General features: G+C 55.0%; 53 protein-coding genes, 6 tRNA genes and 1 other RNA gene (1 of these 60 running past the window's edge). 56 read left to right on the top strand and 4 right to left on the bottom strand.

Features of this window, described 5'->3' with window-relative positions:
• The 5 genes from ACFFK0_RS05370 to ACFFK0_RS05350 form a co-directional block, all read left to right on the top strand.
• Positions 1-18, top strand: a tRNA-Met gene (locus tag ACFFK0_RS05370) (it extends 56 nt beyond the left edge of the window).
• A 74-nt stretch (positions 19-92) separates the two neighbouring features.
• Positions 93-165, top strand: a tRNA-Val gene (locus ACFFK0_RS05365).
• Positions 166-201: 36 nt separating this feature from the next.
• Positions 202-278 (top strand) — tRNA-Asp (locus tag ACFFK0_RS05360).
• Between the two features lie 19 nt (positions 279-297).
• Positions 298-370 (top strand) — tRNA-Phe (locus ACFFK0_RS05355).
• Positions 371-387: 17 nt separating this feature from the next.
• A tRNA-Tyr gene (locus ACFFK0_RS05350) sits at positions 388-470 on the top strand.
• A 111-nt stretch (positions 471-581) separates the two neighbouring features.
• On the opposite strand, the gene ACFFK0_RS05345 is transcribed toward ACFFK0_RS05350, so the two are convergent.
• Both ACFFK0_RS05345 and ACFFK0_RS05340 read right to left on the bottom strand, forming a co-directional pair.
• Positions 582-896, bottom strand: coding sequence for an MTH1187 family thiamine-binding protein (locus ACFFK0_RS05345; protein WP_377468907.1), 315 nt, complete (start codon positions 894-896; stop codon positions 582-584).
• A 54-nt stretch (positions 897-950) separates the two neighbouring features.
• On the bottom strand, positions 951-2,192 hold the full coding sequence (locus ACFFK0_RS05340) for a nickel-dependent lactate racemase family protein (protein ID WP_377468906.1): 1,242 nt from the start codon (positions 2,190-2,192) through the stop codon (positions 951-953).
• Positions 2,193-2,404: 212 nt separating this feature from the next.
• On the opposite strand from ACFFK0_RS05340, the gene ACFFK0_RS05335 reads away from it, so the two are divergent.
• The 31 genes from ACFFK0_RS05335 (at position 2,405) to ACFFK0_RS05185 (ending at position 33,689) form a co-directional block, all read left to right on the top strand.
• Positions 2,405-3,256: a C40 family peptidase gene (locus ACFFK0_RS05335; RefSeq protein ID WP_377468905.1), complete on the top strand. Its 852-nt coding sequence runs from the start codon at positions 2,405-2,407 to the stop codon at positions 3,254-3,256.
• Positions 3,257-3,354: 98 nt separating this feature from the next.
• Positions 3,355-4,473 carry a PucR family transcriptional regulator gene (locus tag ACFFK0_RS05330; protein WP_377468904.1) on the top strand — a complete coding sequence of 373 codons (1,119 nt, stop codon included), beginning with the start codon at positions 3,355-3,357 and terminating at the stop codon, positions 4,471-4,473.
• 91 nt (positions 4,474-4,564) lie between these two features.
• A complete protein-coding gene (locus ACFFK0_RS05325) occupies positions 4,565-5,689 on the top strand; it encodes an ABC transporter ATP-binding protein (RefSeq protein WP_377468903.1) in 1,125 nt (374 codons plus the stop codon).
• 113 nt (positions 5,690-5,802) lie between these two features.
• A complete protein-coding gene (locus tag ACFFK0_RS05320) occupies positions 5,803-6,195 on the top strand; it encodes a winged helix-turn-helix transcriptional regulator (RefSeq protein ID WP_377468902.1) in 393 nt (130 codons plus the stop codon).
• Between the two features lie 83 nt (positions 6,196-6,278).
• Positions 6,279-7,220 (top strand): HPr(Ser) kinase/phosphatase, encoded by a 942-nt coding sequence (gene hprK, locus ACFFK0_RS05315; protein ID WP_377468901.1) that lies wholly within the window; start codon positions 6,279-6,281, stop codon positions 7,218-7,220.
• 23 nt (positions 7,221-7,243) lie between these two features.
• A complete protein-coding gene (gene lgt / locus ACFFK0_RS05310; protein ID WP_377468900.1) occupies positions 7,244-8,215 on the top strand; it encodes a prolipoprotein diacylglyceryl transferase in 972 nt (323 codons plus the stop codon).
• Positions 8,216-8,230: 15 nt separating this feature from the next.
• Positions 8,231-8,929: a pyrophosphatase PpaX gene (gene ppaX, locus ACFFK0_RS05305; RefSeq protein ID WP_377468899.1), complete on the top strand. Its 699-nt coding sequence runs from the start codon at positions 8,231-8,233 to the stop codon at positions 8,927-8,929.
• On the top strand, positions 8,926-9,429 hold the full coding sequence (locus ACFFK0_RS05300; protein ID WP_377468897.1) for an acyltransferase: 504 nt from the start codon (positions 8,926-8,928) through the stop codon (positions 9,427-9,429). The genes ppaX and ACFFK0_RS05300 overlap by 4 nt, the downstream gene beginning before the upstream one ends.
• Positions 9,430-10,234: 805 nt before the next feature.
• Complete coding sequence (locus ACFFK0_RS05295; protein ID WP_377468896.1) at positions 10,235-11,467, top strand: ATP phosphoribosyltransferase regulatory subunit; 1,233 nt, start codon at positions 10,235-10,237, stop codon at positions 11,465-11,467.
• Between the two features lie 19 nt (positions 11,468-11,486).
• Positions 11,487-12,119, top strand: a complete 633-nt coding sequence (hisG, locus tag ACFFK0_RS05290) for an ATP phosphoribosyltransferase (RefSeq protein ID WP_377468910.1) — start codon at positions 11,487-11,489, stop codon at positions 12,117-12,119.
• A 59-nt stretch (positions 12,120-12,178) separates the two neighbouring features.
• Complete coding sequence (gene hisD, locus ACFFK0_RS05285) at positions 12,179-13,486, top strand: histidinol dehydrogenase (RefSeq protein WP_377468895.1); 1,308 nt, start codon at positions 12,179-12,181, stop codon at positions 13,484-13,486.
• A gap of 619 nt (positions 13,487-14,105) precedes the next feature.
• Positions 14,106-14,711 (top strand): imidazoleglycerol-phosphate dehydratase HisB, encoded by a 606-nt coding sequence (gene hisB, locus ACFFK0_RS05280; RefSeq protein WP_377468909.1) that lies wholly within the window; start codon positions 14,106-14,108, stop codon positions 14,709-14,711.
• Position 14,712: 1 nt separating this feature from the next.
• The gene (gene hisH, locus ACFFK0_RS05275) at positions 14,713-15,348 is read left to right on the top strand and encodes an imidazole glycerol phosphate synthase subunit HisH (protein WP_377468894.1); all 636 of its coding nucleotides are present in this window, start codon (positions 14,713-14,715) and stop codon (positions 15,346-15,348) included.
• A complete protein-coding gene (gene hisA, locus ACFFK0_RS05270) occupies positions 15,345-16,103 on the top strand; it encodes a phosphoribosylformimino-5-aminoimidazole carboxamide ribotide isomerase (protein WP_377468892.1) in 759 nt (252 codons plus the stop codon). The genes hisH and hisA overlap by 4 nt, the downstream gene beginning before the upstream one ends.
• 54 nt (positions 16,104-16,157) lie before the next feature.
• A complete protein-coding gene (hisF, locus tag ACFFK0_RS05265) occupies positions 16,158-16,916 on the top strand; it encodes an imidazole glycerol phosphate synthase subunit HisF (protein ID WP_377468891.1) in 759 nt (252 codons plus the stop codon).
• Positions 16,913-17,641, top strand: coding sequence for a bifunctional phosphoribosyl-AMP cyclohydrolase/phosphoribosyl-ATP diphosphatase HisIE (hisIE, locus tag ACFFK0_RS05260; RefSeq protein WP_377468889.1), 729 nt, complete (start codon positions 16,913-16,915; stop codon positions 17,639-17,641). The genes hisF and hisIE overlap by 4 nt, the downstream gene beginning before the upstream one ends.
• Positions 17,641-18,447 (top strand): histidinol-phosphatase HisJ, encoded by an 807-nt coding sequence (gene hisJ, locus ACFFK0_RS05255; protein WP_377468887.1) that lies wholly within the window; start codon positions 17,641-17,643, stop codon positions 18,445-18,447. Before hisIE ends, hisJ begins: the two co-directional genes overlap by 1 nt.
• A gap of 52 nt (positions 18,448-18,499) precedes the next feature.
• Complete coding sequence (locus ACFFK0_RS05250; RefSeq protein ID WP_377468886.1) at positions 18,500-19,450, top strand: ribose-phosphate diphosphokinase; 951 nt, start codon at positions 18,500-18,502, stop codon at positions 19,448-19,450.
• 1,113 nt (positions 19,451-20,563) lie between these two features.
• A complete protein-coding gene (locus ACFFK0_RS05245; protein WP_377468885.1) occupies positions 20,564-22,303 on the top strand; it encodes a tetratricopeptide repeat protein in 1,740 nt (579 codons plus the stop codon).
• A gap of 61 nt (positions 22,304-22,364) precedes the next feature.
• Positions 22,365-23,330, top strand: coding sequence for a thioredoxin-disulfide reductase (gene trxB / locus ACFFK0_RS05240; RefSeq protein ID WP_377468884.1), 966 nt, complete (start codon positions 22,365-22,367; stop codon positions 23,328-23,330).
• A gap of 317 nt (positions 23,331-23,647) precedes the next feature.
• The gene (locus tag ACFFK0_RS05235; RefSeq protein WP_377468883.1) at positions 23,648-24,376 is read left to right on the top strand and encodes an amino acid ABC transporter ATP-binding protein; all 729 of its coding nucleotides are present in this window, start codon (positions 23,648-23,650) and stop codon (positions 24,374-24,376) included.
• 70 nt (positions 24,377-24,446) lie between these two features.
• Positions 24,447-25,256: a glutamate ABC transporter substrate-binding protein gene (locus tag ACFFK0_RS05230; protein WP_512700670.1), complete on the top strand. Its 810-nt coding sequence runs from the start codon at positions 24,447-24,449 to the stop codon at positions 25,254-25,256.
• Between the two features lie 84 nt (positions 25,257-25,340).
• Positions 25,341-26,000, top strand: a complete 660-nt coding sequence (locus ACFFK0_RS05225) for an amino acid ABC transporter permease (RefSeq protein ID WP_377468880.1) — start codon at positions 25,341-25,343, stop codon at positions 25,998-26,000.
• Between the two features lie 6 nt (positions 26,001-26,006).
• Entirely contained in the window at positions 26,007-26,657 is a 651-nt protein-coding gene (locus ACFFK0_RS05220; RefSeq protein WP_377468879.1) for an amino acid ABC transporter permease, read from the top strand.
• Between the two features lie 120 nt (positions 26,658-26,777).
• Positions 26,778-27,728 carry an ROK family glucokinase gene (locus ACFFK0_RS05215; RefSeq protein WP_377468878.1) on the top strand — a complete coding sequence of 317 codons (951 nt, stop codon included), beginning with the start codon at positions 26,778-26,780 and terminating at the stop codon, positions 27,726-27,728.
• 64 nt (positions 27,729-27,792) lie between these two features.
• Positions 27,793-28,680 (top strand): RNase adapter RapZ, encoded by an 888-nt coding sequence (rapZ, locus tag ACFFK0_RS05210; protein ID WP_377468877.1) that lies wholly within the window; start codon positions 27,793-27,795, stop codon positions 28,678-28,680.
• Between the two features lie 30 nt (positions 28,681-28,710).
• Entirely contained in the window at positions 28,711-29,703 is a 993-nt protein-coding gene (gene mgfK, locus ACFFK0_RS05205) for a gluconeogenesis morphogenetic factor MgfK (protein WP_377468876.1), read from the top strand.
• A 7-nt stretch (positions 29,704-29,710) separates the two neighbouring features.
• Positions 29,711-30,643 carry a DNA-binding protein WhiA gene (gene whiA, locus ACFFK0_RS05200; protein ID WP_377468875.1) on the top strand — a complete coding sequence of 311 codons (933 nt, stop codon included), beginning with the start codon at positions 29,711-29,713 and terminating at the stop codon, positions 30,641-30,643.
• A 72-nt stretch (positions 30,644-30,715) separates the two neighbouring features.
• Entirely contained in the window at positions 30,716-30,985 is a 270-nt protein-coding gene (locus ACFFK0_RS05195) for an HPr family phosphocarrier protein (protein WP_377468873.1), read from the top strand.
• 172 nt (positions 30,986-31,157) lie between these two features.
• Positions 31,158-32,918 carry a copper amine oxidase N-terminal domain-containing protein gene (locus tag ACFFK0_RS05190; protein WP_377468872.1) on the top strand — a complete coding sequence of 587 codons (1,761 nt, stop codon included), beginning with the start codon at positions 31,158-31,160 and terminating at the stop codon, positions 32,916-32,918.
• 264 nt (positions 32,919-33,182) lie between these two features.
• Complete coding sequence (locus ACFFK0_RS05185; protein WP_377468871.1) at positions 33,183-33,689, top strand: ferritin; 507 nt, start codon at positions 33,183-33,185, stop codon at positions 33,687-33,689.
• A 73-nt stretch (positions 33,690-33,762) separates the two neighbouring features.
• Here ACFFK0_RS05185 and clpP read toward each other — a convergent pair whose 3' ends face one another.
• On the bottom strand, positions 33,763-34,344 hold the full coding sequence (gene clpP / locus ACFFK0_RS05180; protein WP_377468869.1) for an ATP-dependent Clp endopeptidase proteolytic subunit ClpP: 582 nt from the start codon (positions 34,342-34,344) through the stop codon (positions 33,763-33,765).
• A 143-nt stretch (positions 34,345-34,487) separates the two neighbouring features.
• Positions 34,488-34,562 (bottom strand) — tRNA-Arg (locus ACFFK0_RS05175).
• A gap of 221 nt (positions 34,563-34,783) precedes the next feature.
• Between ACFFK0_RS05175 and ACFFK0_RS05170 the strand changes: the two genes are divergently transcribed.
• The 20 genes from ACFFK0_RS05170 to ACFFK0_RS05075 all read left to right on the top strand — a co-directional run bounded on the left by ACFFK0_RS05170 (position 34,784) and on the right by ACFFK0_RS05075 (position 57,613).
• On the top strand, positions 34,784-35,824 hold the full coding sequence (locus ACFFK0_RS05170; RefSeq protein WP_377468867.1) for a sugar-binding transcriptional regulator: 1,041 nt from the start codon (positions 34,784-34,786) through the stop codon (positions 35,822-35,824).
• 86 nt (positions 35,825-35,910) lie between these two features.
• On the top strand, positions 35,911-36,915 hold the full coding sequence (gene gap / locus ACFFK0_RS05165; RefSeq protein ID WP_377468866.1) for a type I glyceraldehyde-3-phosphate dehydrogenase: 1,005 nt from the start codon (positions 35,911-35,913) through the stop codon (positions 36,913-36,915).
• A gap of 344 nt (positions 36,916-37,259) precedes the next feature.
• Positions 37,260-38,441 carry a phosphoglycerate kinase gene (locus ACFFK0_RS05160; protein WP_377468864.1) on the top strand — a complete coding sequence of 394 codons (1,182 nt, stop codon included), beginning with the start codon at positions 37,260-37,262 and terminating at the stop codon, positions 38,439-38,441.
• 68 nt (positions 38,442-38,509) lie between these two features.
• Positions 38,510-39,265 carry a triose-phosphate isomerase gene (gene tpiA, locus ACFFK0_RS05155; protein ID WP_377468863.1) on the top strand — a complete coding sequence of 252 codons (756 nt, stop codon included), beginning with the start codon at positions 38,510-38,512 and terminating at the stop codon, positions 39,263-39,265.
• A gap of 1 nt (position 39,266) precedes the next feature.
• The gene (gene gpmI, locus ACFFK0_RS05150) at positions 39,267-40,805 is read left to right on the top strand and encodes a 2,3-bisphosphoglycerate-independent phosphoglycerate mutase (protein WP_377468861.1); all 1,539 of its coding nucleotides are present in this window, start codon (positions 39,267-39,269) and stop codon (positions 40,803-40,805) included.
• Positions 40,806-40,832: 27 nt separating this feature from the next.
• Complete coding sequence (gene eno / locus ACFFK0_RS05145) at positions 40,833-42,125, top strand: phosphopyruvate hydratase (protein ID WP_377468860.1); 1,293 nt, start codon at positions 40,833-40,835, stop codon at positions 42,123-42,125.
• Positions 42,126-43,078: 953 nt separating this feature from the next.
• Positions 43,079-43,786, top strand: coding sequence for a M50 family metallopeptidase (locus tag ACFFK0_RS05140; protein ID WP_377468859.1), 708 nt, complete (start codon positions 43,079-43,081; stop codon positions 43,784-43,786).
• A 91-nt stretch (positions 43,787-43,877) separates the two neighbouring features.
• The gene (secG, locus tag ACFFK0_RS05135) at positions 43,878-44,117 is read left to right on the top strand and encodes a preprotein translocase subunit SecG (RefSeq protein ID WP_377468908.1); all 240 of its coding nucleotides are present in this window, start codon (positions 43,878-43,880) and stop codon (positions 44,115-44,117) included.
• A gap of 78 nt (positions 44,118-44,195) precedes the next feature.
• Positions 44,196-45,011: an alpha/beta hydrolase gene (locus ACFFK0_RS05130; protein WP_377468858.1), complete on the top strand. Its 816-nt coding sequence runs from the start codon at positions 44,196-44,198 to the stop codon at positions 45,009-45,011.
• Positions 45,012-45,016: 5 nt separating this feature from the next.
• A complete protein-coding gene (rnr, locus tag ACFFK0_RS05125; RefSeq protein ID WP_377468856.1) occupies positions 45,017-47,533 on the top strand; it encodes a ribonuclease R in 2,517 nt (838 codons plus the stop codon).
• Positions 47,534-47,621: 88 nt separating this feature from the next.
• On the top strand, positions 47,622-48,365 hold the full coding sequence (locus ACFFK0_RS05120; protein WP_377468855.1) for an SDR family oxidoreductase: 744 nt from the start codon (positions 47,622-47,624) through the stop codon (positions 48,363-48,365).
• A gap of 68 nt (positions 48,366-48,433) precedes the next feature.
• On the top strand, positions 48,434-48,913 hold the full coding sequence (smpB, locus tag ACFFK0_RS05115; protein WP_377468854.1) for an SsrA-binding protein SmpB: 480 nt from the start codon (positions 48,434-48,436) through the stop codon (positions 48,911-48,913).
• A 235-nt stretch (positions 48,914-49,148) separates the two neighbouring features.
• Positions 49,149-49,512: a transfer-messenger RNA gene (ssrA, locus tag ACFFK0_RS05110) on the top strand.
• A gap of 259 nt (positions 49,513-49,771) precedes the next feature.
• Positions 49,772-50,467 carry a FadR/GntR family transcriptional regulator gene (locus ACFFK0_RS05105; RefSeq protein ID WP_377468853.1) on the top strand — a complete coding sequence of 232 codons (696 nt, stop codon included), beginning with the start codon at positions 49,772-49,774 and terminating at the stop codon, positions 50,465-50,467.
• A 143-nt stretch (positions 50,468-50,610) separates the two neighbouring features.
• Positions 50,611-51,951, top strand: a complete 1,341-nt coding sequence (locus ACFFK0_RS05100) for an ABC transporter substrate-binding protein (protein WP_377468852.1) — start codon at positions 50,611-50,613, stop codon at positions 51,949-51,951.
• An 83-nt stretch (positions 51,952-52,034) separates the two neighbouring features.
• A complete protein-coding gene (locus ACFFK0_RS05095) occupies positions 52,035-52,916 on the top strand; it encodes a carbohydrate ABC transporter permease (RefSeq protein ID WP_377468851.1) in 882 nt (293 codons plus the stop codon).
• Positions 52,903-53,745, top strand: coding sequence for a carbohydrate ABC transporter permease (locus tag ACFFK0_RS05090; RefSeq protein WP_377468850.1), 843 nt, complete (start codon positions 52,903-52,905; stop codon positions 53,743-53,745). The genes ACFFK0_RS05095 and ACFFK0_RS05090 overlap by 14 nt, the downstream gene beginning before the upstream one ends.
• Positions 53,746-53,770: 25 nt before the next feature.
• A complete protein-coding gene (locus tag ACFFK0_RS05085; RefSeq protein WP_377468849.1) occupies positions 53,771-54,967 on the top strand; it encodes an enolase C-terminal domain-like protein in 1,197 nt (398 codons plus the stop codon).
• 490 nt (positions 54,968-55,457) lie between these two features.
• On the top strand, positions 55,458-56,126 hold the full coding sequence (locus tag ACFFK0_RS05080; protein WP_377468848.1) for a hypothetical protein: 669 nt from the start codon (positions 55,458-55,460) through the stop codon (positions 56,124-56,126).
• Between the two features lie 206 nt (positions 56,127-56,332).
• Positions 56,333-57,613, top strand: a complete 1,281-nt coding sequence (locus tag ACFFK0_RS05075; RefSeq protein ID WP_377468847.1) for an ArsB/NhaD family transporter — start codon at positions 56,333-56,335, stop codon at positions 57,611-57,613.
• Positions 57,614-57,671: the final 58 nt, after the last annotated feature.

Here is a 57,671-nt window from a genome sequence, read left to right as displayed (position 1 = left end):
CGAGTCCCTCCGCCGCTATATTACCCACAAAGTAACGTGAGCTCGACGCTGTCGATTCCCGATGCATTGAGGTAATACCAACTGTTATACATGGGCGCTTAGCTCAGCTGGGAGAGCATCTGCCTTACAAGCAGAGGGTCGGCGGTTCGATCCCGTCAGCGCCCATATCCATTCTAACGAATGGACAACCTTTTACAACGCGGAGCCGTGGTGTAGAGGCCTAACATGCCTGCCTGTCACGCAGGAGACCGCGGGTTCGAATCCCGTCGGCTCCGCCATTTTTATCCTCATGCATATGGCTCGGTAGCTCAGTCGGTAGAGCAGAGGACTGAAAATCCTCGTGTCGGCGGTTCGATTCCGTCCCGAGCCACTTTTGTTGTTTAGCCTGGAGGCTTAGCGAAGTGGCCAAACGCAGCAGACTGTAAATCTGTTCTCTGACGAGTTCGGTGGTTCGAATCCATCAGCCTCCATCCTATCATATAACCGTGAATAAGACCTGACTCTCTGGCAGAGTGCAGGTCTTTTTAGTACACGCAGTTACTAATCCGATTCGTTAAACATTACGGGCTGACCGCGAAAAGTTACTTCAGCTTGCTGTAAACCGACTGAAGCTTCTGCTCGACCGATGCGCCAGGCTTATCGCGGCGGTCATCGATTTTCACGGAAGTCGACACGCGGCCCGCCCCCATCTCGAACGGAACCTCGTGAACGCGAAGCACAACATTCATCAAATGCTCCAGCGGTCCTTCCACAATCGTGCTCATCGCCGACAAGTGAAACGTAACCGTACCCTTCGCTTGCTCCTCCTCTAGAACGCGATGCATTGCAGCTACATAGCTGCTTAAGCTGGTGCTGCTCGTGCCGATCGGCACGACGGTAAATTCGGCAATGGCCACCTGCAGATCACTCCCATTGTAACATAGCTACTTCTCTTCCCTTATGATGGCACTCTATTTCGGATAGGTCAACCCGCCGTATGGCATGACCCCAATCTTGGCTGAAGGATTCTGCACGAACAGATGCTCCAGCTGCCGGTCCAGATCCGTAACGGGGATAAATCCGGTAAGCTCTACGGAAGCGGCCGGCATGTCGGAATACAAGTATACGCGATAATCCCGAAGCAGCTCTTGAATATGAAGCGTCTTGTGGGCGCCGAGTACAAACCGCTCCTTGAGCTTGGCGGCCATAACATCACGGTCTTGAATCGTCTCAATCCAATATTGAAGGGTCCCGTTACCGAACAGCTCCTGACAGCGGGATGCCGCAACGATAGCGCCGCCGGGCTTCGTAAATGCGGCGGCGTTAATCATCGCCTTGCAGGTTTGATACAGCTGCATATCCTTCGGATACCCTCCTGGAGAGACAACAACGATATCATGATCGCCCCGGGCTTCTACAAGAAATAGACGACGCGCCTGCTCGACCCCGGCGGCATGGGCTTCTTTAACATGGCCGGCTACCGCAGCAAGCGGCTCCCGGCGATGATTGACGATCACATTATATAGAAAATCAATTCCGAGCAGCTCCTGAGCCTCCTCCAAATCACGGTGAACCGGATTATCCGGATCGCCGGGAACGGCTTGAAACCGCTGCGACAAGCTGTGATTACGCTCAATCGTTTCACGGGCGGCGACGCCGGGAACAAGCGCCTTCACGCCCCCCGACATTCCTACTAGTGAATGAGGCTCGATATTCCCTGTGGCGATGCGCAAATCCGCCTCGACGACCAAGCGGTTGATTATGACGGGTGTTCCCCGCGACGTCGATCCGATATGAATGCAATCCTCTTCAAGCGCCGAATGATTGTAAACCCGCACGCTCGAATACACCTCGTCCCCGACCAGCCTGCGAAGCTCCTCCTCCGTCTGTTTGCGGTGCATGCCAAGCGCTACGACGATCTTAAGCTGCTCCGGCCGCAGACCGCCCCGAACCAGCTCTCGAATCAACAACGGCAAAAACAGATAACTTGGGCTGAGCCGGGTACTGTCGCTAATCAGTATGACTGCAGATTTGCGTCCTTGTGCGAGCTCGGCAAGCAGGGGTGTACCGTACGGCCTTGCAAGAGCATTTTCCAATATCGTCAAGGCATCTGGAGCATCGGCAGCAGCACCGGGATAGAGGATCCAGTCGTACGTCTTCGAAGCCGGCAGTCGAAGCTCCACCGTTTCATGTCCGTAAGGAAGTAAGATCATGCCAATCCCCTCCATTGCACTGTATATTCAGTTTATCGTTTGCCAGCCGACCCTTTTTTATCCCCGGCACCCAGTGCTTTCATAAGAAAACCAAGCCGCTAACGCCCGATACAATTAACATATACAACTTAGGCAGCTTCAAGGTTGACCGACGCTTAAGAAACCGGGAAGTCTGCACTCATACAAGACAACGACCAACGGAGGAAACCAACATGATGAAACGCACGCTTCGACGCACTATCGTAATGACAACAGCTCTGACAATCGCTCTTACCGGTGCTGCCGGTACGTCGGCTTTCGCTTCCACTTATGACGATATGGATGCCGTATCGCTGGCCAAGCAGCTGGTAGGGAAGGACTATTCCAAAGGGGATGAAAGTCCGAAAGACGGCTTCGATGCTTCCGGCCTCCTGCAATTCGTATACAGCTCGTTGGATTATTCGATGCCTCGCACGTTAAAGGACCAATTCGCGATGAACAAGCCGACGATCAAGACGGTTTCCTCTCTGCAGCCGGGGGATGCGGTATTCTTCGGCAAAGGAAGCTCGCCAAGCTTCGCAGGGGTGTACATAGGCTCCGGCAAAATGGTTATGGCATCCCAGAGTAAAGACGAAGTGGTAACGCGTAATGTCGCCGACTATAAGAGCCAGTTTATGGGGGCAAAGCGGATCTTGTCCGAGCTGGACCGGAAGCGGGCGGATATTGTCCTCACGGCGATTCAATACATGGGCACGCCTTACGAGTTCGGTGCAAAATACGGACAGACGGCGACCTTCGACTGTTCTACCTTTACGAAGACGGTCTACAGTAAATTCGGCGTTACGCTGCCGCGGGTATCGCGCAATCAAGCACTGGAAGGCAAATATGTGAGCAAGAGCAATTTGGAAACCGGGGATTTGGTCTTCTTCACGACGAAAGCTTCCGGCGATAAAGTGGGCCATGTCGGCATCTACGTCGGGGGCGGCATGATGATTCATACGTACGGCGAAGGCGGAGTCAAATACAGCTCGATCAACAGCGACTGGTGGAGCGATCATTACGTAACGGGCCGCCGCGTGCTGTAATTGCAAAATAAGAGTCTTCTTCGGCAGTTCAGGCTGAAGAAGACTTTTTATTGTGTTAAAATAGAGCTATATCAATAGACACGGATGGGAGACGGGCGATGGATTGGGAGCAGATGAGAGCGCAGCTGGAAGCGATCCTGGAGGCGCCGTTTACGATCGAGGACATGCAGGATGAGGTGTGGCGAAGGCTAGCGGAGGAACAGCTCGAGGAGAGAGGCATTGAGGCCGTAAGAAGCGTAGCTCAAGGCAGCCGCATTGCGTTTGTGTTGTCGGCTGCGGCAGGCAGGATGCAGGTGCTCGTGAGCGCCGGGCGGGAACTGACGACCGCCGAGCGCCGCTTGATTGAGCTGACGATCGAAACGCGCCGTTCGGCCGATAAGAAGCCGGCGCCGGCTGGCGCTTCCGACGAAGAGAAACGGGTCGGCGCGCTGGGCGAGTGGTTGCTGGAGCAGTGTGAGCACGGCGTACAAGAAGCCGATTTGCCTGACGCCTTCGTTTCGCAGATGTCTCTCTATTCTACGAAAATACCGCTTCTGCTCTATGGCGATTACTCGCAAACAAGAAAGGTGCAGTATCGGGAGCTGAAGAAGCTGCTGGAAACCTTTTTCGATGGAGACATCATCTTGATTCCGCTGCAGGACAAAGAATGGCTCATCCTCGGCGCGGAAGCGCTGCTGCTCGGCGCAGCCGAAGAGCGTGAGGACGGTGACGAAGAATCGGTAGAGGAGACGCTTTCGGCGATCGTGTCCGGTTTGCATGCGATGCTGGAAAGCGAATGGGTCGGCGAATGCCACCTTGCCGTCGATCTGCCCATGAAGCCGTCCCAGGCGATGCTCAGCTCCTTGTACCGGCTGCGGGAGACGATGATGCTGGGCCGGCTGTTCCACGTAACGAGCAATATTCATTTGCCATGGAAGCTGCGGCTTGAGAAGCTGCTCCATCTGCTGCCGGACCGGGATAAGGCGAAGTATCTCGGCCAAGTGCTGAAAGGGGCCGATCATCTGCTGGATGCGGAAACTCAGACGACGCTGGAGCAATTTTTCGCACTCGACTGCAACGTCAGCGAAACGGCCAAGAAGCTATATGTACACCGCAATACGCTTCTGTACCGGCTGGACAAGTTCAAACAGGAGACCGGACTGGATGTCCGGAGCTTCAGTGACGCCGTACTTGTGCGTATTGCCCTACTATTGTACAAAGTAACGAAAAGAAAGTGATTTTTTTGTAGAGATTGTGCATAGTCACAACCGGGGTGCTAGGGTAAGATGTAAGTAATTAATCCACACTATCCGGTAGGGGGAATATACAATGGCAGGAGTTCGCTTGAACCACATTGTTAAGAAATACGCTGGTGCAGAAGAAGCTACGGTTAAAGATTTCCACTTGGATATTAAAGATAAAGAGTTTCTCGTTCTTGTAGGCGCTTCCGGTTGCGGTAAGTCGACTACGCTTCGTATGATCGCAGGTCTGGAAGAAATTACGGAAGGCGAGCTTTACATCGGCGACCGCCTTGTGAACGACGTAGCTCCGAAGGACCGCGACATCGCGATGGTATTCCAGTCCTACGCTTTGTACCCGCACATGACGGTATATCAGAACATGGCGTTCGGTCTGAAGCTTCGTAAGTTCAAGAAAGCCGACATCGACGCTCGCGTTCGTGAAGCGGCTCGCATTCTCGACATTACGCACCTGCTCGACCGCAAGCCGAAGGCACTGTCCGGCGGTCAGCGCCAGCGTGTTGCCCTGGGCCGCGCTATCGTCCGCGAACCGCAAGTGTTCCTGATGGACGAACCGCTCTCCAACCTTGACGCGAAGCTGCGCGTACAGATGCGCGCCGAGATCGGCAAGCTGCAGAAGCGCCTGGAAGTTACAACGATCTACGTAACGCACGACCAAACCGAAGCGATGACCATGGGCGACCGTATCGTCGTTATGGATAAAGGCATCATTCAACAAGCGGATACGCCGGAGAACATCTACAACTACCCTGTGAACATGTTCGTAGCGGGCTTCATCGGTTCTCCTTCCATGAACTTCGTCAACGGTAATCTGTCAGAAGAAGGCGGCCAGCTGTGGTTCAAAGCTCCTGGTTTGAACGTTGCCGTACCGCAAGGCAAGGCGCAAGTGCTGCGCGAGAAGGGCTATGTTGGCAAAGAGCTGGTTATGGGCGTTCGTCCGGAAGACTTCCACGAAGAAGCGATCTTCCTCGAGGCTTCGCCGAACACGATCATCAACGCTAACATCGACCTGTCGGAAAACCTTGGCCACGAAATGTACCTGTACATCGCAGGTATCGGCCAGAACACGATTATCGCTCGTGTTGACGGACGTGCCGGACTGAAGGAAGGCATGAACGTGAAGCTGGCGATCGACATGAACAAAGCTCATTTCTTCGATAAGGATACAACCGTGTCCATCCTGGCTAAAGCGTAATTATCACGGTAAAAATAGTAAGGCCAATCGCGAACACGTATCGCGGTTGGCCTTATTTGCGTGTATAATAGAGTTGACATTCAAAGATGCAGCGTACACACGAGGTGAGTTCTTTGGGAAGAATAGACGTTTGCTATATGGCGGCGACGATCCACTTTCTCAGCAAAAGGTGGACGATCTTTGTCATACAGCAATTGCTTGCGGGTCCGCAGCGGTTTTCCGAGATTGAGAACGGGCTGCCGATCAGCGGCAGGCTGCTGTCCGAGCGGCTGAAGGAGCTGGAGGCGGCCGGGATGGTGACACGTCGCATTTTTGCCGAGGTACCGGTTCGGGTAGAGTACGAGCTGACGGAGAAGGGGCTAGCTTTCCGGCCGCTGATCGAAGAGATCAGGAACTGGGCGGAGCAGTGGGGAGAAGCCGCTTTCGATACGGAAAATTGCAAAGACGCGGCGGAGCGATGCGAAGAAGACTCGGCCTGCGGCCGAATGGACGACGCTTGCAATTGACCGGTTGAGCCCGGTTGCTTTCCTGCGCCGTATCCAGTAGGATGGGAGTAATGGGAAGGACGACACAAAAGGAGACCTGCACCGTGGCCAAGAAAGCAAAAGTAGCGGATCTAGTCGAGCAATTCCGGCTCGAGGTCGTAGCCGGGGAAGAAGGGCTGAAGCGCCCGATTACAACAGCGGACTTATACCGTCCCGGTCTGGAATTGGCCGGGTATTTCCATTATCATCCACATGAGCGCGTACAATTGATGGGGAAGACGGAGCTGTCGTTCATGGAGACGCTGTCGTCCGAAGTGCGGAAGGAGCGGCTGAGCCAGCTGTTCCGTTCGCCGGATACGCCAGCCATCTGTGTCACACGCAGCCTGGATGTTTTACCGGAGATGATAGAGGCGGCCAATGAGCGTGGGGTTCCGCTGCTGCGCAGCCAGATGGCGACCACGATTCTGGCGAGCAAGATTACAGGCTTCCTGGAGCGCAGACTGGCTCCGTCTACGACGATTCACGGCGTACTGGTCGATGTGTACGGGATCGGCATGCTCATTACAGGCTCCAGCGGCATCGGTAAGAGCGAGACGGCGCTTGAGCTCGTCAAACGCGGGCATCGGCTGGTTGCGGACGACGCGGTAGAGATCAAGCAGACGGGCGAGCGGACGCTGACCGGTACGGCTCCGGAGCTGATCCGCTACCTGCTGGAAATTCGCGGCGTCGGGATTATTAATGTAATGACCTTGTTCGGCGCCGGGGCGATTCGGACGGAGAAGAAAATTTCCGTCGTTGCCAAGCTGGAGAACTGGCAGCAGGATAAGCAGTACGACCGGCTCGGGCTCGATGAGGAGACGACGCGAATCATCGATACCGACCTGCCGCTAGTGACGATCCCGGTACGTCCGGGCCGAAACCTTGCCGTCATCATTGAAGTTGCGGCGATGAATTTCAGATTGAAGCGTATGGGCTATAACGCCGCGCTGCAGTTCACGAACAAGCTGACGGAGACGCTGGCCGAAGATATGGACGATAGTGACTAAAGGTAAAGGTGGTTCGTAGTTCAATGCTGAATCCGATAGCATTCTCGCTGGGGCCGATTCCGGTACACTGGTACGGCATTATTCTGGGGAGCGGCGCACTGCTCGGGCTGCTGCTGGCAATTCGCGAAGGCAAGCGGTTCGGCATTATTCCCGACTTCTTCATGGATTTGCTGCTGATTGGCGTGCCATCGGCCATTGTCGGGGCGAGGCTGTATTACGTTGCGTTCCAATGGGAGCAGTACAAGGACAACCCTATCGACATCATCAAAGTTTGGGAAGGCGGCATTGCCATCTACGGCGCCTTGATCGGTGCGATTATTGCGGCCGTCATCTTTACGCGGCGAAGGGGCTACAGCTTCTGGCGGATCGCGGACATCTGCGCACCGAGCCTGATCACCGGCCAAATGATCGGCCGCTGGGGGAACTTCGTCAATCAGGAGGCGCACGGCGGTGTCGTTGCGGAGAGCTTCCTGCGGGATACGCTGCACCTGCCTGATTTTATCGTGAACCAGATGCTGATCCAAGGCCAGTATTATCATCCTACATTCTTATATGAATCGGTTTGGAACTTGCTGGGGCTGCTCTTCTTGCTATGGCTGCGGCGCCGCTCTTTTGTCCGGGCCGGTGAAGTGTTTGCGGGGTATTTTGCCTGGTATTCGGTAGGCCGTTTCTTCATCGAAGGGGTGCGGACGGACAGCCTCACGTTTGCGGGACCGGACTGGCTGGCTTGGTTCCTGAGAGAATTGTGGTCTCCGATGAACAGCTTCGGATGGGGCGAGATGGAGGCCGGTACAAACATTCGAGTATCACAGCTGCTGGCTCTGCTGCTCGTCATCGCGGCGATTGCATTCGTCGTCATTCGCAGGCTGCGCGGCGGCGAAGTGGTCAACTACTCCGATCCGATCGTTTGCGGCAAGAGCGGTACGGCGGAAGCGGGAGCTGCGGCGCGTTCGGAGCCGGCGGCGCACGAGGATACTTCGGCTACACAACATTGAGCTAGGAGCGGCGTGATGATTACAACGGTATTGTTTGATTTGGACGGCACGATCGTCGATACGAACGAATTGATCATTCAGTCGTTCCTGCATGCGCTGGAAGGCATCACTCCCGAGCCTTTAACCAGAGAGCATATTATCCCGAATATGGGACGTCCGTTAACAGAGCAAATGGTCATGTTCTCGGGACGGGAAGACGTCGAGGATATCGTGAAGAAATACCGGTCGTTCAACGTGTCGAAGCACGATGAGCTGGTGCGCGAGTTTCCGCACGTGCGGGAAGTGATGGCCGAGCTTCGTTCGCGGGGTCTGCGCATGGGGATTGTCACCAGCAAAATCCGGATGACAACCGAAATGGGCCTGAAGCTGTGCGGCTTATGGGACCTGGTGGAGACGGTCGTGACCGTAGACGACGTGACGAAGCCGAAGCCGGACCCGGAAGGCATTCATAAGGCGCTCGCGGCGCTTGGCGGTGCCAAACCGGAGACGGCGCTGATGGTCGGGGACAGCCACTATGACATCGAGGCGGCACAGCGGGCGGGTGTAGGGGCGGTCGGCGTAAAATGGTCGCTCAAAGGCGAGGCTTACTTGCGCCAGTTTAAGCCGGATTACTTAATAGACGATATGCGTCAGCTGCTGGACATCGTGGAAGGGAAGCCGGCCGGCAAGCTGGGCGGACAAACCGTCGTTCCGGAGGAGAGGATGTCTCCTTGAGGAGGACGCAGCGATATCCGGTCGAGGGACCGAACGCATTATGGCAAATATACCGTACCGTCAGCCCATGGAGGTCGGTACGGAATTTTGTTTTTATCCAGCTTGCGCGGTATTGTCCGGTGCTGCCGGTGAAAAATTGGATATACCGCCGGGTACTCGGGATGCAGGTCGGACGGGAGTCGGCGTTCGCACTCATGGTGATGGTGGACGTCTTTTTCCCGCAGCTGATCCGGGTCGGCGATAACTCCATCATCGGGTACAACACGACGATCCTGGCGCATGAATATTTGGTTAAGGAATATCGCCTGGGCGAGGTGCGGATCGGTTCCAACGTAATGATCGGGGCGAACTGCACGATTTTGCCGGGCGTAACGATCGGGGACGGCGCCATCGTCGGAGCGGGCTCCGTTGTGCATAAGGACGTCGCTCCGGGGACGTTCGTGGCGGGCAACCCGATGCGGGTGATTCGCGGTGCGGACGGGGAGCGGGTTAAGGAGTAGCTGAAGGGCGGCTGCTTGGGTTTGTGGTTGGATGGATGGCAGGGGGCTGCCGTCGTTTGCGGTTCAGTGAGTAGGTGGCAGGGGGATTGCCGTGGCTTGCGGTTGAGTGAGTAGTTGGAAGAGCACTTTCTGGGCTACGGCTGGGTGAGTAGGCGACTGGGCGGCTGCCGTAGCTTGCGGTTGAGCGAGTAAAAGGAAGAACGTTCTACCTGGGCAAGCAGCGAGCAGTCGGTTAGCTTAACGGTTTCAGAAGGACTTATTTGCTTGAAATTTCGAACCTTGCTGGAAATAGCGGTTTGCGAGGGACTTATTTGGCGGGAAGTGGCACTGAACGGTATATGATCACGGTTACATAGAAAAATAGGACCTTCGCAAACCGCTGTTTTCAAAATCACAGGCTGAATGTGGAAAATAGAGCCCTGAGAATCCGCTATTCAGGACCATGATGCAGAGTTGGCGGAAGGTGGATCATAAATTCGACGATTTGGATAGGGCGGCACACTTTGGCAAGGGTGAAGCAGTGGATGGTGAATTCGCATATTTGCCCGGTAGGACGCAGATGGTGAATTGCATACTTCCCCGGCAGGACGCAGATGGCGAATTTTATTCGACATGAGCAGTTTGAAGCTGTACGGATGAGCGAAACGAAGCGGAAGATAAAGCGTAATGTGATTTTCCCGGGCGGTACTGGGAAAATCGTTGACGGTATTTCTGCCCCATGGTAAACTTACGAGTAAATTCTTTACTTTGGTAGTATGGTAGCACATTAGCAGACTAAAGTGTCGAGCATATAGAGGTGATTCGATTGTCGAAGCCAAAAGTGTTTGAGAAGCCGACAGGCGTGAAGGATTATTTGCCGGAGGCGGTCGCCAAGCTGCGGGCGGTGGAGTTCCGGGTGCTGGAGTGTATGGAGCGGTGGGGATACCGGCAAATTATTACGCCGACGCTCGAATATTACGATACGGTCGGGGTAGCCTCCTCGACGGAAGACAAAAAGCTGTTCAAGCTGCTTGACCGCAAAGGGCGGTCCGTCGTACTGCGCTCGGAAATGACCGCGCCGATTGCCCGCGTCGTATCGTCGCTGCTGAAGGATCATCCCTTCCCCGTCAGACTGTCGTATCATTCGAACGTGTTCCGCGCCTTTGAGGAGGAAGCGGGGCGGGATGCGGAATTTTTCCAGACGGGTGTGGAGCTTGTCGGCGATGCGTCGTCGGAGGCCGATGCCGAGGTTGTCGCGCTCGCAGTAGCGAGCTTAAGGGCGGCCGGCGTGAAAAGCTTCAAAATCGCGCTGGGCCACGTGGGTTTCCTGAACGGGCTGTTCCATGAGACGCTGCGCGGCCGGCAGGAGGCGCAGACGGCGCTGAAGGAATGCCTTCTGCATCGCGACTATGTCGGGTATCGGGAGACGATTAAAGGCCTCGATGTCGATGCGGACATTGCGTCCGAGCTCGAAGGCATTCTGCGGCTGCGCGGCGGGCAGGAAATTTGCGAGCAAGCGCTTGGCGTCACGAAGGATGCTACGGCGCAGGCGGCGATCCGCCATCTGTGCGAAGTATGGGACGTGCTGAAGGCGTATGGCGTCAGCGAGCATGTGCTGATCGACTTGACGATGATCGGGGATTTTTCCTACTATACAGGACTTACGTTCGAAGGGTACGCGGCGGATCTCGGGTTCCCGGTGTGCAGCGGCGGCCGTTACGACAATCTGCTGGCGCAATTCGGACGGCCGGCTCCGGCTACAGGCTTCGCTTTGAAGACGAACCGCATACTTGAGGTAGTGAGCCGGGAGCCCGGCGAGCAGCCGCACCGGATGCTGCTGCTGTACGATGCGGCGCATCGGGCCGAAGCGTTCCGCACGGCGGCCGACCTGCGTTCGCGGGACGGGATGCTGGTCGAGACGAGGCTGGTGGCGGGCGGCTCAACCGGGGAAGCCCGGACGTCCGACGGTGCGGGAATTCACGTAGAGGTGCTGGCGGACGGCACGTATCAATTCCAGGGTGTCGTCTACGGCGACGTCATTTCGTTTATCGACGAGTAGGAAGCGGGTGCTAAAGATGATGAAAGAAATGCTGAAGGTGGCAATGCCCAAGGGGCGTATCTATAAGCAGGCGTCGAAGCTGTTCCGCAGTGCGGGGCTGCCGGTGCCGGAGGAGATCGACGAGTCGCGCAGGCTGATTATTCCGGTGCCTGAGCTGAATATGGAGTTTATTATGGCGAAGCCGGTCGACGTTCCAACTTACGTGGAATACGGCGTGGCGGATATCGGGGTTGTCGGCAAGGACGTGCTGATGGAGGAAAACCGCAACGTCTACGAGCTGCTTGACCTCGGCATCGCGCGCTGCCGCATGTCGGTCATCGGGCTGCCGGATTGGGAGCCTGTGCTGTATCCGCGCGTAGCGACGAAATACCCGAATGTGGCTTCGCAGTTTTTCCGCGAGAAGGGGCAGCAGGTGGAAGTGATCAAGCTGAACGGATCGATCGAGCTGGCGCCGTTGATCGGGCTGGCCGACCGGATCGTCGACATGGTCGAAACCGGGCAGACGCTGCGGGAAAACGGTCTTGTCGAGCAAGAGGTGCTGTTCCCGATTACGAGCCGTTTGATTGCAAACCGTGTCAGCTACCGGATGAAAAACGAATCGATCCAAGCGCTGTGCGACCTGCTGCAGGATACGATTGCGCAGAAGGCGTAACGGCGGCGGATGAACGGATAACGCGATGTATGAGCGGAAACGAGGGAGGTTGTTGCGGGATGAAAATCATTCCGGGGGCGGAATTTAAGCTGGAGCGCGAGGTCGAGGTCGGCACGCCGGCCCACCAGGAGGCGGTGCAGCGCATCATCGAGACGGTGCGCAAGGATGGCGACGAAGCACTGCGGCGGTATGCGCTGGAGTTCGATAAGGTGAAGGTCGGCGAGCTGCGCGTCAGTGCGGAGGAGCTGGAGGCGGCGTACGCCCAGGTGGACGACGCGTTCTTGTCCGCGCTGCGCGGAGCGGCAGCGAATATTCGGGCTTTCCACGAGAAGCAGAAGCGCACCTCGTGGTTTGATCTGCAGCCGAGCGGGACGATGCTCGGCCAAGTCGTGCGGCCGCTGCGCCGCGTCGGCCTGTATGTGCCCGGCGGCAAGGCGGCGTACCCGTCCTCGGTGCTCATGAACGCCATCCCGGCGATGGTGGCGGGGGTGCCCGAGGTCGTGATGGTGACGCCGCCGGCGACAGCCGGAGCGGGTGCAAGCGGGGGCGGGATCGACCCGCACATTCTCGTGGCCGCGGCCGAGGCGGGCGTGAAGGAGATTTACCGCGTCGGCGGCGCCCAGGCGGTTGCGGCTCTTGCGTATGGGACGGAATCGATCCGGCCTGTAGATAAGATCGTGGGGCCCGGCAACATCTATGTCGCGCTGGCGAAGCGCGCCGTGTACGGCGTCGTCGACATCGACAGCATCGCCGGGCCGAGCGAAATCGTCGTATTGGCCGATGAAACGGCCAATCCGGTATATGCGGCAGCGGACCTGCTGTCGCAGGCGGAGCATGACGAGCTGGCGTCGGCCATGCTCGTGACGGCCTCGCGCACGCTCGCGGAGCGCGTGCAGGCGGAGGTGCAGCGGCAGCTGGAGACGCTGCCGCGCAAGGGCATCGCCGCGAAGTCAGTCGCGGACTACGGGGCGATCCTGCTCGTCGACTCGCTCGACGAGGCGGTGGCGCTCGTGAACCGGCTCGCGCCGGAGCACCTCGAGCTGCTCGTCGCCGAGCCGCATGCGTTGCTGGGCCGCATTGAGAATGCGGGCGCGATTTTCCTCGGGACGTACAGCTCGGAGCCGGTCGGAGATTATTTCGCAGGACCGAACCACGTGCTGCCGACGAACGGGACGGCACGGTTCTCGTCGCCGCTGAACGTAGACGATTTTGTAAAGAAGTCGAGTGTAATTTCCTATAGCAAGCAGGATTTGCTCGCGAACGGCGAGGCGATTATGACGCTGGCTCGGCATGAAGGCCTGGAGGCGCATGCGCGGGCGATTCAAGTTAGGCTGGAGCAAGAAGGGGGAGACAGAGACAATGGATGATCAGGAGCAGCAAGGCCAAGGGCCGCAGCTCGGCGGAGCGAACGATAACGCCGGCAATAACGGCGGTCAGGGCGGCAACAGCGGACAAGATGGCGAAAGCGGCGGTTCGGCGGCTTACGGCGTCAATAGCTACCGTGGGCAACCCGGCAGTGAGCAAGACGAAACTGCGGCAGAGGCCGATAGAGCGGACGGCGAAGCGGCTGGCGCCGAACGCAGCGGTCCGGAGTGGTGGAAGCTTCGTCCGGATTCGGCGGTTCCGGCTAATGGAGCGGAGCAAATCGTAACGGGCACATGGAGCGACGGCAAGACGGTCGCGGATGCGCAGCTGCTGCAGGCAGCGGCGCAAGCGGCGGCGGGGCGCGAAGAGCTGGCGGGAGGCCCGTCGGCAGCGGCGGACGGCAGGGCGAGCGGGGCTGGAGGCGGCTCGGCGGCAGGAAGCAGCGGCGGTAACGGAAACGGCGCAAACGACGGCAGCGGCAATGGCGGGCTAGGCGGCAGCAACAACGGCGGTAATGGAGCGAATGCCAGCAGCGGCGGCAACGAAGGCGGCAGCAGCGTTACCGGCAGCGCCAACACAGGCAGCCCCAACGCAGGTGCCGGTACACCGCTTGGCGAGTATTTGTCGGCTGCAGTGCCGGGCACCAGAACGGCATCGATCGCCCGGAAGACGAACGAAACCGACATCCGCCTGACATTCGGCGTAGACGGCACCGGCCGCTCGGAGATCGAGACGGACGTGCCGTTCCTGAACCATATGCTCGATTTGTTCACGAAGCATGGCCAATTCGATCTGAAGGTCGAAGCGCGCGGCGATATCGACATCGACGATCACCACACCGTCGAAGATATCGGGATTTGCCTCGGCCAGACGCTGCGCGAGGCGCTCGGCAACAAGAAGGGCATTAAACGGTACGCCAGCGTATTCATCCCGATGGACGAAGCATTGGCGCAGGTTGTGATCGATATCAGCAACCGGCCGCATTTTGAATACCGGGCTCAATATCCTTCCGCGAAGGTCGGATCGTTCGAGGTCGAGCTCTTCCATGAGTTTCTGTGGAAGTTCGCGCTTGAAGCGCGCATTACGCTGCATGTCATCGTGCATTACGGCATGAACACCCATCACATGATCGAAGCGGTGTTCAAGGCGCTCGGCCGCGCTCTCGACGAGGCGACAACGATCGATCCGCGCGTGCAGGGGGTTCCTTCGACGAAAGGGGTGCTGTAAAATGAGCCAAATCGCCATTATCGACTACGGCATGGGCAATCTGCACAGCGTCTCCAAAGCGGTGGAACGGCTCGGCTTCCCTTACGTCATAACATCGGACGCCGAGGAGCTCCTGGCAGCGGACGGAGCGATTCTGCCCGGCGTCGGCGCTTTCGGCGATGCGATGGAGCAGCTCGAAGCGACCGGGCTGAAAGACGCGGTGCTCCAATATGCGGCAAGCGGAAAGCCGCTGCTCGGCATTTGCCTCGGCATGCAGCTGCTGTTCTCCAGCAGTGAGGAACACGGCTATCATCAAGGCCTGAATTTGCTGCCGGGCCACGTCGTTCGCTTCCAAGGCGAATACAAGGTGCCGCATATGGGCTGGAACCGGCTGTCGTTTAAGCAGCCTAGTCCGCTGTTCAGCGATCTTGAAGAAGGGCACGTGTATTTCGTGCATTCGTTCCACGCTAGGCCGGAGCTCGTCTCCGACCTGCTGGCGACGACCGACTATTATCAGCCGGTGACGGCGATTGTCGGCCGCGGCAATGTGTACGGCATGCAGTTCCATCCGGAAAAAAGCGGCGATGTCGGCATCAAGCTGCTCGGCAACTTCCTGAGCTTGACGAAGAACGGCAAAGCGCAGGTGTCGAACGCATGAAATTCCGGCCCTGCATCGATCTCCATCAAGGCAAAGTCAAGCAGATCGTCGGCGAGACGCTGCAGCCGGACGACAGCAAGGTCGTCGAAAATTTCGTCTCGGAGCATACTCCGGCCTACTATGCCGGGATGTACAAGGACGACGGGCTGACAGGCGGCCATGTCATTATGCTGGGCGGCGGCAACGAGGAGGCGGCGGCGGAAGCGCTGCGCGCTTACCCCGGCGGCCTGCAGATCGGCGGAGGCATCAATGCCGGCAACGCTCAGCAGTACATTGACCTCGGGGCTTCGCACGTTATCGTAACTTCCTATATTTTTCAAGACGGGAAGCTGAACTGGGATAACCTCGAGGCGGTTGCCGCCATAGTCGGTCCGCAGCGGCTCGTCATTGATTTGAGCTGTAAGGAGAAGGACGGGAAGTATTACGTCGTCACCAACCAATGGCGCACGTTCAGCGATTTTGAAGTGAACCGCGAAGGCATTGCCAGGCTGGAGCCGTACTGCGCCGAGCTGCTTATTCATGCCGTAGACGTGGAAGGCAAGCGCGAGGGCGTGCAGGAGCGTCTGGCGGCCAGTCTGGCGGAGTGGACGACGATTCCGACGACCTACGCCGGGGGAGCGCGGTCACTCGACGATTTGGCCAAATTCCGCGATATTACCGGGGGCCGTCTCGATATTACGATCGGCTCCGCGCTGGATATTTTCGGAGGGCAGCTGTCTTATCGCGATGTTCTGGCCTACTGCCGCAGCATATAACGGTACGTCTGCAGCGCTGAAGCTGCCACCCCTTGATCAAGGAGGTACACACCTTTGCTAGCCAAAAGAATTATTCCATGCCTCGACGTAAAGGACGGCCGCGTCGTCAAAGGCGTCAACTTCGTCAACCTGCGCGATGCCGGTGATCCGGTCGAGCTGGCTGCGATTTATGACCGCGAAGGCGCCGACGAGCTCGTGTTTCTCGATATATCGGCATCCGTCGAAGGGCGGGCCACCATGGTGGAAGTCGTACGCAAGACAGCGGGAGAAATCACGATCCCGTTCACGGTCGGCGGCGGTATTTCATCAACCGACGATATGAAGAGGCTGCTCCGTGCGGGCGCGGACAAAACCGGCATCAATACGGCCGCCGTCACGAACCCGCAGCTCATTTCCGACGGAGCGCGACGCTTCGGCTCGCAGTGCATCGTCGTTGCGATTGACGCCCGCATGAACCCCGAGTGGGGGGAGTGGGAGGTCGTCACTCACGGCGGCCGCAAGCCGACGGGGCTGAAGGCGCTTGAATGGGCAAAGCGCGTCGAGCAGCTCGGCGCTGGCGAAATCCTGCTGACGAGCATGGATGCGGACGGCACGAAGGACGGCTTCGACCTGCCGCTGACCAAGGCGGTGTCGTCGCTCGTTACGATTCCGGTCATCGCCTCCGGCGGTGCGGGCAAAGTCGCCGACTTCTTCGACGTATTCACGGAAGGCCAGGCTGACGCCGGACTTGCCGCTACGATTTTCCACTACAAAGAAATTGCCATTCCCGAGGTCAAGAACGACCTCCGCAGCAAAGGAGTCGAAGTTCGATGACCGAGATTTACGAAGCGGTATCCGTTCCCGCGGACATCAAGTTCGACGTGCAGGGCCTTGTGCCGGCCGTCGTTCAAGACGTCGTGTCCAAAGAAGTGCTCATGCTCGCCTATATGAACGAAGAGTCGCTGCGGCGTACGATCGCCTCAGGCGAGACGTGGTTCTGGAGCCGCTCCCGCGGAGAGCTGTGGCACAAGGGCGCAACGTCCGGCCACACGCAATCCGTCGTGTCGCTGAAGTATGATTGCGACGGCGACACGCTGCTCGTGCTCGTGGAGCAGAAGGGCCCGGCCTGCCATACGGGCAAGTACTCTTGCTTCTATAACGATATCCCAGTGCAAAATCATGCCGAAGGCGCATCCCCGAACGCGGGGCAATCGACTGCGGCGGCGGATCGCTTTGCGATCCTATCCGAGCTTGAATCGCTGATCGCCGCGCGAGAAGCGGAGCGTCCGGAAGGCTCGTATACGACCTACCTGTTCGAGAAGGGTCTCGACAAAATTCTTAAGAAGTTCGCCGAAGAAGCGGCAGAGGTCGTGATCGGCGCGAAGAACAACGACAACGACGAGCTGCGCTACGAGGCCGGCGACGTGCTGTTCCACCTGCTGGTGCTGCTTCGCGAGCGCAAGGTGCCGCTCGATGCCGTGCTGCGCGAGCTGGAAAGCCGCCATCTGAAGGGCGCATCGTCGGATCAAAAATTTTCCCGCAGGAGTGAGATTCGCTGATGTGGATCGATTACCACACGCATCACGTCCGCTGCGGCCACGCCTCCGGCTCGTTGGAGGAATATGTAAGGCGCGGCATTGAGATCGGGCTGACCCAGCTGGGGCTGTCCGATCACATGCCGCTTCTTCATGTGGACCCGGCGACGTATTATCCCGGCATGGCGATGCCGATGGAAGAGCTGCCGAAATATGTAGAAGAATGCTTATACCTCAAGGATAAGTACAAGAACGAGATCGACATCCGCGTCGGACTCGAGGGCGATTATATTGAGGGGTACGAGCGGCAGATTGAGGATATTATAAAAGCATACCCGTTCGACTACGTGATCGGATCGGTTCATTTTCTCGGGGAATGGGACATCTCGGATTCGCGGCAGCTGGCGGGCTGGGAGGGCAAAAGTCCCGAGGACGTGTACCGCCAGTACTACGAAGCCGTGCAGAAGGCGGCGCGGACGGGCTTCTACGACTATATCGGACATATCGACGTGATCAAGCGGTTCGGCTATAAGCCGGCGGAGCCGATGCTCGAGCTGGAGCGGGAGACGCTGGACGTCGTCAAGGCTTGCAACCTCGCCATTGAGCTGAACGCATCCGGCCTGCGTATGCCGTGCGAAGAGATGTTCCCGAGCCGCCGCATGCTCGAGTACGCGCACAGCATCGGGATTCCGATCACGATCGGCTCCGACGCGCATCAGCCGGAGCGCCTCGGTCAGTACCTGGATCAGGCGCGGGAGCTGCTGAAAGAGATCGGAGTTACGCAAATAGCCACATTTTCAGGCAGAAAACGCTCCCTTTCGGGTTTCTAAATTCGACAGTTTTCATGTATAATAGATTTATATTTGGAACGTGGAGGGTACCATGTACAGCGACAAAGTGAAGATTTTTTCCGGCTCCTCGAACCCGAAGTTAGCGGAGCGTATTGCCGCCGAATTGGGGCAGTCACTAGGGATCATCAAGCTTTCGCGCTTCAAGAGCGGCGAAATTTACTGTCTATATGAAGAAAGCATCCGTAACTGCGATGTGTTCCTGGTTCAGACCTTCTCTCATCCGATCAACGAGCATCTGGTGGAGCTGCTGGTCATGATGGACGCCGCCAAAAGGGCATCCGCCAAAACGATCAACATTGTCCTCCCGTACTATGGTTACTCCCGTCAGGAGCGAAAGGCTGCGCCGCGCGAGCCGATTTCGGCGAAGCTGGTGGCAGACCTTCTGCAAGCCGCAGGCGCGGATCGTGTCGTCACGATTGACCTGCATGCACCGGCAATTCAAGGATTTTTCGACATTCCTGTCGATCATTTGACTGCGCTTGATCTGATCAGCGACTATATTCGACGCAAAGACATCCGCAATCCGGTCGTCGTATCGCCGGACGCGGGACGCGCTTCCGCCGCGGAGAAGATGGCGAACGTGCTCGACGCTCCTTTCGCGATCATGATCAAGAAGCGTCCTGCTCATAACGAAGCTGTGATCACGCACTTGATCGGTGAAGTGGCCGGCTACACGCCGATCATCATTGAGGACCTGATCGACACCGGCACGACGATCGTCAACGTTGTCGAAGGGCTGAAGGAGCGCGGGGCCGAGGACGCCTTCATCTGCGCGACGCACCCGGTATTTTCCGGCCCGGCGATCCAGCGTCTCGATCATCCGAATATTAACGAGGTCGTCATCACCGACTCTATCGCGGTCGAGGAAAGCCACTCGGACAAGTTCAAAATTCTTACGGTAGCACCGCTGCTCTCCAACGCGATTCGCATTATTTTGGAAGGCGGCTCCATCAGTTCGCTGTTCAAATACGGCGGGGTTTAATACCCCGTCTTTTTTATGCGTGAAGATATGGCTGCGTTACCTTCTTCACAGACACCCTGCCATTTACTGTATAGAAGAGCTCCCCCGAGAGGAATCGAATAAGGATTTAGTTGATAGCATTCCGACTAACATTAATGTAAAAAGTGCAGCCATTCCTGCTAGTCAAGCTATCGTCGTGCTAATAAGACTGTATTTTCGCAGTAATCGTTCCGAGGTATTCAAGACAGTACACGATTTCCTGTACATTTGCAGGCTTTCCTTCTACAAGTGCTTCAATGTTTCGTGTTGGGTCGCAAAGCCGACCGTATTTTGGTAGATGGGCCGGTTATAGGAGTAAATCATCCTTTCGCCGCAAGCGACTGAAGCGTACGGACGCGGTCCGGTGGGAGATGCCCAGGTGCGGCACAACATCGATTGGCCGTAACGGCCGAACCAGCATGCAGGCAAGCCTCCGGTCTGAATGATATTGAAGGAACCTCGTGTGAGCTTCTTCTTTTAATGGCATACGTTCAAATGCAGAACGCCCCGAGCCTTTCCTGCAGAAAGGATTCGGGACGTTCTTCGTCGCATGCAGCTATTGTTGTGGTACAGCCGGAAGGAATGCTCAATACCGTCAGAGCACCAGAAACATCTGCCAAAGCGACATACTCCTATCGGTGAAATTGTAGCTGCATCGCGAGGCGAATATGGAGCAAACCTGCTGCTAGGTGTACAATGGAACTAAAATGGAGGTGCTTGACGATGAGATCGCTGGCTATAGTAACGGCGCTAGGTTTTGCAGTATTGTTGGTCCTATCTTTCATCCAGGACGGTAGCTTTAAGTCTACTCAAATTATGGGTAACCCCCATGCGCCCGAAAAGGCCATCAACTTGAGTCCTCCTGCTCGAATAGAAGTTGGAGGCCAGGAAGTCATCATTTTGAAGGTTATCGACCAATCAACTTATACACAGTAGGCCGCGTCCCGGCCGAAAGCAGGAGCTTGTCTGTATTTTTCAGGTATAATCAACTGCTCCGCCGACTTGCTTATTGGGAAATAGCCTCGAATGTGATATAATTTGCGTAGCTTCATATTTTTTGTAATAATTCTAAACAACAACAGGAGGTGCCGAGCAATGGAGAAGAAGAAGCGCCTATCCGCACCCGGGACAATGAGCAAGCCGAAAGTTATCGACATCCAGATGGATGCGGCGTTCTTTTTCGAACGGGCGGTGCAATCTCTCGACCGGTACCATTACGATAAGGCACTGAAATATTTCCGCCGGGCGGCCGAGTACGAGCCGAACAATCCGGTGAATCACTGCAATTTGGCGGGCGTTCTGTCCGAGACGGGCAAGTATGAGGAGTCGAATCGCTTGCTGCAGCACGTGCTCGAATCGATCGATCCGGCCATGACGGAATGTCATTTTTACATGGCTAATAATTACGCCAACATGGAAAACTACGAGCAGGCCGAGAAAGCGCTCCTTCTTTATTTGGAGCAGGACGAATACGGGCAGTTCCTGAACGAGGCGGAGGAGATGATGGAGTTCCTCTCGATCGAGCTTGGGCGTCCCGTGCAGCCGAATTCGATCAAGTCGCGCGAAGGCTTCTACGAGCACGATAAAGCGCGGGCGCTGCTCGAAGAGGGCAAATTCGCCGAAGCGGTGCGCCAGCTGGAGAAGCTTCTGAAGAAGCATGAGGATTTGACGGCTGCGCGCAATAACCTGGCCCTGGCGTATTACTACATGGGACAGTTCGAGAAGTCGATGGCGACGATTCACGACGTGCTGGAGCGCGATCCCGGCAATCTGCACGCGCTGTGCAATCTGGCGATTTTCCATCAGCACTTCGGAAACAAGAAGGAGCTCGGCGAGCTGCTCGACGTTCTGCGCAAGACATATCCGTATCACGCCGACCACGTATTCAAGCTGGCGACGACGATGGGAATCTTGGCGGAACACGAGAAGGCGTATCATCTGTTCAAGCGGCTGCTGAAATCCGGCGAAGCGGGACTCGAGCCGTGCCTGTATCACTATGCTGCGGTGGCGGCGACGAATATCGGGCGCTATATCGAGGCGGAGAAGCTGTGGCGGCAGGCGCAGAAGGCCGACCCGGAATCGAATATTCCGGCGTTCTATCTCGGGCAGCTGGAGCTGCTGAGACGCGGCGAGCCGAAGCCGAGCTTCAGCTACCATTACCATCTGCCGTTCGAAGAGCAGTTCAAGGTGCTGGAGAAGACGCAGCAGGGCATTCCGGAGCATCTGAAGAAGGATCCGCTTGTGCGCTCGTCGTTCTTCTGGGCGCTGCGCCACGGGGATGCCGATACGAAGCTGCAGGTCATTCAGGCGTTCGGGCTGATTGCCGATAATGAGGTGCAAGAAGCGCTGCGCGATTTTATCCAGGATCCGGCGGAAGACGATTACCTGAAGAAGGTGGCGATCTTCGTGCTGCGCGCCATCGGCGTCGGCGAGCCGCTCAAGGTCGTGCTCGACGGCCAGACTTTGGTGCTGGAGGCGTCGCCGTACTCGCCGAAGCTGCCGCGTTGGGAAGCCAAGTGGCAGTCGGTTATGGATAAAGCGGTTCAGACGATGAACAAGCGCTACGACATGATCCAGCAGCACGATCTCGAGACGCTGTGGGTCGAATTCCTGACCCGCGTCTACCCGACGGTCCCGAAGATCACGAAGGTAGAAGGCTGGGCGGCGGCTCTGGAATATTTAATTGCCAAGATGCACCGCAAGGCCATTTCGTATTACGAGGTGGCGGCACGTTATAACGTCGGGGTGGCGACGGTCAGCAAGAACGTCAAATGGATCGACGAAGCGTGCGGATTGCGGGAGAAAATGGATGCGATTTTCCCTAAGCTGCCATAGCCGGGGATTGTATGCCGGTCAGGCTGCTCTCAGGGTGTCGATAGAGAGAGGAGAGGTGTGTATGTCTACTACGTACAAATCTGTTGTAATCGGAACAGGCCCGTCCGGCCTGACAGCCGCGATTTATTTGGCACGCGCCAATCTGAACCCGCTTGTTATTGAAGGTCCGGAGCCTGGCGGCCAATTGACCACGACGACGGATGTCGAGAACTTCCCGGGCTTTCCCGAAGGGATCATGGGTCCCGAGCTGATGGAAAATATGCGCAAGCAAGCGGAGCGCTTCGGCGCGCAGTTCAAGACCGGCTGGGTCAACAAGGTCGATCTGTCGAACCGCCCGTTTAAGCTGACGGTGGAAGGCCATGGCGAGATTGTCGCGGAGACGCTGATCATCTCGACTGGCGCTTCGGCGAAGTATCTCGGGATTCCGAACGAGAAGGAAGCGCTCGGGCGCGGCGTCAGCGCATGCGCGACTTGCGACGGCTTCTTCTTCCGCGGCAAGAAAATCATCGTCGTCGGCGGGGGCGACTCCGCGATGGAAGAAGCGAACTTCCTGACCCGTTTCGGCTCGGAAGTGCGCCTGGTGCATCGCCGCAACGAGCTTCGCGCTTCGAAGATCATGCAGGACCGCGCGCGAGAGAATCCGAAGATCAAGTGGAGCCTGAACCATACGCCGCTGGAAGTTGTGCTGAACGCCGAAGGCAGCGTTGCCGGCCTCAAAGTGAAGAACAACGAGACAGGGGCGGAAGAAGTATTCGAGACGGACGGCATCTTCGTGGCGATCGGCCACAAGCCGAACACCGAGTTCCTCGGCGGGCAAATTACGACCGACGATGTCGGCTACATCGTAGTGAAGCCGGGCACGACGCAGACGAACGTTCCGGGCGTATTCGCTTGCGGCGATGTGCAGGATAAGCACTACCGCCAAGCGATCACGGCTGCGGGCAGCGGCTGCATGGCGGCGCTCGACGCGGAGAAGTTCCTCGAGGGCAACTCGGTGCACGACTGGAGCGAGACGCTGAGCAAGTAAGCTTCCGGTGAGGGCTGAATTAGGGAAATATGTAGGGCTGGGTCAGGGCTTCATGCCTTGGCTCGGCCTTTTTGTGTTGTTCGGCGGAAACGGAATGGAGCGGCTGCGGCGGCTTTGTAATTCGGTCGGGGCCGGGGACGACTATAACCATGCTGAAAACTACCGGGGCCCCGCCAGCGGCCGCCCTCTTAACCCCGCATGAATGCTCGTCCCCAACACCGCTGCAGCAAGCAACGAACCCCGACAACCGTTATAAACGCACTCTCCCCCTCATATACATGCTTAATATATTTGACCCCCGCGGAGGAGGTGCGCTCTTGATTGAATTTCGCGGAGTAACTAAGCACTTCGGTCAGACACAGGTGTTGAAGGACATCAACCTGACCATTCGCAAGGGCGAAGTCGTCGTCATTATCGGACCGTCCGGCTCCGGCAAAAGCACGCTGCTCCGCTGTATCAACCGCCTGGAGGAAGTGACGGACGGGGAGCTCACGGTGAACGGCGCTTCCGTTACGGCGAAGCGGACCGACATCAACAAGCTGCGCAAGGAGATCGGGATGGTGTTCCAGCATTTCAACCTGTACCCGCATATGAGAGTACTCGACAACATCACCTTGGCCCCCATGAAAGTATTGAAAATGCCGCCGGCCGAAGCGCAGCAGCTCGCCCGCTCTTATCTGGCGAAGGTCGGGATCCCGGAAAAGGCGGACGCCTACCCGTCGCAGCTGTCGGGCGGTCAGCAGCAGCGGGTCGCGATTGCCCGCGGATTGGCGATGAAACCGGCCGTCATGCTGTTTGACGAGCCGACCTCGGCGCTCGATCCGGAAATGATCGGCGAGGTGCTGGACGTGATGAAGACGCTGGCCCGGGAGGGCATGACGATGGTCGTCGTTACGCACGAGATGGGCTTTGCCAAGGAGGTGGCCGACCGGATCGTCTTTATGGATCAAGGGCAGATCGTAGAGGAAGCGCCGCCGTCGCAGTTTTTTACAAGTCCGCGTGAGACCAGGACTCAGCAGTTCCTGAACCGGCTGCTGCATCATTAACCAAAAGGGGGACCTCTCCATGACGAATACCCGCCAAACCCAATCCAAGTGGATTCCGGCTGCTATCGCCATGCTGCTGTTCGCACTGCTTCTATCCGCCTGCGGCGGTTCGCCGGCCGCACCGGCAGCGGGTGGATCTTCTACATCGAACGCTTCGTCCTCCGCCGGTGCTCTGGACGCCATCAAGCAGCGCGGCAAGCTGATCGTCGGCGTCAAGTACGATACGTTCTTGTTCGGCTTCAAAAATCCGGCAAGCGGCCAGGTCGAGGGCTTCGACATTGACGTTGCGAAGGCGATCGCCAAGAAGATTTTGGGCGATGAATCGAAGCTCGAGCTGAAGGAAGTGACATCCAAGACGCGCATTCCGATGCTGCAAAACGGCGAGATCGACGCCATCATCGCTACGATGACGATCACGGATGAGCGGAAGCAGCAGGTTGATTTTACCGAGGTATACTTCAAGGCGGGGCAGTCCCTGCTGGTGAAGAAGGGAAATCCGGTGCAGTCGATCGCCGATCTGAAGAAAGGGACGAAGGTGCTGGGAGCGAAGGGCTCGACGTCCGTGCAGAACATTAGGCAGAAGGCGCCGGAGGCTACCGTCCTCGAATTCGACAATTACCAGGACGCGTTCGCTGCGCTCAAGTCCGGCCAAGGCGACGCTCTGACGACGGATAACGCGATCTTGTACGGTATGGCGAAGCAGGACCCGAACTTCCAGGTCGTCGGCGGCACGTTCACGGATGAGCCATACGGCATCGCCGTAAAGAAGGGCAACGCCGAGCTGCAGAAGCTGATCAACGATCTTCTCAAAGAGATGCAGCAAAATGGCGAGTACGATAAGCTGTACGAAAAGTGGATCGGAGAGAAGCCGACCAAGTAAATGAGCCCGTCCCGGGGGTGAACGGCTGAATGACGGCTGTTCATCCCTTTGCCTATCCCCCGCTTAGAAGGAGGGAAACACTTTATGATCGATATCTCCATATTAACGAAGCACCTGGATCTGTACCTGCAAGGCTTCGCCCATGTGGTCGCGGCCAGTTTGCTCGCTATGCTGGGCAGCTTCGTGCTCGGGACGTTCGTCGCCGTGCTGCGCATCACCCCGAACCGCCTGTTGAACGCGATAGGCGCCGCTTACGTGGAGATCATCCGCAACCTGCCGCTGCTCCTTGTTGTGTACGGGTTTTACCTGCTGCCGGGGGCTCTGGGGCTGCAGGCGATCGACGGCTTCACCTCCGGTACGCTCGGGCTCATCGTCTACACGGCTTCGTTCGTGGCGGAAGCGGTGAGAGCGGGCATTCTGTCGGTGCCGAAAGGACAGATGGAGGCGGCTCGGGCATCCGGGCTCACTTACGTGCAAGCGATGCGGCATATCGTTTTGCCGCAAGCGATTCGCATCGTCATTCCGCCGATTGGCAACCAGTTTCTCAATATTGTGAAGAACTCCGCCATCCTCGGCGTTGTCGCCGGATTCGACCTGATGTATTACGCCGACATCATCTCTACGCAGACGTTCGTCACGTTCAGTCCGTACTTGTTCGTCGGGATGTTTTACCTCGTTCTCACGATCCCGATCAGCTTCGCCGTGAAAGCTTTGGAACGCAAATACGCCAAGACACAGGGGTGATCCCGCATGGATTTTCTCGGAGCCTACGAGCTGCACAACGTCCGCTTTCTGCTGGAAGGCTTGCTCGTGACGCTGGAGGTGGCGGCGGTGTCCATCGTGCTCAGCTTTGTCCTGGGCTGCGTTCTCGCTTCCATACGCTATGCTCATATTCCGGTGCTGGCTCAGGCGACGGCCGTATGGGTGGAGACGATCCGGAATTTGCCGCTGCTGCTGATCATTTTTTTCACCCACTTCGCTCTGCCCGAGGTTGGGCTCAAGATGAACGTGTTCGTCTCCACGATCGTGGCGATGACGGTGTTCCAGTCGGCGATGCTGTCCGAAATCGTCCGCGGGGGGCTCGCGTCCATCGATAAGGGACAGATTGAAGCGGCGCGGGCGTCGGGCCTCACCTCCGCGCAGACGCTTCGCTATATCGTGCTGCCGCAGGCGCTGCGCCGCATGGTGCCGCCGACCGTGTCCCAATTCATCGCTCTGCTGAAGGATACGTCGCTGGCGACGATTATCGCGCTTCCGGAGCTTGTCCACAACATGAACATCGTCAAGAGTCAAAATGTCAACTTCACGCTGCCGGCGTTCCTGCTTGTCGGCTTGATGTATTTTGTCGTGAATTATTTGTTGTCCCGAATCGCAGGGAAGCTGGAGTTAAAGCGGGCCTAGCTTGACATTGGCAACCGGCTTCCACATGCTGAGAAGCCTTGACCTGCCCCAAGCCATCGCTTATAGTTGGAACAGGAGTATATCCCGTACACCATTCCTACCATGAGGTGAATTGATTCGATGGATAAGATTTACGTTGGCGTCGATATCGGCGGTACTACAATTAAAGTGGGGCTTTGTGACGAAGAAGGCAACCTGACTCATACTTATGAGGGGCCGACGGATGCCGATCAGGGACCCGACACGGTACTTGACCGTATCGCCGAATATGTGAAGAAGATTGTCGAACAATCCTCCTACACGTGGGAGCAGGTTGGGGGGATCGGGATCGGCATTGCCGGATTTATGGACATTCCGGAAGGCTTCGTGAAGCTGTCGCCGAACTTCCCGGGCTTCCGCAACGTGCCGGTGAAGAAGACGCTGGAAGCGAAGCTGGGCAAGACGGTGAAGATCGACAACGACGCCAACGTGGCGGCGCTGGGCGAAGCGTGGGGCGGCGCGGGCCGCGGTATATCGAATATTGTCGCCTTTACGCTGGGTACCGGCGTCGGCGGCGGCATCATTATAAGAGACAAAATTTATCAAGGCGCAACCGGCATGGCCGGCGAGCTGGGCCACATGGCGATCGTGCCGGATATCGAGGCGATTAAGTGCGGCTGCGGCCAAACGGGCTGTCTGGAAACCGTCTCGTCGGCAACGGGCATCGTGCGCATGGCGAAGGAAGCCGTAGAACGCGGCGAGACGACATCGCTCAGCGAGCTGGAGAGAATTGAAGCGAAGGACGTATTCGATGCGGCGAAGGCCGGCGACGAAGTCGCTCTGCGCACTGTGAACCGGGCCGCTTACTATCTCGGCCGTTCGATGGCTACGGTAGCGGTTGTTGTGAATCCGAAGCGTTTTATCGTTGGCGGCGGCGTATCGAAGGCGGGAGACATATTGTTCGAGCCGATCCGCGAGACGTTCCGCAAGTATGCGCCGGAGGCTGCGCAGGAAGGCGTCGATATCGTCCCTGCAACGCTAGGCAACAACGCCGGCGTGGTCGGTGCGGCCGGCCTCATTCTGCGCGGTTAAACCCGGCAGCCGGTTCGGTTGTCATCATCGATTTGCAAGAAGCAAAGCGGGAGGGAACGTATCCATGGACGAAACTCTGGCACCGGCGAAGCTGGTCATTATTACCGGCATGTCGGGAGCGGGAAAGACGATAGCGGTGCAGAGCTTGGAGGACCTCGGATTTTTCTGTGTCGACAACCTTCCGCCGGTACTGATACCGAAATTCGCCGAACTGATCGAGCAGTCGCAGGGCAAGATCGGGAAGGTGGCCTTGGTGATCGACTTGAGGGGACGTGAGTTCTTCACATCGCTTCAAGAGTCACTGAAGTATATTAGAGAGCATTTTACCATTACTTATGAAATCTTATTCCTCGATTCGACGGATAATACGCTTGTACAGCGTTATAAGGAAAGCCGCCGGCGCCATCCGCTCGCCCCGGAGGGACTGCCGCTCGAGGGCATTACGCTGGAACGCAAGCTGCTCGAAGAGCTGAAGGGCATGGCGACACAGGTGATCGACACAAGTGCGCTCAAGCCTGCCCAGCTGAAAGAGAGAATCGTATCCCGCTTCACGAATTTGGAATCGAACCGGATCAACATCAATTTCGTTTCGTTCGGATTCAAATACGGGGTCCCGATTGATGCGGATTTGATCTTCGACGTGCGGTTTCTGCCGAATCCTCACTATATCGAGAATTTGCGTCCGCTCACGGGACAAAACCCGGAAGTATATGAATATGTTATGAAGTGGACGGAAACGCAGGAGTTTCTCGCGAAGCTGACGGATATGCTGCATTTTCTCGTCCCTCATTACAAGAAGGAAGGCAAGAGCCAGGTTGTAGTCGGCATCGGCTGCACCGGAGGCAAACACCGCTCGGTGGCGATTGCGGAGTATTTAGGCAAGCTGCTGGACAATGACGAAAACGGACAAGTGCGTGTCACCCACCGCGACTCGGAGAGGGATCGCCATTAGCACGAGGAAGCCGCGAAGAAGGTGAGCAGAATGGATCGTGCTGGGAAGGCCGGCGAATCGGAACAGCCACGTATTGTTGTGATTGGCGGAGGCACAGGACTGTCCGTCATGCTGCGGGGACTGAAGGAGAAGCCGCTTGATATAACTGCAATTGTTACCGTAGCCGATGACGGCGGAAGCTCCGGCATTCTTAGAAACGAGATGCAGATGCCTCCCCCGGGCGACATCCGCAACGTGTTGACGGCGCTTGCGGACGTGGAGCCGCTGCTGTCGCGTATGCTGTCGTACCGGTTTCAATCCGGAACGGGATTGGCCGGCCACAGTCTGGGTAACCTAATTCTTGCTTCCATGACGGATATTACCGGCGATTTCGTTACGGCGGTGCGTGAGATGAGCCGGGTGTTCGCCGTGCGCGGCAGAGTGCTGCCTGCGGCGAGCCACGGCACGGTGCTGAAGGCGGAGATGACGGACGGTACGGTCGTCGTCGGCGAGTCGAAGATTCCTAAGGCCGGCGGCCGCATCAAGCGTGTGTTCATCGAGCCGGTAGATATGCAGCCGCTCCCGGAAGCGATCGAGGCGATTCGGGATGCCGATGCGATTCTGGTCGGGCCGGGAAGTTTATATACGAGTATTTTGCCGAATCTGCTTGTTCCGGGGATTGCCGAAGAGATCATGAAGTCGGACGCGGTCAAGATGTTCATCTGCAACGTCATGACGCAGCCGGGCGAAACCGACGATTACTCCGTAAGCGATCATTTGCAAGCGATTCACGATCATGTCGGGCATCATCTATTTGATTATGTCATCGTGAACAATGGCGACATTCCGCCGCAGGTGCAGGCCCAGTATGCGGAGAAAGGCGCCAAAGCGGTACATCTGGATCTCGACAAAGTAACGAAGAAGGGGTACCAGGTTGTCGCCGACCGGCTTGTGTTGTTCCGTACGTATTTGCGCCATGACGCCGAGAGGCTTAGTGAGCATATCCATCAGTTAGTGGAAAGCTGGATAGATCGAAAGAGGTGAGTACCCGATGTCCTTTGCGGCTCAGACGAAGAAAGAGCTGACGATGGTTGAGGTTGGCGAGTGCTGCGAGAAGGCCGAGCTTTCGGCTCTGATTCGCATGAACGGCTCCGTACAGCTGACCAACCAGCGCATCATCTTGGATATTTCGACGGAGAACGCCGCCATTGCCAGACGGATTTACTCCCTGCTGAAGAAGACGTATCAGCTGCACACCGAGCTGCTGGTTCGCAAGAAGATGAGGCTGAAGAAAAACAATGTGTACATCGTACGCGTTCCGAACGGTGTGCAGGAGCTGCTGAAGGATTTGCAGATCGTTACGGAAGGGTTCCATTTTACACCGGGCATCGAAAAGGGTATTATAAAGAATAACTGCTGCAAACGATCTTATTTGCGCGGTGCATTTCTGGCCGGCGGTTCCGTCAATAACCCCGAAGGTTCGTCTTATCATCTCGAGATAGCATCCGCCTACGAGGAGCATTGTAACGCGCTCTGCCAGCTGGCCAACAAATTCAGCCTGAACGCTCGCTGCATCGAACGGAAGAAGGGCTACGTCCTCTACATCAAGGAAGGCGAGAAAATCATTCAATTCCTCAGCATTATCGGCGCGCATCAGGCGCTGCTGCGGTTTGAAGACGTTCGGATTATGAAGGATATGCGCAACTCGGTCAATCGCATCGTCAATTGCGAGACCGCCAACCTGAACAAGACGATCGGCGCCTCGGTGCGGCAGATCGATAATATCCGGCTGCTGCAGAAGGAAGTCGGACTTGAGAACCTGCCGGAGAAGCTGCGTGAAGTGGCTGAGATCCGGCTTCAGTATCCGGACATGAACCTTAAGGAAGTCGGGGATATGCTCAAGGGCAGCGTCAGCAAATCCGGCGTCAACCATCGTCTGCGCAAGATTGACGAGATGGCGGAGAAGCTGCGGAGCCAGGGTTGAAGTTTGTTCTAGTGCTATTTCCTGAAAAATGCTATAATATACGAAGCTAATGAAGTAGGGGGAATTGTTTCGATGTCGAGACGACCTGTAGTCGTGAAATTAAAGACCGGACTTCATGCCAGACCGGCGGCATTATTCGTTCAAGAGGCGAACAAGTTCTCATCGGAAATTTTCGTCGAGAAGGATGAGAAGAAGGTAAATGCGAAGAGCATCATGGGGATTATGAGTCTCGCTATTTCCTCAGGTACGGAAGTTCACATAAGTGCTGAAGGTTCGGACGCAGAGCAGGCTGTAAACGCTTTAGTCGCTCTCGTAAGCAAGGAAGAATTAGAAAATCAATAACGGCCGCTTGCGCGGCAGCGAAGCGAGTGTCGGAATTTTCGCGAATTGGGAATTATGTCAGATGTGCGCAACCTTTTCCGTGGAATTACGTCTAATTGACGTAGTTTAGGAAGAGGTTTTTTTGTTCCTGGTTTGGTAACGAGGCTATACGAATGGGAGAGGGAGACAAGGCATGATGAAGTGGAAGAAGAAGGCGGCGGCGCTGCTCTCGGCAGCGATGCTGCTGCAGCTGTTCGTTGTCGGCTCTGCGCAAGCGGTATCGACGACGACGGCGACGATCGTACTGTATTTGAACTCGGATACGGCGTATGTAAACACAACACAGGTCAAGCTAGGGGCTCCGGCGACGATCATTAATGGAAGCACCTATGTACCGGCCCGCTTCTTGGGTGAGGCGCTGGGCTTCAAGGTTGAATGGGACGCCGTTACAAACACGATCAGTATGGAGCCGGAGGACAATCGGATTGTCCTTGATCTGGTTCAGAAGAAGGTGTTCATTAACGGCAAGGAAGGACCGTTCGACGATTATGCGGCGATTGTGGACGGCAATCTTCTGGTCAAGCTGACCTGGGTTGCCGATTATATGGGGGCGAATTACACGTATAACGGCGATGTCGGCCGTGTGAGAATTACTTATGTGAAGCCTCCCGTCAGCGGGTACGTTGACGCCTACAGCAACAAGCCGGTTGCGAAATTCGTTACGGGCAAGCCGGAGTACCGCATCGGGGAACCGGTCAAGTATGTCGATCTGAGCTACGACCCGGACGCCGAAGGGATAGCCCAGCGCTATTGGCGGAATCGGGAAGAAGCGTTCTTCGAGCCGGGGACCTACTCCGTAACGCTGCAGGTGTACGACTACAAGGGGAATAAGAGCGCCGTCTATACGAACTATGTGAAGGTGACGGACGAAGTATTCTTGTCGAAGGATGAATATCCGCTCTACAAGAAGCCGATCGGTACGTCGTTCAAGACGAAGGGCAGCAAGCTGTTCGGCAATTATCACGGATTCCCTGAAGTTGCAAAGCAGGTCACGCAGCTCAAGGGCCGCAAACTTCTGGTCAGCGACAGTCCGGAAAATGTAGAGACGGAAGGTATCTTGTATCAGGATGTCGTGAACGGCAAGGCGCGGTTATACGCCGACCATATGAACATGACGAAGAAGCCGCTGGAGTTTGCCATCTTGGCGACGAACGACAGCGACAAGGAAGTGACCATCAAGACGACGAAGCGAGGGGAAGTATTCCCTTCGATCTATGCGATGCTGATCGGACGAGAGGCGTCGGTCGATTTCCTGATGGGGACTCCGGAAGAACGGACACTGGTCGTTCCGCCGAATTCGAGCGTCGTCTATTCGCAAATGCCGACCATGTATCCGGAGCAGGGAGTAAATCTGTTCTACGACCTGGAGACCGACGGTCCGGTGAAGATCACCTTCGCTGCGTCGCATACCAAAATTAAACCGGAAACCGTAGAAAGCACCTTGCCGCGACTTGGTTACAATGGAAACGTGCGCGGTACGTTCGATACGGCGGACATTCGTTGGGACGTCGATCTGAGCGGGTTGAATCAGCCGTCCATTCTTACGCTGGGAGACGGCAAATCGGACGTTTATGTTAACGGTTATGATGTGTTCCGCAAAGAGGCCGTCAACAATTACGGCAACTATGGCGTGAAATACGACATCCACATCTCGAATCCGAAGCCGATGGCGATATTGCTGATGGGCCTCGGGGGAAGCTTCGCGGGTGCCTTCAAGATCAACGGCGACTTCGCTCTGGTGCCGGAATCCGGCATATTGCCGCCGTTTGAGGAAGTGCAGCTGATTGGACGCACGGACGGTACGGAGAAGGATTTGCACATCGAGTTTACTCCGCCGGCGGGAACGTTCTTCCCGGCGGAATTGATCTTCTACCCGCTTGATACAACGAAGTGATTTGATTTGCGGACTGCTGCTTGCGGCAGCCGATAGAAGAAAGAAGGGTGGTCCCGGGGACCACCCTTCTTTCTTTATGGACAGCCTTCTGCGGCGTGGCTGAGCCCGGAATAGGGCAAACGATTATGGAACAAATCTACAGCGGGACTTGCCCTGCCGTATGCTCTATGGTATTCTTCATCGAAAGACAGCACGAGTCGACCTTCTGAAAGTAATACGGATAGGACATACTACTTCAAGTGAATAAAGGAGGCTGGAAGACTTATGTTGAGCGATAAGCTGTTGGACAAGCTGAACGATCAGATGAATTATGAATTTTATTCTTCTCAGGTGTATTTGGCTATCGCGGCGTACTGCGCTTCGGAAAGCTGGGACGGGTTTGCGAATTTCTTCATCGTTCAGGCGGAGGAAGAGAAGTTCCACGCAATGAAAATTTTCCGTTATATCAACACGCTGGGCAAGAGAGCTCATGTGACGGGGATGGAGCATCCGGAGAACCAGTACAGCTCGATCCTTAATGCATTTGAAACGGCCTATGAGCATGAACAGCTAGTAACCAAGCGCATTTATGAGCTGTCGGATCTTGCCTGGAACGAGCGAGAGCACGCTACGATCAATTTCCTGAAATGGTTTATCGACGAGCAGGTGGAGGAAGAGGCGACCTTCGATACGATCGTTCAGAAGCTCAAGCGGATCGATAAGGACAGCAATGCGTTCTACATGCTGGATGCGGAGCTGGCAACCCGCACATTCACGCCGCCGGCCGAATAAGCTTGTAGCCGCCGGGCCGCCGGCAGGACGCCATATAATGAAACAAGCCGCCCATTGGGCGGCTTTGTTGTGTTTAGATCTTGTCGATAACCTTGTCGATAAGGCCGTACTCTGCAGCTTCGGCAGCGCTCATAAAATTATCGCGGTCGGTGTCCTTCTCGATTTTCTCGAACGGCTGGCCGGTACGCTCCGAAAGGATGCGGTTAAGGTTGTCGCGCATCTTCAGAATCCGTTTCGCGCGGATCTCGATGTCGCTCGCTTGCCCTTCCGCACCGCCGAGCGGCTGGTGAATCATAACTTCGCTGTTCGGCAGCGCATAGCGTTTGCCTTTCGCGCCTGCGGCAAGCAGGAACGCGCCCATCGAAGCGGCCATGCCGACGCAGATCGTCGAGACGTCCGGCTTGATGAATTGCATCGTATCGAAAATCGCCATCCCCGCCGTAATCGATCCGCCCGGGGAATTGATGTACAAGCTGATGTCCTTATCCGGGTCCTGCGCCGCAAGGAACAGCATCTGAGCGATGATGGAGTTGGCCACCACGTCGTTAACAGGCGTTCCCAGGAAAATAATGCGGTCCTTCAGCAGCCGGGAGTAAATGTCGTACCCGCGCTCGCCGCGACCGTCTTGCTCGACAACCATAGGAATGAAACTCATCGCGATGACCTCCTTAATGTCACTAGGGTTGGATAACTTTAGGCCTTCTATACCTATGATAACGGAATATTTAACAAAGGTCAAGAAAGGTCAAACGTAGGTATAAAAAAATCTGGCTGTACCAGACTGGTTAGGTGATATAATGGCGCGCCCGAAGGGAATCGAACCCCTATCTCAGGCTCCGGAGGCCTACGTCATATCCATTGGACCACGGGCGCGTGCTGCGTATCAATTTCGTTGACAGCAAAAGTAATTATAGCGGGCTTGAACGAAAAAAGCAAGTCGAGAATTACAGTAACTTTTTTCCGAGGTTGGGTTTGCCATGCGGGCTTGATTGGAGTATAATAAACATGAAAGTACCGGGACTCAAAATGTATACGCGGGACACAATGCGGCCCATAAATGCAAGGTGAAGAGGAAGCGAGGCGGACGGGACTACATGCGTGAGATGCTGGATATTCAAAAGCAGCTCGTCCCCGACCTGCTCGACATCATGAACAAGCGGTACACGATCTTGCATCATGTCATGCTGTCCGGCTTGGTCGGCAGAAGGACATTGGCCGGTACGCTCGGGATGACGGAGCGGGTACTGCGGGGCGAGGCCGACTTCCTGAAAGCGCAAGGGCTCCTTGAAGTCGATGCGCTGGGGATGCGGATTACCGAAGCGGGCCGCAAGCTCGTCGAGAGCTTTCAGCCGCTGCTGCAGGAGACGTTCGGATTGACCGAGCTGGAGGAACGCATTCGCAGCCACTATGGGCTTAAACAAGTCATTGTAGTGCCTGGAGACTCCGATCAATCGCCTCATGCCAAAATGGAACTGGGGCGCGCAGGCGCGGGCGTCTTGCGGAAGATCGCAGGCAAAGATCCCGACGTCGTGATCGCCGTCGCAGGCGGCTCCACAATGGCTCACGTGGCCAACCATCTTACCTCGGCGGTGCCGCTGAAGGGGATCACCTTCGTGCCGGCTCGCGGCGGACTCGGCGAAAGCGTCGAGCTGCAGGCAAACACCGTGGCTTCAACGATGGCCAAGAAGATCGGCGGCCAATACCGGCTGCTCCACGTTCCCGATCATCTCAGCGAGGAAGCGTACCAGTCGCTAATGCTGGAAACGGGCATCGTCGAGATCATTCAAGTGATCCGGTCGGCTCGCATCGTGGTTCATGGGATCGGCAATGCTATGGTCATGGCTAGACGCCGTAAGGTCGACCAGGCGACGATCGATTCTCTTATGAACGACGGCGCTTTGGCAGAGGCGTTCGGTTATTATTTTGACCGGCAGGGTCAGGTCGTTCACAAGATGCCGACCATCGGGCTGCGTATCGAAGATATTCAGCAGATGGAGACGGTGATCGGCGTAGCCGGCGGCAAGAGCAAGGGCGAAGCGATCGCGGCGGTGCTCAGGTTCAGGCACGAGGACATTCTCGTGACCGACGAAGCGGCCGCTCTGGAGATTGCGGAACAGATGAAGCAAGAAGTTTAACGATGATGCCATCATGACGAGCCGCTCCAATACGTTCGGCCGTCTTGAAATAAACCTAAAATGATAGGTCTGGGAGGAATTTCGCAATGGTGAAAGTTGGTATTAACGGGTTTGGTCGTATTGGTCGTAACGTGTTCCGCGCAGCGCTGAACAATCCGGATGTACAGATCGTCGCTATCAACGATTTGACGGACGTTAACACGCTTGCCGCCCTGTTGAAGTACGACTCGACGCACGGCAGACTGAACGCTACGGTACAAGCTGGCGAAGGCGAACTGATCGTGAACGGCCGTTCCGTAAAAGTATTTGCAGAACGCGATCCGGGTGCACTGCCTTGGGGCGAGTATGGCGTAGAGATCGTCGTTGAATCGACTGGTATTTTCACTGCGAAGGAGAAGGCTGAGCTGCACCTGAAGGGCGGCGCTAAGAAGGTCATCATCTCCGCTCCTGCGACTAACGAAGATATCACGATCGTTATGGGCGTTAACGAAGACAAGTACGATCCGGCTGCTCACACGGTCATCTCCAACGCTTCCTGTACGACGAACTGCCTTGCTCCTTTCACGAAGGTGCTGAACGAGAAGTTCGGTATCGTAAAGGGCATGATGACAACAATTCACTCTTACACGAACGACCAGCAAGTGCTTGACCTGCCGCACAAGGACCTGCGCCGCGCTCGCGCCGCTGCAGAGAACATTATCCCATCCTCGACAGGCGCAGCGAAGGCGATCGGCCTCGTGCTTCCTGAGCTGAAGGGCAAGCTGAACGGCATGTCGTTCCGCGTACCTACACCGAACGTTTCCGTTACGGACCTCGTAGCCGAGATGAAGGTTAACGTTACAGTTGACGAAGTAAACCAGGCGCTGAAGGAAGCTGCTGAAGGCCCGCTGAAGGGTATCATGAACTATTCCGACGAGCCGCTCGTATCCCGCGACTACAATGGTGACCCGGCTTCCTCCACGATCGACGCGCTGTCGACAATGGTTGTAGAAGGCAACATGCTGAAGGTCGTTTCCTGGTACGACAACGAGTGGGGCTACTCCAACCGCGTCGTTGACCTCGCTAAATATATCGCTTCGAAAGGTCTGTAAGCAGTCGGTGACCGGTACCACTGCGGATCGAATATGAGGGTTACTTTATATTCATCCTCCGTGTCACCTTTCACGACAGCTTAATATGGCAGCTAGTACAACAGAAAGAGGAGAAGAAATTCTCCTCTTTCCCATGTGCCCACCCAGCTTTATTCAAGCTGAGCACTACGTTTCGATTCTTGCAAGGCGCAGCAGAGGATGCTGTAGGGACGTAGAGTTTACCTGCCGCTTTTGCGTTCTTCCGCTAAGGCGGAATCAGAGGACGCGATTTCAAGAGAGGCCGCAGTCCCTATGGCAATCCGCCGCGCAGCCCAGCGAGATATTTCCGCCAAGGAGTGAGAGAATTGAATAAAAAATCCGTTAGAGATATCGATGTAGCCGGCAAAAAAGTGTTCGTCCGCGTAGACTTCAACGTACCGCTCGAGAACGGTGCAATCACCGACGACACGCGTATTCGTGAAACGCTGCCAACCATCAACTACCTGATCGAGAAGGGCGCGAAGGTTATCCTGGCAAGCCACCTCGGCCGTCCGAACGGTGAGTTCGTCGACAGCCTCCGTCTGACTCCGGTTGCCGCTCGTCTGTCCGAGCTGCTCGGCAAGCCGGTTGCAAAAGCTGACGAAGCCGTTGGCGACGCTGTCAAGGCGAAGGCTGACGTTCTGAATAACGGTGACGTACTGCTGCTTGAGAACGTACGCTTCTACCCGGGCGAAGAGAAGAACGATCCGGAGCTCGCGAAGCAGTTCGCTGCGCTGGCTGACGTGTTCGTCAACGACGCTTTCGGCGCCGCTCACCGCGCACATGCTTCGACGGAGGGCATCGCTCACTTCCTGCCGGCTGTCGGCGGGCTGCTTATGGAGAAAGAGCTTGACGTACTCGGCAAGGCGCTGCGTAACCCTGAGCGTCCGTTCACAGCGATTGTCGGCGGCTCCAAGGTGAAAGATAAAATCGGCGTTATCGAGAACCTGCTCAAGATTGCCGACAACATCATTATCGGCGGCGGTCTATCCTACACGTTCCTGAAGGCGCAAGGCTATGAAATCGGCAAATCCCTGCTCGACAAAGACCGTCTGGAGCTGAGCCTGTCGTTCATTGAGAAAGCCAAGGAGAGCGGCGTGAACTTCTTGCTTCCGGTCGACATCGTCGTTACTGACGATTTCAGTGCCGATGCAAACACGCAAATCGTCGGCATCGACGGCATCCCGGCTGACTGGGAAGGCATCGACATCGGACCGAAAACGCGCGAAATCTATGCGGATGTCATCAAGTCCTCGAAGCTGGTCGTGTGGAACGGACCGATGGGCGTATTCGAGATCGAGCCTTTCTCCCACGGTACACGCGCAGTAGCTCAAGCTTGTGCCGAGGCTGAAGGCTATACGGTTATCGGCGGCGGCGACTCGGCTGCTGCAGCGGAGAAGTTCGGCCTCGCCGACAAGATGGATCACATCTCCACAGGCGGCGGAGCTTCCCTGGAGTTCATGGAAGGCAAAGCTCTGCCGGGCGTCGTTGCTCTGCAAGATAAATAATATACAGAGATAAACAAAGCAATATCGGATAGAAGTACCCAAAACAAATAAAAGCGGTAGGTGTAACGATGAGCAGACAACCGATTATCGCAGGCAACTGGAAAATGTTCAAGACGGTTTCCGAAGCCGTCACGTTCGTTAACGAGGTGAAGGGCAAGGCGGAAGTAAACGGCGTCGAGAGCGTCATCTGTGCGCCGTTCACGAACCTGCCGGCACTTGTTGAAGCCGTTAAGGGCACTACGCTGAAGATCGGCGCGCAAAACCTGCACTGGGAAGACAACGGCGCGTTCACCGGCGAGATCAGCGGCGTGCAGCTGAAGGACCTCGGCGTGCAGTACGTGATCATCGGCCACTCCGAGCGCCGTGCATATTTTGCAGAGACTGACGAGACTGTAAACAAGAAGACGCATGCCGCGTTCAAGCATGGTCTGACTCCGATCGTTTGCGTCGGCGAGAAGCTGGAAGAGCGCGAAGCCGATCAGACGAAAGAAGTATGCCGCGTGCAGACGGAAGCTCTGTTCCAAGGGCTGTCCGCCGAGCAAGCTGCACAAGTCGTCATCGCTTACGAGCCGATCTGGGCGATCGGTACGGGCAAATCGTCGACAGCCGACGATGCGAACGAGGTGATCGGTTACATTCGCAGCGTAGTAGCGGGACTGTACGACGAAGCGACTGCGGAGAAGGTTCGCATTCAATACGGCGGCTCCGTGAAGCCGGGCAACATTCGCGAGTACATGAGCATGCCGCACATCGACGGTGCCTTGGTCGGCGGAGCAAGCCTGGAGCCTGCTTCCTACATCCAGCTCGTCGAGGGGGCGAAGTAAGATGTCGAGACCGAAACCGGTAGCGCTCATTATTTTGGACGGGTTCGGCCTGCGCAGCGAGGAGTTCGGCAATGCTGTCGCTCATGCGAAGAAGCCGAATTACGACCGGTATTGGAACACGTTCCCGCACACGACGCTCACCGCTTGCGGCGAAGCCGTCGGCTTGCCGGAAGGCCAGATGGGCAACTCCGAAGTCGGCCATCTGAACATCGGGGCGGGACGGATCGTGTACCAGGATTTGACCCGGATCTCGAAGTCGATCCGCGACGGCGATTTCTTCGAGAACGATACGCTGCTCGGCGCGATCCGCCATGCGAAGGACAACGGCAAGAAGCTGCACCTGTACGGCTTGCTGTCCGACGGCGGCGTGCATAGCCATATCGATCATTTGTTCGCGCTGCTCGAGCTGTGCAAGCGCGAGAGCTTTAACGACGTTTACATTCACGCGTTCCTTGACGGGCGCGACGTCGCTCCGGACAGCGCGAAGTCGTACCTGGAGCGACTCGTGGCGAAGATCGACGAATTAGGCGTCGGCCATATCGCCACCGTACAGGGCCGCTATTACGCGATGGACCGCGACAAGCGGTGGGAGCGTGTGGAGAAGGCGTACCGTGCTATGGTGTACGGAGAAGGTCCTCAATACACGGACCCGATAGCGGCCGTAACCGAATCGTATGAGAAATCGGTATTCGACGAGTTCGTCATGCCGACGGTAATCGTAGGTGAAGACGGCAAGCCGGTCGGGCTCGTTGAGTCCGAGGATGCAGTCGTATTTTACAACTTCCGTCCGGACCGGGCGATCCAGCTCTCCCAGGTATTCACGAACGAAGACTTCCGCGGCTTCGACCGCGGCGATAAGTGTCCGAAGGGACTTTATTTCGTCGCTTTAACGCTGTTTAGCGAAACTGTTGGCGGTTATGTTGCATACAAGCCTAAGAACTTAGATAATACATTTGGAGAAGTTGTCGCGCAGGCGGGGCTGAAGCAGCTGCGAATTGCCGAGACGGAGAAGTATCCGCACGTAACGTTCTTCTTCAGCGGCGGCCGTGACGTAGAGCTCCCCGGCGAGACGCGGATTCTCATTCCGTCTCCGAAGGTGGCGACGTACGATCTGCAGCCGGAAATGAGCGCTTATGAGGTTGCCGAAGCGGCGGTGAAGGAAATTGAGGCGGAGCGTCAAGACGCGATCATCCTCAACTTCGCTAATCCGGACATGGTCGGCCACTCGGGGCTGCTCGAGCCAACGGTGAAAGCGATCGAAGCGACGGACGAATGCCTCGGGCGCGTCGTCGAAGCGGTTCTGGCCAAGGGTGGCGTCGTGTGCATCACGGCCGACCACGGCAACGCCGACATCGTGACGAATCCGGACGGCTCGCGCAATACCGCGCATACGACCAATCCGGTTCCGTTCATCGTGACGAAGCAAGGCGTAACGCTGCGCGAAGACGGTATCCTGGCGGACATCGCTCCAACGCTGCTTGAGCTGCTGCAGCTGAAGCCGTCTGCGGAAATGACAGGCAAGTCGATTATCCAATCCTAAACCAGTAGAAGGAGTGTTAACCGTACCATGACATTGATTGCTGACGTACATGCCCGCGAAGTGCTTGATTCCCGCGGCAACCCGACTGTAGAAGTAGAAGTTTACCTCGACTCCGGCGTAATGGGCCGTGCCATCGTTCCATCCGGCGCATCCACGGGCGCACACGAAGCTGTTGAGCTTCGCGACGGCGATAAAGGCCGCTACCTGGGTAAAGGCGTACTGAAAGCCGTAGAGAACGTGAACGAGATCATCGCTCCGGAAATCATCGGCCTCGACGCTCTGGACCAAGTCGGCATCGACAAGAAAATGATCGAGCTCGACGGCACGCCGAACAAAGGCAAGCTGGGCGCAAACGCCATCCTCGCGGTATCGATGGCTGTTGCTCGTGCTGCAGCTGAAGCTGTAGAGCTTCCACTGTATACATACCTAGGCGGCTTCAACGCGAAGCAGCTTCCGGTTCCGATGATGAACATCATCAACGGCGGCGCTCATGCCGACAACAACGTTGACGTTCAAGAGTTCATGGTACTGCCTGTTGGCGCTCCTAGCTTCAAAGAAGCGCTTCGTATGGGCGCGGAAATTTTCCACAACCTGAAGTCCGTTCTGAAGGGCAAAGGCCTGAACACGGCTGTAGGCGACGAAGGCGGCTTTGCTCCGAACCTGAGCTCCAACGAAGACGCGATCCAAACGATCATCGAAGCGATCGAGAAAGCCGGCTATAAGCCGGGCGTCGACGTTTTCCTGGGCATGGACGTTGCTTCCACCGAGTTCTTCAAAGACGGCAAGTACCACCTCGAAGGCGAAGGCAAATCCTTCACGCCGGCCGAGTTCGTTGACCTGCTTGCAATCTGGGTTGACAAGTACCCGATCATCACGATCGAAGACGGCTGCTCCGAGGACGATTGGGAAGGCTGGAAGCTGCTGACTGAGAAGCTGGGCGGCCGCGTACAGCTCGTCGGCGACGACCTGTTCGTAACGAACACATCCCGCCTGTCGACAGGCATCGAGCAAGGCATCGGCAACTCGATCCTGATCAAGGTTAACCAAATCGGTACGCTGACGGAGACATTCGACGCGATCGAAATGGCGAAGCGCGCAGGCTACACGGCTGTCATCTCCCACCGTTCCGGCGAGAGCGAAGACAGCACGATCGCTGACATCGCGGTTGCTACGAACGCAGGCCAAATCAAGACGGGGGCACCTTCCCGTACGGACCGCGTTGCCAAGTACAACCAGCTGCTGCGCATCGAAGACGAGCTGCAATCCGTTGCACAGTACGCAAGCAAGCAAGCATTCTACAACCTCCGTAACTTCAAGTAAGATTAGTGAACAGGCTGCGTTTATGCGCGGCCTGTTTTTTTGTGGTAAATAAGGCGGCGGCCAGTGGGGCTCGACTGGGCGGGTAGGTGGGCAAATAAGGTGAAGGGGCGTTGTTACAGGTGGTAAGTCGGCTGGGCGGGCGCAACAAGGACCGAAATGGCGTTGTTGCAGGTGGTAAGTCGGTAGGGCAGGTACAGTAAGGCCCATAAGGCCGTTGATGAAGGTAGTGAGTCGGTTGGGCGGGTGGTATAAGGTCCATAATGGCGTTGTTGCAGGTGGTAAGCCAGTTAGGCGTGTGCAATAAGGTCCGAAAGGGCGTTGTTGCAGGTGTAAGCCAGTTGGGCGGGTGCAATAAGGCCCAAGAGGGGTTGATGAAGGTGGTAAGCCGGCTGGGCGGGTGCAATAAGGTCCAAAAGGGCGTTGTTGCAGGTGGTGAGCCGGTTGGGCGTGTGCAATAAGGCTCAAAAGGGCGTTGTTGCAGGTGGTAAGTCGGTTGGGCGGGTGCAATAAGGCCCAAAAGGGGGTTGTTGCAGGTGGTAAGTCGGTTGGGCGGGTGCAATAAGGCCCAAAAGGGCGTTGTTGCAGGTGGTAAGCCAGTTGGGCGGGTGCAATAAGGCCCAAAAGGGCGTTGTTGCAGGTGGTAAGCCGGCTGGGCGTGTGCAATAAGGCCCAAAAGGGCGTTGTTGCAGGTGGTGAGCCGGTTGGGCGGGTACAGTAAGGTCCGAAAGGGCGTTGTTGCAGGTGGTAAGCCAGTTAGGCGGGTGCAATAAGGCCCAAAAGGGCGTTGATGAAGGTGGTAAGCTGGTTGGGCGGTTGCAGTAAGGCATCAAAGGGCGTTGTTGCAGGTGGTTAGCTGAATATATACTGGGCTCAGGTCGGTTTTGCCGCTGTGCAGAAGTGTATATAATGGGAAGGAGTGCTGAGGCAGCGCCTCGAGTCAGGGGGATTTTCCGATGGGCAGCTGGGTGAAGACGATTGTATTGTTGCTGGTTTGCGCAGTGTTGACGAGGTTCATCCCGTTCTCTGAGTTTTTCCGGAGTGTGGATACGCTTGTTCATGAGTTCGGGCATGCGGTTATGACGCTGCTCTTATCCGGTAAGGTCATGTATATTGAACTGTATTTGGATCACAGCGGAGTAACGTACTCCTCAGTGACGAAGGCGTGGTCGCTCATCCCGATCTCGCTGGCCGGGTATATGACGGCGTCGCTGTTTGCGTGGCTGCTGTTCCGCTTATACGCACTAGGCAGGCAGCGGACGGGGCTGCAGCTGATTGCGCTGATTTCGGCGGTATCGTTAATTTTGTTCGTTCGCAATTCGTACGGCATCATGTGGCTGGCGGGCTTTCTGCTGCTCACCGTGGTCGTGCTTGCGTTCGCGCCCCGCTGGCTTCGCAACGGGTATTATTTATTCGTCGCCTTCCTCTGTCTGGAGGAGTCGGTAATGGGGCCGATCTCTCTGGCGATCATGGGCGCAACGACGCCGCGGTCGGCCGGAGATGCGTCGAATTTGGCCCAGCTCACGCTATTGCCGGCGGTGTTGTGGGGCGTACTATTTTCGCTGTTTGCCCTGTGGTGTGCGACAAGAGCGCTGAAAAACTTTTTCTCCGGAAGCAGGCGGCCTGCGGCACCGCCGAGGATGGTTCATTCGAATTACAGATGAGCTTGTGCGGATAGTGCTTGTATGGTACACTAGAAATAGTGACTTTATGCACGCATTCAAATTTGTCAAGCTTGGGGTGTAAATAAAGATGATGGTCGTGTTGTTTAAAGTATTGCTAGTGATCGCATCGATTGGGCTCATCGCCGTTGTTCTTCTGCAGAAAGGGAAAAGCGCGGGTCTCAGCGGATCGATCTCCGGCGGCGCCGAGCACTTGTTCGGACGCACGAAAGCGCGCGGACTCGACTTGTTTCTGTCCAGGCTGACAATCGGTCTTGCTGCGGCATTTTTCGTACTGTCGATTGTAGTTGCTTACTTCGTTAAATCGGTATAACTCATAACACTCAAACAGCAGGGGAACGATACTCCTGCTGTTTTTCTATATACAGACGGATTAGGATGACGACTAAAGATGACAGAGAGAATTTACCGCTCGCCGCAGCCGTTTCACTGGGAAGGGCGCGGGGAGCGAGGCGAGACGGCGATTATGCTCATTCACGGGTTTACGGGATCTCCTTCAGAGTTCCGGCGGTTCGGATATGTTTTGAACGATTTCGGCTATACTGTTAATGGTGTATGTTTGCCCGGACACGGCACGAAGCCGGAAGATATGCTGGGGCTGCAATGGCCGGATTGGTACGGGCATGTGCTCGCGGAATATCATAAAATAAAGGACAGGGCATACCGTCGGATCGTCGCTGTAGGCCACTCGATGGGCGGTTTGCTCGCGCTGAAGCTGGGAGCGGAGCAGCCATTGGACGGGGTGGTGTCCCTGGCATCTCCAATTTACTTGCGCGATAGGAAAATTTGGCTGGCATATCCGCTGCAGTATGTGAAAAAGTACGTTCATAAGAAGCCTTCGCAATTGACAACGAGATTCGAAGAGATTATAGCGTATGACCGCTCGCCGTTAACATGTGTCGTCAGTCTGCGGGGGCTGATGCGGCACGTGGCGAAGCTTCTTCCGCAGGTGACGGCTCCGCTTCTAGTCGGACAAGGCGAGAAGGATCGCACGGTGCTGCCGGCCAGTGCCTCGTTCGTATATGAGCGGGCGGGCTCCAGCAGCAAGCGGTTGATATGGTATCCGCATTCGTCGCATGCCATACTGATGGATGTCGAGCGGGATGCGGTGTACAACGATGTTCTGGCTTTTGTACAAGAGGTGGACTGCAGCTTGAGCAAGCCGAACAATGACAGGAGCCGGATGCCGGCTCTGGAGAGAAGGTGACGCAGATGTTAACAAGAGAGACGATTTTGGATTTTATGCGGGAAACGGCGTATAAGCCGATGACTTACAATGAGCTGGAGCAGCATTTTGGGGTAAACGATGCGTTCGAATTTAAGGAATTTTTGAAGCTGCTCAATCAAATGGAGCAGGACGGCGATATCGTACGTACGCGCAATGACCGCTACGGCGTGCCGGAGCGGATGAATTTGCTGCGCGGTCGCCTGCAAGCGCATGCGAAGGGGTTCGGGTTCCTGATTCCTGAGGAAGCAGGACATCAGGATGTGTATATTCATGCCAACGATATGAATACGGCGATGAACGGCGATACCGTGTTCGTGCGGGTGACGGGCAAAGGCGGCCCTAGCGGCGGACGGCTGGAAGGCGAAGTGGTGCGGGTCATTACGCGCGCCAACACGCAGATCGTAGGTACGTTCCAAAACCACGGCAGCTATGGATTTGTGATGCCGGACGATAAGCGGATTACCCGTGATATTTTCATCCCGACGGAGAAGTTTATGGGTGCCGTGGACGGCACGAAGGTTGTCGTTCAGATCGTTAATTACCCGGAAGGCCGCGCCGCGGCGGAGGGTGAAGTGATCGAGGTGCTCGGTCATAAGGACGACCCGGGCGTCGATATTTTATCGATTATTCGCAAGTATGGGCTTCCTGAAGCGTTTCATGAGGAAGTGATCCTCGAGGCCGATGCGGTGCCGGATGCGCCTACGGAGGAAGAGATGCGCGGACGGCGGGATTTGCGCGGCAAGCGGATCGTTACGATCGACGGGGAAGACGCCAAGGACCTTGACGATGCGGTGTGTGTGGAGCGGCTCGCCAATGGCAACTATTTGCTGACGGTCAGCATTGCGGACGTCGGTTACTACGTGAAGGAAGGCTCCGCGCTGGATCGGGAGGCGTACAATCGGGGCTGCTCGGTTTACCTTGTGGATCGGGTCATTCCGATGCTGCCGCACCGGCTGTCGAACGGGATTTGCTCGTTGAACCCGAAGGTCGACCGGTTGACGATGACTTGCGAAATGGAGTTCGATGCAGGCGCCAATGTGGTGCGGCATGACGTGTATCCGAGCGTGATCAAGACTGTGGAGCGGATGACGTATACGAACGTGCGCCGCATGCTGACGCAGTCCGAAGAGGAGCTGGAGGAAGCGGGGCTCATCGAGCGATACGGCTACCTGTGGGACGACTTCCGTATGATGGAAGAGCTGGCGATGCTGCTGCGCGGGAAGCGGATGAATCGGGGCGCGATTGACTTTGACTTTGCCGAGGCGAAAATCCTGGTCGATCGCGACGGCAAGCCCTACGACATCGTCAAGCGCGAGCGCTCGATCGCCGAGATGATCATCGAGGAGTTCATGCTGGCGGCCAACGAGACGGTGGCGGAGCATTTCCACTGGCTCAAGGTGCCGTTCCTGTACCGGATTCACGAAGAGCCTTCCGCGGAGAAGCTGCAGCATTTTATGGAGTTTATTGCGAACTTTGGCTATGCCGTGCGCGGCAAGGGCAATACGATTCATCCGCGGGCGCTCCAGACGCTGCTTGAAGAGATTAAGGACACGAAGGAAGAGACCGTGATTTCCACCGTACTGCTGCGTTCGATGAAGCAGGCGAAGTACGACGCGCATTCGACCGGCCACTACGGGCTGGCGGCGGAGTTTTACTCGCACTTCACGTCGCCGATTCGACGTTATCCGGACTTGGTGATCCACCGTGTGATGCGCGAGGTCATGGAGGGCGGCGGAACGCTGACGGAGGAGCGGCTCGAGTACTTGGCGTCGCGGATGGACGACATCGCGCGTCAATCGTCGGAACGGGAACGCATTGCCGTTGAAGCGGAGCGGGATACGGAAGCGCTGAAGAAAGCCGAGTACATGATGGATAAGATCGGCGAAGAGTTCGAGGGCATTATCTCGAGCGTGACATCGTTCGGGATGTTCATCGAGCTGGATAACACGGTAGAAGGTTTGATCCGTCTGAGTGATATGACGGATGACTACTACCATTTCCATGACCAGCATTTGGCGCTGATCGGCGAGCGGACGTCGAAAATTTATCGCATCGGCGATGAAGTGAAGGTGCGCGTCACCCGGGTTAGTATCGATGAGCATGCGATCGATTTTGAGCTTGTGGACATGAAGCCGCGGGGCGGCGGCGGCGGTGCGCCGCGGTTCGGCGGTGCGGCGCAGGGCGAAGGCGACCGCGGGGGCTTCCGCGGTCGCAAGGGCCGCGGGGCGCCGGCCGGAGCAGGGGCCGGCGGCCCTAACGGCGGGCGCGGCGGCTTCGGCGCCCGCGGGAAGCGCGCCGGCAGCGGTGCCGGCGCTGGCAAGCGGCGCGGCGCTGCCGCCAAGGCAGCGGCGGCGCCGGGCGCCGCGCCCGGCAAAGCGGGCCATACGGGCCCGCTGGCCGGGGGCGACTGGGCGAGCAGCGTAAATGCGCTCGCCCGGGGCGATCGCCGCGGCGGCAAGCGCGGCGGTAGCGGCGTCGCTACGAAGAAGCGGCGCAAGTAGCGGCTGCTGCGTGTTAGGTTGACTCGGAGAGGAGCCGTCTCATAGGCAGGCGGCTTCTTCCCGTTTGTTTGGACTGAGGAGGGTACTTATGAAGCTGGAAGGTAATACGATACTCATAACCGGCGGTGCTACGGGAATCGGCTTCGCTTTGGCCGAGAGGCTCGTTAAGCTCGGCAACCGCGTCATCGTGTGCGGGCGCAGGGAAGACAAGCTGGATGAAGCCCGGCGGAAGGTCCCGGAGCTTCATACGTACGTTTGCGATGTGGGTTCCGAGTCGGACCGGATCGAGCTGGCGGAGCGGGTACGGCATGATTTTCCCGAGTTGAACGTCTTAATCAATAATGCCGGCATTCAGCAGAGAATCAATCTCCAGAAGGCACAGGGAAGCTGGTCGTATTATAAGCAGGAGATCGCTATTAATGTGGAGGCGCCTATTCATTTGACGATGCTGCTGCTGCCCCATTTGGTTGAGCGCGGCGTTGGGGCTGTCGTCAATGTTACGTCGGGTCTCGCCTTTACCCCGATGGCTGCTGCGCCTGTCTACAGCGCTACGAAAGCGGCGTTCCACTCCTTCACGGTAAGCCTGCGGCACCAGCTTGCCGCCACGAAAATCGAAGTCATCGAAATCGTTCCTCCTGCAGTAAATACGGATCTTGGCGGAGCCGGGGTGCACACATTTGGAGTCCCTCTCGAAGAATTCGCGGACGGTGTGTTCCGGGGGCTGGAGCAGGGCTTGCCGGAAATCGGCTATGGCTCCTCGGAGAAGGCGATGCGCATGTCGCGGGAAGAAATCGATGCGGCTGCACAGATGCTCGCCCGCGTGCCATTCTAGGGTTGGCTTGATTTTTCCGCGGCGCCTTGCTACAATAATTGCACTTCCAGCGGAAGGAGGCGGACGGCGTGAGCAAGAAGAGCGACGGCAAATTGCTGGCTCAGAACAAGAAGGCGTCTCACGATTATTTCATTGAGGATACGTACGAATGCGGCCTGGTGCTGACCGGAACCGAGATCAAGTCGCTCCGGATGGGGCGGGCCAATATCGGCGACGCGTTCGCAACGATTCGCAATGGCGAGGCTTTCATTCACAACATGCATATTTCGCCGTTTGAGCAAGGCAACCGCTACAATCCAAGCGACCCGACGCGGGCGCGCAAGCTGCTGCTGAAGAAGCCGGAGATTCATAAGCTGCTCGGTCTGTCGAAGCAGGAGGGCTATACGTTAGTGCCGCTAAAGGTTTATGTGCGCAATGGTTACGCCAAGCTGCTGCTCGGTCTGGGCAAGGGCAAGAAGCAGTATGATAAGCGGGAATCCGCCGCGAAGCGTGATGCGCAACGCGAGATCCAGCGGGCGCTGCGGGAGAAGCAGAAGATCGCGCGATAAGGCTAAGGCGTACTTGCGGCGTGCTGCAGGCTGCACGGCCATGGTGCTGTGCGATGGGGTTGATTTGCATCTTCCCATGGGATTGTGCGGACGGGCTGCCAGTAATCCTGTCTTTTCTTTTTGCGCGGATATGATATACTGATGAAGCAGTCGAGATGACGGCGACCCGGCTATGGCGAAGATCGGATGATCGATCGCGGCCCTGGTCCGCTGCTCTTGATCGCCTACTACATGCGGGGCCGTTCTTGGATTCGACGGGAATAGTTCGAGCATGGGTAGCGGGTAGTGGGGCTGCGTCCACTATAACAACGCGAACGCCAATTAACTGGCAACCGTACAACTAACTACGCAGTAGCAGCTTAATAACCTGCTCTCGTGCTTCTACTCTGCATCGCCCATGTGCCGGGATAGGGGCTCACTCTTAGTGGGATACGCTGTCTAGTCTCCGCCTGGGGCTAGCTGAAGAAGATAATCAGGCTGACCCGAAGGGGACCCGGTTACGGGGGGCCTCTAGGGTGACATCAAAACCGTGACTACACCCGTAGAAGCCTGTGTGGCGTTATTTTCGGACAGGGGTTCGACTCCCCTCGGCTCCATAATATGACTTAGTTTAAAGAACCCTCGGCAAAGAGATGCTTGCCGAGGGTTCTACTATTAACAAACAACAATATTAACGATACCAAGTCTCGAAACAGGCTCGTGGTTAATTAAAGTTTTCTGTTCAGTAATACGCGGAGCTGAGCCAAGGCCTGCACGATGAAAAACTTGTTTTTTTGGAATTTATGAAATCATATATTGTACAAAGTGAAAATGTTTGATAAACTTGTATCACAAGTTACGAGTTTGGAGGTGAATTCAATGATACGGGCTATTGAAAAGCAAAATGTGGTGGATGAGGTATACGATCAAATTAAAAGCCACATTATCACTTCCAAATGGAAGCCTGGCGATAAGATTCCATCTGAAAACGAATTATGCCAGATGTTTAATGTAAGCCGGATTAGTGTTAGAAGTGCAATTCAAAAGCTTAGAGGATTGGGAATCATTACCACTCACCATGGTAAAGGATCATTTGTTTCTCCTTCTGTAAACGAGGTCATACTCAATGGCTTCTTTCCAGTAATGAACCTAAGTGAGAAAGAATTTTTAGATATGATGGAGTTCCGTGAAACTATCGAATTCAAGTGTATTGATTTGGCAGTTCAGCGGGCTGATGAACAGGATATTCAAGAGATTGGCCAAGCTTTGCAAAAAATGCTTTCTAACAAAGATGATTATGTGAAATACTCAGTTCACGATTACGAATTCCATTTTTGCGTTGTTAAGGCTTCAAAAAATGATTTGTTCATTAAACTTATGCAAGCTGTGAAAGAGCCCTTTTCCTACTATCTGGAAGAATTGAATCGTGTCTTTGGAGTTAGTGAAGATAGCTTGAAAGGCCACATCGATCAGTATGAAGCGATTCGTACTAGAGATGCACAAAAGGCAAAAGAACTGATTGAGGCAGGAATGAAGGAAAATCGCCAAAAGATACAGCAATTAAAAAATAAATAATCATATTTTCACATTCAACTTGTATGACAACATACATCATATAAGTGTAAATCTTTGGTTATTCAGCATGGAGTCGTCAATCTCAATGAAAGGACAACTCTTTGCTTTTAACATAACTTTTATATAATATTGGAGGGTTGAGCATGAAAATGAAAAGGGTTTCAATGATTTCCTTGGCTGTGGTTTTAAGTGCAAGTATGATCGGTTGCTCATCGAAAACGGACAATGCGGATAAGGGATCGACTGCAGGACAAGCGTCGGGAGGGGCAGATAAGCCAATCACTTTAACTATTATGTCTGCAACACAAACAGAAAAACCAGGCGGAGATATTGAGAAAGAAATCGCAGAGGCATACATGAAACAGCATCCAAATGTCAAAATCGAGTTTATGGGGGTTCCCATGAACGACATGTACAAGAAAATATCTGTTCTTGCCGCGGCTAACCAGATGCCGGATGCGTTTACAAATACACCGGAATTTATGTATAACGCCTATGGCATGAATGTCACAGAGGATTTAACTAAACTATTGGGCGCCGATTATTTGAAGGAGTTTTATTCGAATGTAATTGAGGAGTCCAGTATTGACGGAAAATTGCAATTCATCCCATGGACATCAACACCTCAGGCATTGATTTATCGCGCAGATATGTTTGAAAAGGAAGGTCTCAAAGCTCCGGAAACATGGGACGATTTCCTTGCCGCTGCTCAAAAACTGACCAAAGATACGAATGGTGACGGCAAACTGGATCAATGGGGCTTTGCAATGATTGGTACGCGCAATACATCAGGCGGAACCCGATTCTTACCAGTTCTTCGCTCCTTTGGTGCGGAGGAAGTACACAAAGATGCTAGTGGTAAATGGGTGACTGATCTGGATACGGCTAAAGCTAAGGATGCGCTTCAATTCTATGCTGATCTCAATAATAAATACAAGGTCGTGCCTCCAGGCGTAACGGAAACCGGGTTCCCCGAAGCAGCCAGCATGGTAGCCTCCGGTAAGGCAGCTATGTTGATCAGTGGACCAAATGCACTCGGCACAATCATCTCTCAAAACCCGGATTTGAAAGGGAAACTGTACAGTGCCCCCGTACCAATGAAGGAAAAGCATTCTGCAACTTTTGGGTTGCTTGGATATTCTGTTTCAGCTGCAAGCAAGAACAAGGAAGCGGTTGCAGATTATCTAAAATTTGTATTGAGTAATGAAAACGTCCTTAAGTTTACCGATGCGACCGGCCCATTGCCGACGAAAGAACAACTGGCCTCAAGCCCATCGCTCAGTGCGCCTGATAAGGCTGGATTCGTAAAAGCCCTTCAATACGCTTATCATGCACCGACCATTTCCACGTATTCGCAGTTCTATGATATCGTAGCTGAAGCTTATCAAGCCTTGCTGGCTTCAAATTCAAAAATAACGGCAGACGAAGCCATGAAAAAAGCAGCAGCGCGAGCGAATGAGTTAATTTCAAAAGAAGGAAAATAAGTGAATACACATTTTTTCCCCGTTGGCTTTCTGAAGAAGGAATCCCTTCTTCAGAAAGCTTATGAACGGAAAGGAGGGGGACAATGAAGAACGCAATCGTTAGAAAAGAGTGGTGGGCCGCTTATGGATTCATTCTTCCGGCTGCCATTACGCTCTTATTGTTGGTTACATATCCTTTATTTTACGGAGCATACATCAGTTTTTTTAATACCAACTTGGTCAACAAATGGAATTTCGTCGCATTGAGCAATTATGTAAACATTTTTTCATCCTTTCAGTTCGTCGGAAATATAATCATGACGCTGAAATATACGTTGTTGACCGTACTTGGCCATTTCGCAATCGGAATTGTTCTTGGGCTGGTTCTAAATATGAAATTGCCGGGTATAACCGTGTTTCGGACAATCCTCATTCTCCCATGGTTGCTGCCGGAAGTAGTGGTCGGGTTGCTGTGGAAGTGGTTGTTCAATCCGATGTATGGCCTCTTTAACGACGTCCTAATGCGCCTTCATGTGGTCAATGATCCGATTTCTTGGTTAGGTGACGCATCTTACGCATTTATTGCCATTGTCATTGTTTGCGTATGGAAGGGTTATCCGATGGTGATGATGATGGTTCTTGCCGGTCTTCAGTCGATATCGCAGGACACCTATGAAGCGGCCAAGATCGATGGCTGTAATCGGATGCAGTCGTTCCGGTATGTTACAATGCCTGGTTTGCTTCCTGTCATCGTGGTAACCCTGATCCTAGATACGGTCTGGTGGTTCAAACATTTTACGATGATTTGGCTGCTGACTGAGGGTGGGCCGGGAGACGCCACAAATGTAGTAAGCATCGATATCTTCAAACAAGCATTCCAATTCTTTGATTACGGTAAAGCAGCAGCAATGGCAGTCATCGTGTTCTTTGTATGCTTCTTGATTGGATTTTTATACAGGAGGCTGTTCGGAAATGACCACGACTAATGGAAACGGACGAATATTCAATCTGATCATGTATTTGATATTGGTACTTGCATCTTTATGCGTGCTCGTTCCAGTGTTGTGGATGATGTCGACGGCACTGAAACCGATAGACGAGGTTATGGTGACTCCACCCAGGTGGATCCCAGAACACGTTACTTTAGAATCATTCACCAGAATATGGAAGGATTATCCGTTTGGTACGTATTTTTACAATAGTATTATCGTAGTTTTAGCTTCTACTGGTATTTCTCTAGTGTTCTCCGCGCTGGCGGGATATGGGGTATCACGTTTTCAGTTTCGCGGCAGGGGGACGTTCCTGACCTTTTTACTAGTTACACAAATGTTTCCATCTATTATGCTCCTGATTCCATTCTATAAGGTTCTGAAAACGATTGGTCTGGTGGATACCCATTGGGGTTTGATCTTGGTTTACATCTCATTTTCGGTTCCGTTCTGTACATGGTTAATGCTTGGGTTTTTCCAGGGGGTACCAAAAGAGTTGGACGAAGCAGCGACTATCGATGGATGCGGCCGGGTCCGTACATTCGTGCAAATCATTCTTCCTTTGTCTCTGCCCGGTTTGGCGGCAACCGCGATCTATTCATTTATTGTGGGTTGGAATGAATATATGTTTGCCTTTATTTTAACGACTTCTGAGAATATGAAAACATTACCGATCGGTATTGGCCAATTGAACGGATTTTATAAGATTGTATGGAACGATTTGATGGCGGCATCTATTTTATCAAGCTTGCCGTTAATCATTCTCTTTATTTTCTTGCAAAAGTATTTTATCAGCAGCCTGACAGCAGGTGCCGTAAAACAATAGAGTTATTCGGATAGGAGAAGCAAAGATGATTACTATACGCGATGTAAAAACAATACTGACCGCCCCGGAAGGGATTAACTTGGTGGTAGTTAAGATTGAAACTTCGGAACCGGGTCTTTATGGCTTGGGATGCGCTACATTTACCCAAAGATATTTGACCGTTGCCTCAGCTGTTGAACATTACTTAAAGCCTTTCTTAATTGGAAAAGACGTACACCGTATCGAAGACATTTGGCAAACAGCAATGGTCAGCGGTTATTGGCGGAATGGACCTGAATTTAACAATGCTCTTTCCGGTGTCGATATGGCGTTGTGGGATATCAAAGGTAAAATTGCCGGATTGCCGGTCTTTCAGCTGCTTGGCGGCAAATGTCGGGAAGGCGCTGCTATTTACAAGCATGCCGATGGATCATGTAAAGAAGAAGTAGAGGAAAATGTAAGATCATATATGGATCAAGGCGTACGCTATGTGCGGTGCCAGATGGGGTTATACGGCGGCCGTGACCAGAGAATCATCAAACCTAGGAACGCATTGGACGGCGTCTATTACGATCCGAAGGCTTATATGAGAGGGATCGTCGAGTTGTTCGAGCACTTGCGTGGGAAGATTGGCTGGGAGATTGAATTTATACACGATGTTCATGAACGACTGGCTCCTATCGATGCGGTAGCATTTGCTAAGCAAATGGAACCGTTTAAGCTGTTCTACTTGGAGGACGCACTGCCGCCAGAACAAATCGAATGGTATAGAACAATTCGTCAGCATACCGTGACTCCCATTGCCATGGGAGAACTATTTAACAACCCGAACGAGTGGCTTCCACTTATGTCTAATCGATTGATAGACTTTATCCGTGTGCATGTCAGCCAAGTTGGAGGAATCACTCCGGCTAAGAAAATGACTTCTATGGCAGAGGCGTTTGGAATTAGGACCGCGTGGCATGGACCGGGGGATGTTTCTCCAGTGGGACATGCGGCAAATGTCCATTTGGACATCAGTAGCATCAATTTCGGCATTCAGGAATGGAACGGGTTTAAAGAAGAAGTTTACGAAGTATTCTCCGGTTGTCCTGAAGAAAAGGATGGATATGTGTATCCGAATGATCTTCCAGGATTCGGCATTGATATCGATGAAGAGAAGGCAAAGAAGTATCCATGTTTGAACGAGCTTCCCAAATGGACACTAGCACGTTTGCCAGACGGTACATCGGCTCGTCCTTGATTAATCAAAAATGTGAAGTGAACTCAAAATCATAAAGATTACAAGAAGCCTGATTTTGCTGTAATGACAAGCTCAGCGGGAATCGGAACCGACTATTGACGCAGCAGGTGGCAATGAGTATTATAAGATTTTAATCGTAATATTTACGATTATAGACCGGGTGGCAGCCTGGTCTATAATCGTACCTGTAACGGTATTAAGCGGTTCATTTCCTCGGTTTTCATGGACCCCAGGCAACCCAATTGTTTGCCCTGATGCTTCTGAGGAGCAAAGAGCGGGGCCGTCACAGATGGCTGCATGCGGCAGGCAGCGTGTGGTGACAGAAGTTCGGATGCAAGCGTGTTAACCCGTTAGCACCTTCGATTATATGTACTCGGCAAGCTCTCCTTCTACGGAATTGTGGTTAAGGGGAAGCTTTTATTTAGTTTTCTCGAGATAATTCGGAATAAATTCAACCGACATTTCCCAAAATATAGCTAGGAGGTGTCGGATGTACTGTTTCATGATAAGTCTTTCGCTGATCAGTTCATTGTTAAACAATGCGCCTTTTCTTGAAAATCCACAGTATCCAAAACAATCAGCTAAGGTGCTGCAACGTATGTACGAGCAGAGTGAAGGTACTCTTACCATGGAGTGGGATGAGACCGTTCAATCGCCTAAGCTATTGGCCGGGAAGCTGACCGAACCGTCTGCACACTCCCCCGGATGGATCTCCTATGCTTATTTAGATAGTATCAAGACGCTTTACGGATTGAAAAGAGTCAAGGATGACTTGAAGATCGTGAGCATCGAGCAGAGCGATGATGTCTTAAAGGTATATTTGCAGCGTCAGCTGTACAACAAGCCTGTGTGTGGAAATCTGTTGACGATAGACCTGGATCGATCCGGGAGCATAAGAAGGATTGAAGGGTCCTTAGACACGGGTCTTGAAAAGCAGCGATTAGGCCGGCCGATGTACCCCGCGGTGACAAAGGACGAAGCCATGAAAATCGCTTTAAGCTCCGATCATTCTCTTCAGGGAAGTAAAACGATACATATTGACCAGTGCTACCTGCCCAGCAGGACAGGCGTACCTCTTGTTTATGTAGTGAACTATGAGAGGGATGGCCTGCCGGCTTCGCTCATGATACATTCCATAACGGGAAGAATCATTAAGTAAGGGTTTTTGATGGCAATAAAGAGGGTTGCTGAACGCGCCTTTACTAAAGCCTCTTTGATCCTTATAATGGAACTGTAAAAATAGTTACGTAGCCGGAGGAGTCTGTCAAACCAGGCTCCTTTTTCATTTGCGAGAGGGGATGGTTCGATATTCGGCGAAATGTTGGGGATTACCTATAAGACATAAGCAGCCATTCGGGAGGTATTATGGAACAGCAAGCTATTTGGGCAATATCAATATTTTTAATTATTTACGCACTCATCATTTCGGAAAAAATACACCGGACCATCGTCGCCATGATCGGCGGGGTGCTCATGGTCGTTCTTGGTATCGTCAATCAGGAAGAGGCCTTACATCACATCGATTTCAACACGCTAGGGCTGCTGATAGGAATGATGATAATCGTTAACATCACGGCGGAAACCGGCCTGTTCAAGTATATCGCAATAGTAGCCGCCAAGAAGGCTAAGGGGGATCCGACCCGAATCCTTGTTTCTCTCACGCTAATTACGGCCCTGGGCTCCGCCTTTTTGGATAACGTGACCACCGTCCTGCTGATGGTGCCGGTTACCTTCAGCATCACGAGGCAGCTTCGTGTCCATCCTGTGCCTTATCTGATTGCGCAGATCCTGGCGGCCAATATCGGCGGTACGGCGACGCTTATCGGCGATCCGCCGAACATTATGATCGGGAGTGCCGTCAAAGAGCTCACCTTCATGGCATTCATCCTCAATCTGGCTCCCATCACGGCACTCATCATGGCGGTCATCGTGCCGCTGCTCGTCGTGCTGTTCCGCAGCCGGATTCAGACGACACCGGAGCTTAAGCAAAGCATTATGAATATGGATGAGAAAGAGGTGCTGACAGACCGGAAGCTGCTGATCCAGTGTCTAACTATATTGGGACTCACGATTGCCGGCTTCTTCCTTCATCAGCTCCTGCATCTGGAGTCGGCCACCGTTGCGATGGCTGGAGCGTTCCTGCTCCTTCTGCTAACAGGTGAGCATAAGATGGAAGAGGCCTTTACGAAGGTGGAGTGGATGACGATTTTCTTCTTTGTGGGACTGTTTGTTCTCGTTTCCGGTCTGGTGGAGACCGGCGTGATCTCCCGCTTGGCCGCCCAGGCCGTCGAATTGACGGGAGGCGATCCGGTGGCAGCGGCTATGCTCATCCTCTGGATCAGCGCCATTGCCTCTGCGTTTTTGGATAATATCCCGTTTGTCGCCACGATGATTCCTATGATTCAGGAGATGGGCCACATGGGGGTCGGCAACTTGGAGTCGCTATGGTGGAGCTTGGCGCTTGGCGCTTGCCTCGGAGGTAACGGATCTCTCATTGGAGCCAGCGCAAACTTGATTGTTGCCGGCATGTCCGGTAAAGAAGGCTACCCTATTCGCTTTATTCAGTATATGAAGTATGGCTTCCCGCTCATGCTTTTGTCTATTCTTTTGTCAAGTGCGTACATCTATTTACGTTATCTCATGTAAATAGACTCTCGGAGTTAAGGGGGCTTTTGAGGCTGAAACAAGGCATACTTCCTGAAGA

The organism is Paenibacillus chartarius (genome assembly GCF_042432825.1).
GTDB classification, from domain to species: Bacteria; Bacillota; Bacilli; order Paenibacillales; family NBRC-103111; genus Gordoniibacillus; species Gordoniibacillus chartarius.
Note: the sequence above shows the minus strand (reverse complement) of the source record. Positions and strands in the feature narration are given on the sequence as shown.

Bases quoted from the DNA above. Each gene is read 5' to 3' on its own strand.
- ACFFK0_RS05170 (WP_377468867.1), top strand. From the start codon at position 34,784: ATGCGTGAGATGCTGGATATTCAAAAGCAGCTCGTCCCCGACCTGCTC.
- trxB (WP_377468884.1), top strand. From the start codon at position 22,365: ATGTCTACTACGTACAAATCTGTTGTAATCGGAACAGGCCCGTCCGGC.
- hisD (WP_377468895.1), top strand. From the start codon at position 12,179: ATGAAAATCATTCCGGGGGCGGAATTTAAGCTGGAGCGCGAGGTCGAG.
- ACFFK0_RS05100 (WP_377468852.1), top strand. From the start codon at position 50,611: ATGAAAATGAAAAGGGTTTCAATGATTTCCTTGGCTGTGGTTTTAAGT.
- tpiA (WP_377468863.1), top strand. From the start codon at position 38,510: ATGAGCAGACAACCGATTATCGCAGGCAACTGGAAAATGTTCAAGACG.
- rnr (WP_377468856.1), top strand. From the start codon at position 45,017: ATGTTAACAAGAGAGACGATTTTGGATTTTATGCGGGAAACGGCGTAT.
- ACFFK0_RS05330 (WP_377468904.1), top strand. From the start codon at position 3,355: ATGGATTGGGAGCAGATGAGAGCGCAGCTGGAAGCGATCCTGGAGGCG.
- ACFFK0_RS05215 (WP_377468878.1), top strand. From the start codon at position 26,778: ATGGATAAGATTTACGTTGGCGTCGATATCGGCGGTACTACAATTAAA.
- ACFFK0_RS05250 (WP_377468886.1), top strand. From the start codon at position 18,500: ATGTACAGCGACAAAGTGAAGATTTTTTCCGGCTCCTCGAACCCGAAG.
- ACFFK0_RS05075 (WP_377468847.1), top strand. From the start codon at position 56,333: ATGGAACAGCAAGCTATTTGGGCAATATCAATATTTTTAATTATTTAC.
- rapZ (WP_377468877.1), top strand. From the start codon at position 27,793: ATGGACGAAACTCTGGCACCGGCGAAGCTGGTCATTATTACCGGCATG.
- ACFFK0_RS05130 (WP_377468858.1), top strand. From the start codon at position 44,196: ATGACAGAGAGAATTTACCGCTCGCCGCAGCCGTTTCACTGGGAAGGG.
- hisIE (WP_377468889.1), top strand. From the start codon at position 16,913: ATGACCGAGATTTACGAAGCGGTATCCGTTCCCGCGGACATCAAGTTC.
- ppaX (WP_377468899.1), top strand. From the start codon at position 8,231: ATGATTACAACGGTATTGTTTGATTTGGACGGCACGATCGTCGATACG.
- ACFFK0_RS05230 (WP_512700670.1), top strand. From the start codon at position 24,447: ATGCTGCTGTTCGCACTGCTTCTATCCGCCTGCGGCGGTTCGCCGGCC.
- ACFFK0_RS05335 (WP_377468905.1), top strand. From the start codon at position 2,405: ATGATGAAACGCACGCTTCGACGCACTATCGTAATGACAACAGCTCTG.
- ACFFK0_RS05105 (WP_377468853.1), top strand. From the start codon at position 49,772: ATGATACGGGCTATTGAAAAGCAAAATGTGGTGGATGAGGTATACGAT.
- ACFFK0_RS05225 (WP_377468880.1), top strand. From the start codon at position 25,341: ATGATCGATATCTCCATATTAACGAAGCACCTGGATCTGTACCTGCAA.
- ACFFK0_RS05085 (WP_377468849.1), top strand. From the start codon at position 53,771: ATGATTACTATACGCGATGTAAAAACAATACTGACCGCCCCGGAAGGG.
- eno (WP_377468860.1), top strand. From the start codon at position 40,833: ATGACATTGATTGCTGACGTACATGCCCGCGAAGTGCTTGATTCCCGC.
- hisH (WP_377468894.1), top strand. From the start codon at position 14,713: ATGAGCCAAATCGCCATTATCGACTACGGCATGGGCAATCTGCACAGC.
- ACFFK0_RS05190 (WP_377468872.1), top strand. From the start codon at position 31,158: ATGATGAAGTGGAAGAAGAAGGCGGCGGCGCTGCTCTCGGCAGCGATG.
- gpmI (WP_377468861.1), top strand. From the start codon at position 39,267: ATGTCGAGACCGAAACCGGTAGCGCTCATTATTTTGGACGGGTTCGGC.
- ACFFK0_RS05220 (WP_377468879.1), top strand. From the start codon at position 26,007: ATGGATTTTCTCGGAGCCTACGAGCTGCACAACGTCCGCTTTCTGCTG.
- ACFFK0_RS05140 (WP_377468859.1), top strand. From the start codon at position 43,079: ATGGGCAGCTGGGTGAAGACGATTGTATTGTTGCTGGTTTGCGCAGTG.
- ACFFK0_RS05120 (WP_377468855.1), top strand. From the start codon at position 47,622: ATGAAGCTGGAAGGTAATACGATACTCATAACCGGCGGTGCTACGGGA.
- ACFFK0_RS05195 (WP_377468873.1), top strand. From the start codon at position 30,716: ATGTCGAGACGACCTGTAGTCGTGAAATTAAAGACCGGACTTCATGCC.
- clpP (WP_377468869.1), bottom strand. From the start codon at position 34,344: ATGAGTTTCATTCCTATGGTTGTCGAGCAAGACGGTCGCGGCGAGCGC.
- secG (WP_377468908.1), top strand. From the start codon at position 43,878: ATGGTCGTGTTGTTTAAAGTATTGCTAGTGATCGCATCGATTGGGCTC.
- lgt (WP_377468900.1), top strand. From the start codon at position 7,244: ATGCTGAATCCGATAGCATTCTCGCTGGGGCCGATTCCGGTACACTGG.
- ACFFK0_RS05340 (WP_377468906.1), bottom strand. From the start codon at position 2,192: ATGATCTTACTTCCTTACGGACATGAAACGGTGGAGCTTCGACTGCCG.
- gap (WP_377468866.1), top strand. From the start codon at position 35,911: ATGGTGAAAGTTGGTATTAACGGGTTTGGTCGTATTGGTCGTAACGTG.
- ACFFK0_RS05325 (WP_377468903.1), top strand. From the start codon at position 4,565: ATGGCAGGAGTTCGCTTGAACCACATTGTTAAGAAATACGCTGGTGCA.
- hisJ (WP_377468887.1), top strand. From the start codon at position 17,641: ATGTGGATCGATTACCACACGCATCACGTCCGCTGCGGCCACGCCTCC.
- ACFFK0_RS05095 (WP_377468851.1), top strand. From the start codon at position 52,035: ATGAAGAACGCAATCGTTAGAAAAGAGTGGTGGGCCGCTTATGGATTC.
- hisG (WP_377468910.1), top strand. From the start codon at position 11,487: ATGAAAGAAATGCTGAAGGTGGCAATGCCCAAGGGGCGTATCTATAAG.
- whiA (WP_377468875.1), top strand. From the start codon at position 29,711: ATGTCCTTTGCGGCTCAGACGAAGAAAGAGCTGACGATGGTTGAGGTT.
- ACFFK0_RS05090 (WP_377468850.1), top strand. From the start codon at position 52,903: ATGACCACGACTAATGGAAACGGACGAATATTCAATCTGATCATGTAT.
- hisA (WP_377468892.1), top strand. From the start codon at position 15,345: ATGAAATTCCGGCCCTGCATCGATCTCCATCAAGGCAAAGTCAAGCAG.
- ACFFK0_RS05185 (WP_377468871.1), top strand. From the start codon at position 33,183: ATGTTGAGCGATAAGCTGTTGGACAAGCTGAACGATCAGATGAATTAT.
- ACFFK0_RS05080 (WP_377468848.1), top strand. From the start codon at position 55,458: ATGTACTGTTTCATGATAAGTCTTTCGCTGATCAGTTCATTGTTAAAC.
- ACFFK0_RS05245 (WP_377468885.1), top strand. From the start codon at position 20,564: ATGGAGAAGAAGAAGCGCCTATCCGCACCCGGGACAATGAGCAAGCCG.
- mgfK (WP_377468876.1), top strand. From the start codon at position 28,711: ATGGATCGTGCTGGGAAGGCCGGCGAATCGGAACAGCCACGTATTGTT.